The organism is Pseudoalteromonas luteoviolacea H33-S (genome assembly GCF_001625695.1).
Lineage (GTDB): Bacteria > Pseudomonadota > Gammaproteobacteria > Enterobacterales > Alteromonadaceae > Pseudoalteromonas > Pseudoalteromonas luteoviolacea_B.
In genome coordinates this window covers 1-57671 of record NZ_AUXY01000111.1, presented here as the reverse complement: position 1 = coordinate 57671, position 57671 = coordinate 1, and the positions used below count along the sequence as shown (strand labels likewise).

Annotated in this window: 38 protein-coding genes (1 of these 38 running past the window's edge); 11 read left to right on the top strand and 27 right to left on the bottom strand. The window is 45.0% G+C overall.

Going from position 1 to position 57671, the window contains the following annotated elements; all coding sequences use genetic code 11:
• The 5 genes from N477_RS21965 to N477_RS21945 all read right to left on the bottom strand — a co-directional run.
• On the bottom strand, positions 1–3853 hold the 5' end (the start) of the coding sequence (locus N477_RS21965) for an amino acid adenylation domain-containing protein (protein ID WP_063361596.1). Its footprint begins 8312 nt before the window's first position; the window shows 3853 of its 12165 coding nt (coding positions 1–3853); it begins with the start codon at positions 3851–3853; the stop codon falls past the left edge of the window.
• A gap of 337 nt (positions 3854–4190) precedes the next feature.
• The gene (locus N477_RS21960; RefSeq protein ID WP_063361597.1) at positions 4191–8558 is read right to left on the bottom strand and encodes a type I polyketide synthase; all 4368 of its coding nucleotides are present in this window, start codon (positions 8556–8558) and stop codon (positions 4191–4193) included.
• A gap of 2 nt (positions 8559–8560) precedes the next feature.
• The gene (locus N477_RS21955) at positions 8561–13810 is read right to left on the bottom strand and encodes a non-ribosomal peptide synthetase (protein ID WP_063361598.1); all 5250 of its coding nucleotides are present in this window, start codon (positions 13808–13810) and stop codon (positions 8561–8563) included.
• Between the two features lie 219 nt (positions 13811–14029).
• Positions 14030–14233 (bottom strand): MbtH family protein, encoded by a 204-nt coding sequence (locus N477_RS21950; protein ID WP_063361599.1) that lies wholly within the window; start codon positions 14231–14233, stop codon positions 14030–14032.
• A gap of 56 nt (positions 14234–14289) precedes the next feature.
• Positions 14290–16722, bottom strand: a complete 2433-nt coding sequence (locus tag N477_RS21945; protein ID WP_063361600.1) for a penicillin acylase family protein — start codon at positions 16720–16722, stop codon at positions 14290–14292.
• Between the two features lie 281 nt (positions 16723–17003).
• Here N477_RS21945 and N477_RS21940 point away from each other — a divergent pair, with 281 nt between their 5' ends.
• The gene (locus tag N477_RS21940; protein WP_063361601.1) at positions 17004–17525 is read left to right on the top strand and encodes a sigma-70 family RNA polymerase sigma factor; all 522 of its coding nucleotides are present in this window, start codon (positions 17004–17006) and stop codon (positions 17523–17525) included.
• On the opposite strand, the gene N477_RS21935 is transcribed toward N477_RS21940, so the two are convergent.
• Entirely contained in the window at positions 17522–17980 is a 459-nt protein-coding gene (locus N477_RS21935) for a TerB family tellurite resistance protein (RefSeq protein ID WP_063361602.1), read from the bottom strand. The two genes, N477_RS21940 and N477_RS21935, sit on opposite strands and share 4 nt — an antisense overlap.
• 60 nt (positions 17981–18040) lie before the next feature.
• Here N477_RS21935 and N477_RS21930 point away from each other — a divergent pair, with 60 nt between their 5' ends.
• On the top strand, positions 18041–18424 hold the full coding sequence (locus tag N477_RS21930; protein ID WP_063361603.1) for a hypothetical protein: 384 nt from the start codon (positions 18041–18043) through the stop codon (positions 18422–18424).
• Between the two features lie 51 nt (positions 18425–18475).
• Here the strand turns inward: N477_RS21930 and N477_RS21925 are convergent, their stop codons facing one another.
• The 13 genes from N477_RS21925 to fabR form a co-directional block, all read right to left on the bottom strand.
• On the bottom strand, positions 18476–19078 hold the full coding sequence (locus N477_RS21925; protein WP_063361604.1) for a hypothetical protein: 603 nt from the start codon (positions 19076–19078) through the stop codon (positions 18476–18478).
• An 89-nt stretch (positions 19079–19167) separates the two neighbouring features.
• Entirely contained in the window at positions 19168–19767 is a 600-nt protein-coding gene (leuD, locus tag N477_RS21920; RefSeq protein ID WP_063361605.1) for a 3-isopropylmalate dehydratase small subunit, read from the bottom strand.
• Positions 19764–21167 carry a 3-isopropylmalate dehydratase large subunit gene (leuC, locus tag N477_RS21915; RefSeq protein ID WP_063361606.1) on the bottom strand — a complete coding sequence of 468 codons (1404 nt, stop codon included), beginning with the start codon at positions 21165–21167 and terminating at the stop codon, positions 19764–19766. Before leuC ends, leuD begins: the two co-directional genes overlap by 4 nt.
• 29 nt (positions 21168–21196) lie before the next feature.
• Positions 21197–22273 carry a 3-isopropylmalate dehydrogenase gene (gene leuB / locus N477_RS21910; protein ID WP_063361607.1) on the bottom strand — a complete coding sequence of 359 codons (1077 nt, stop codon included), beginning with the start codon at positions 22271–22273 and terminating at the stop codon, positions 21197–21199.
• On the bottom strand, positions 22270–23817 hold the full coding sequence (gene leuA / locus N477_RS21905; protein ID WP_063361608.1) for a 2-isopropylmalate synthase: 1548 nt from the start codon (positions 23815–23817) through the stop codon (positions 22270–22272). The genes leuB and leuA overlap by 4 nt, the downstream gene beginning before the upstream one ends.
• A gap of 399 nt (positions 23818–24216) precedes the next feature.
• Positions 24217–25029, bottom strand: coding sequence for a PKD domain-containing protein (locus N477_RS21900; RefSeq protein ID WP_063361609.1), 813 nt, complete (start codon positions 25027–25029; stop codon positions 24217–24219).
• Between the two features lie 168 nt (positions 25030–25197).
• A complete protein-coding gene (locus N477_RS21895) occupies positions 25198–26262 on the bottom strand; it encodes a hypothetical protein (RefSeq protein WP_063361610.1) in 1065 nt (354 codons plus the stop codon).
• A 54-nt stretch (positions 26263–26316) separates the two neighbouring features.
• Entirely contained in the window at positions 26317–27795 is a 1479-nt protein-coding gene (locus N477_RS21890; protein ID WP_063361611.1) for a hypothetical protein, read from the bottom strand.
• 11 nt (positions 27796–27806) lie between these two features.
• Positions 27807–28679 carry a GEVED domain-containing protein gene (locus tag N477_RS21885; RefSeq protein WP_063361612.1) on the bottom strand — a complete coding sequence of 291 codons (873 nt, stop codon included), beginning with the start codon at positions 28677–28679 and terminating at the stop codon, positions 27807–27809.
• A 10-nt stretch (positions 28680–28689) separates the two neighbouring features.
• Positions 28690–29937 (bottom strand): hypothetical protein, encoded by a 1248-nt coding sequence (locus N477_RS21880; protein WP_063361613.1) that lies wholly within the window; start codon positions 29935–29937, stop codon positions 28690–28692.
• A 51-nt stretch (positions 29938–29988) separates the two neighbouring features.
• A complete protein-coding gene (locus tag N477_RS21875; RefSeq protein WP_063361614.1) occupies positions 29989–32052 on the bottom strand; it encodes a Hint domain-containing protein in 2064 nt (687 codons plus the stop codon).
• Between the two features lie 85 nt (positions 32053–32137).
• Complete coding sequence (locus tag N477_RS21870; RefSeq protein ID WP_063361615.1) at positions 32138–35473, bottom strand: M4 family metallopeptidase; 3336 nt, start codon at positions 35471–35473, stop codon at positions 32138–32140.
• Between the two features lie 445 nt (positions 35474–35918).
• On the bottom strand, positions 35919–36530 hold the full coding sequence (gene fabR / locus N477_RS21865) for an HTH-type transcriptional repressor FabR (protein WP_063361616.1): 612 nt from the start codon (positions 36528–36530) through the stop codon (positions 35919–35921).
• Positions 36531–36641: 111 nt separating this feature from the next.
• Here fabR and N477_RS21860 point away from each other — a divergent pair, with 111 nt between their 5' ends.
• A complete protein-coding gene (locus N477_RS21860) occupies positions 36642–37775 on the top strand; it encodes an acyl-CoA desaturase (protein ID WP_063361617.1) in 1134 nt (377 codons plus the stop codon).
• Between the two features lie 45 nt (positions 37776–37820).
• On the top strand, positions 37821–39257 hold the full coding sequence (gene sthA, locus N477_RS21855) for a Si-specific NAD(P)(+) transhydrogenase (RefSeq protein ID WP_081216423.1): 1437 nt from the start codon (positions 37821–37823) through the stop codon (positions 39255–39257).
• Positions 39258–39291: 34 nt separating this feature from the next.
• Here the strand turns inward: sthA and N477_RS21850 are convergent, their stop codons facing one another.
• Complete coding sequence (locus N477_RS21850) at positions 39292–40551, bottom strand: hypothetical protein (protein WP_231098088.1); 1260 nt, start codon at positions 40549–40551, stop codon at positions 39292–39294.
• Entirely contained in the window at positions 40544–41236 is a 693-nt protein-coding gene (locus N477_RS21845; RefSeq protein WP_231098089.1) for a methylamine utilization protein, read from the bottom strand. Before N477_RS21845 ends, N477_RS21850 begins: the two co-directional genes overlap by 8 nt.
• 162 nt (positions 41237–41398) lie before the next feature.
• Here N477_RS21845 and N477_RS21840 point away from each other — a divergent pair, with 162 nt between their 5' ends.
• Positions 41399–43459: a glycoside hydrolase family 97 protein gene (locus tag N477_RS21840; protein WP_063361618.1), complete on the top strand. Its 2061-nt coding sequence runs from the start codon at positions 41399–41401 to the stop codon at positions 43457–43459.
• 72 nt (positions 43460–43531) lie between these two features.
• On the opposite strand, the gene N477_RS21835 is transcribed toward N477_RS21840, so the two are convergent.
• Positions 43532–44722, bottom strand: coding sequence for an MFS transporter (locus N477_RS21835; RefSeq protein ID WP_063361619.1), 1191 nt, complete (start codon positions 44720–44722; stop codon positions 43532–43534).
• Positions 44723–44796: 74 nt separating this feature from the next.
• Between N477_RS21835 and N477_RS21830 the strand changes: the two genes are divergently transcribed.
• Positions 44797–45603, top strand: a complete 807-nt coding sequence (locus N477_RS21830) for an AraC family transcriptional regulator (protein WP_063361620.1) — start codon at positions 44797–44799, stop codon at positions 45601–45603.
• A 97-nt stretch (positions 45604–45700) separates the two neighbouring features.
• Complete coding sequence (locus tag N477_RS21825) at positions 45701–48070, top strand: family 20 glycosylhydrolase (RefSeq protein ID WP_063361621.1); 2370 nt, start codon at positions 45701–45703, stop codon at positions 48068–48070.
• Here the strand turns inward: N477_RS21825 and N477_RS21820 are convergent.
• Complete coding sequence (locus N477_RS21820; protein WP_063361622.1) at positions 48067–49038, bottom strand: DJ-1/PfpI family protein; 972 nt, start codon at positions 49036–49038, stop codon at positions 48067–48069. The two genes, N477_RS21825 and N477_RS21820, sit on opposite strands and share 4 nt — an antisense overlap.
• Complete coding sequence (locus N477_RS21815) at positions 49035–50000, bottom strand: GlxA family transcriptional regulator (RefSeq protein ID WP_063361623.1); 966 nt, start codon at positions 49998–50000, stop codon at positions 49035–49037. The genes N477_RS21820 and N477_RS21815 overlap by 4 nt, the downstream gene beginning before the upstream one ends.
• 367 nt (positions 50001–50367) lie before the next feature.
• On the opposite strand from N477_RS21815, the gene N477_RS21810 reads away from it, so the two are divergent.
• Positions 50368–51684, top strand: coding sequence for a trypsin-like serine protease (locus tag N477_RS21810; protein WP_231098090.1), 1317 nt, complete (start codon positions 50368–50370; stop codon positions 51682–51684).
• 76 nt (positions 51685–51760) lie between these two features.
• On the opposite strand, the gene N477_RS21805 is transcribed toward N477_RS21810, so the two are convergent.
• The 3 genes from N477_RS21805 to N477_RS21795 form a co-directional block, all read right to left on the bottom strand.
• Positions 51761–53380: a glycosyl hydrolase family 18 protein gene (locus tag N477_RS21805; RefSeq protein ID WP_063361624.1), complete on the bottom strand. Its 1620-nt coding sequence runs from the start codon at positions 53378–53380 to the stop codon at positions 51761–51763.
• Positions 53381–53674: 294 nt separating this feature from the next.
• A complete protein-coding gene (locus N477_RS21800; RefSeq protein ID WP_081216425.1) occupies positions 53675–54472 on the bottom strand; it encodes a substrate-binding periplasmic protein in 798 nt (265 codons plus the stop codon).
• Positions 54473–54549: 77 nt separating this feature from the next.
• Positions 54550–55491 (bottom strand): class I SAM-dependent methyltransferase, encoded by a 942-nt coding sequence (locus N477_RS21795; RefSeq protein ID WP_063361626.1) that lies wholly within the window; start codon positions 55489–55491, stop codon positions 54550–54552.
• 245 nt (positions 55492–55736) lie between these two features.
• Here N477_RS21795 and N477_RS26190 point away from each other — a divergent pair, with 245 nt between their 5' ends.
• The 3 genes from N477_RS26190 (at position 55737) to N477_RS26185 (ending at position 56998) form a co-directional block, all read left to right on the top strand.
• A complete protein-coding gene (locus tag N477_RS26190; RefSeq protein WP_155731996.1) occupies positions 55737–55883 on the top strand; it encodes a hypothetical protein in 147 nt (48 codons plus the stop codon).
• A gap of 171 nt (positions 55884–56054) precedes the next feature.
• Positions 56055–56708: an XRE family transcriptional regulator gene (locus tag N477_RS21790; RefSeq protein ID WP_063361627.1), complete on the top strand. Its 654-nt coding sequence runs from the start codon at positions 56055–56057 to the stop codon at positions 56706–56708.
• Between the two features lie 134 nt (positions 56709–56842).
• Positions 56843–56998 (top strand): hypothetical protein, encoded by a 156-nt coding sequence (locus N477_RS26185; protein WP_155731995.1) that lies wholly within the window; start codon positions 56843–56845, stop codon positions 56996–56998.
• Positions 56999–57671: the final 673 nt, after the last annotated feature.

Here is a 57671-nt window from a genome sequence, read left to right as displayed (position 1 = left end):
TAGGTAATTCAAGGGCATCACACTGCTGGTTTTGCCACAGGGCAAACTCATTGGCGTGAGCACTCGGGTAGGCTTGCAACTGCTGCGCCCAATATTGATAGCTGTGGCTTTTTGGGGGTAGTGCAATTGCCTTGCCCGCAGTAGCCAGTTCAATGCCTTGCAATAAGTCATCCACTAAAATACGCCAAGAGACACCATCAATCACCAAGTGATGGGCAATTAAGATCAAGGCTTGTCGGCTTTCACTGTGGACATATAAAGCCCGCAGCGAGTCAGCGCGCTGAATGCTTAAACTGGCTTGTGCCTGCTCAGCGGCATTGAGCAAATACGTATCAAATTCGCTGTCTGTGGTCTGCTGATACCAAACCACTTCGCGATAATTCGCCTCATCGTAATCACGATACGTTTGTTGCCATGACCCTTGATGTTGAAATTGCAAACGCAGGCTGTCGTGATGCTTGATCAGCATTTGTACACTGTCGTTCAACTGTGCCAAGCCAATGGGCGCAGGTGGCGTCAAGCGAATAGCTTGGTTCCAATGATCAATTTGACTGGGCTGTCTGGCAAAAAACGTGTGTTGAATCGGCAGTAATGGCGCGTCGCCGCTCACCACTTGCGGGATTTTATCTGCCTCGCTTAACTCACTCAGCGCTTTGGCTAACTGGGCAATGGTCGGTGCTTCAAATACTTGCTTGGCGCTCAGTGCAAAACCATGCTGGCGCATCGCTGACACAATTTGCAAGCTCAGGATCGAGTCTCCCCCCAAGGCAAAAAAGTTGTCATCACGACCAATTGGGCTTTGCCCTAGTACCTGCTGCCAGGTCTGACACAGTAATGTTTCTCGCTCCCCTTGCGGTGCTTGATAAGCACGCTGAGTTTGCAACTTAGGCTCAGGCAATGCTTTGCGGTCCACTTTACCATTGCTGCTCAGCGGCAATGCATCCAGTACCATGATACTGCTAGGCACCATATAATCTGGCAAAGCATCACTCAAACCCTGCTGTAAACGGCTTTCATCTAAAGACGACCCACTGACATAGGCTGCCAATCTCGCGCCGCCATTGGGGCCACTGACTGCCACCACCACGGCTTCTTTTACGCCATCTTGGGCAAACAATTGCGTCTCTATTTCACCCAGCTCAATACGCAAGCCACGGATCTTCACCTGATGATCGGTTCGACCCAGATATTCAAGTTCACCCAGCTCATTCCAACGCACCAAGTCACCGCTGCGATATAAACGGCTACCGTCATGGGCAAACGGGTTGGCAACAAAGCGCTCCGCACTGAGATCAGGGCGATTTGCATAACCACGTGCAAGACCAACACCGCCAATGTAAAGCTCACCCACAGCGCCAATTGGACTGAGGTTCAGTTGCTGATCCAACACCCACAGCTCACATCCGGCGATCGGTTTACCGATTGGTACCGCTTTGTCTGCGCGGCCATCACATTCGTAATAGCTGACATCAATGGCCGCTTCCGTTGGACCATACAAGTTGTGGATTTCCAATTGCGGTAACAGCTTAAGCGTATCGGCTTGCAAAGCCGCAGGCAGCGCCTCACCGCTACAAATAATATGCTTAATGCTGGTACATTTTTGTGCCAGTGGCTCGCTGATAAAGGCCTGTAACATCGAAGGCACAAAGTGCAATAAGGTCACCTGCTTGGCTTGAATAAGCTCGGCAAGCTCACGGGGCTCTTTGTGAATTTCCGGCTCAGCCACCACTAAGGTTGCGCCGCGCATCAACGGCCAGAAGAACTCCCACACAGAAACATCAAACCCATATGGCGTTTTTTGTAACACGCGATCTTGACTGCCAATCGGATAGGCTTGGTCCTGCCAGCTGATCCGGTTGTACAAAGCATGGTGGTGATTCACCACGCCTTTTGGTTTGCCCGTTGAGCCTGAAGTATAAATCACATAAGCCGCTTGCTGCGGTAAAATAGTGACGTTTGGATAGTCACCACGGTGCGCCGCTAAGTGCTCTGACAACGCTGACCAAGTAAAATACGGTACATTAAATTGCTGATTGTCGCGATTTCCCAGCACCAATTTAAAGGTGCTATTTTGCGCAATGTATTCAACGCGATCAGCAGGTAAGTTGGGGTCCAATGGGACGTAGGCCGCGCCACTTTTCATCACCCCGATAAGCGCAATCACCATTTCGAAACTGCGGTCAAAATACACGCCAATTTGATCTTCCGCGCCTATGCCTTGGGCAATCAACCAGTGTGCCAATTGATTGGTGCGCTGTTCAAACTGTGCATAACTCATGTGCTCACCAGCAAAGATCAATGCACTTTGCTCAGGTGTTTTTTGGGCTTGCGCACTGATGATGTCGGCAATAGAGTCTTGCCATTCAAATGCTGACTCGCCATTTGAAAACGACTCTAAGCTCTGCTGTCTGTGCGCTGGATACCAGTCTAGATATTGTAGTGGCGAGGCTGGGTGTGAAGAGACCGCACTGAGCAACGCAGTCAGTTCATCCAAGCAATGTTTGGCAAATGCTTCGCTGTATAAGGTGTTGGCATAATAAAGGTGTAGCGTGGTATCACCGCTGACTTCTTCAATCACATCCAATTGCAAGTCAAAAGGCATTGAAAAGCGCAGCGCCTGGGTATCTTTGAGCCTTACCCCTTGCAGTGAGTCCATCGCACCTTTGTCACGCTTTAGATAATTAAACATCACCTGAAACAGCGGGTGACTCCCGGTGCTGCGTGGCGGTTTAATGGCATCAAGCAGGTGCTCAAAAGGCAAATCTTGATTGGCTTGCGCAAACTGCGAAAACGACTTGGCTTTATCCAGTAACGCTGAAAAGCTATCTTGTGGTGCCACTTCCAAGCGTACCACTTGGGTATTAATGAAAAAGCCAATTAAACCATGTGTTTGCGCATGGTGGCGGTTGGCAATGGGCACGCCCACTTTGACATCATGTTGGTCGCTATAGCGATGCAATAAATATTGAAACGCACTGAGCAGCACCAAATACGGCGTCACTTGGTGCTGCTTGGTCAGTGCCTGCACTTGCTGCCATAAATTGCTGGGCAGCGTCATCGATTGGGTCGTGATGGGGTAGTTGCCGCCTTGCCTTGCCAAGCTGTTTGCAGGTAGCCGCAGGGGTTCAAAATCGTCGCCAAGCGCCGCTTGCCAGTCTGTTAATTGCTTGTCTAATAATGCAGTGTGATCTTGCTGTGCAAGCCACAAAGCATAATCTAAATAATCGGCTTGCGGCGTCAGCTCTGGTAAACTCTGCTGACTCTGCAACAGCGCATACGCTTGAATAAATTCATTAAATAGCTGCTGCATCGACGTACCATCAGTCACAATGTGGTGCATCACAACCAGCAAAGTGCACTCACCCGAAGATTCAAGCAGTGCCACACGTAGCAGAGGCTCTGCGGTTAAATCAAAAGGCTGGTCGGCAATCTCAAATGCCTGCTGCACGGTATCATCTTGGCTGGGCACATCAATAAAAGTAAAGGCATGATCTGCTTGCAACTGCTGAACCGTGTTGCCCGCTTCCTCACTGAAACGACTATTTAAAATGCCGTGTTTTGCCACCAAGTGCGAAAAGCTTGCTTGTACCCAGGCTTTGTTTAACTGCCCTTGAAAAGACAAGGTGCCCGCTAAGTTGTAGACACTGTCTGCTGGGTCTAACTGCCACGCAGTCCAAAGTCGTTGCTGAGCCGGTGTCAATGGCACTTTAGCGCTTCTATCTTCGCGCACCGTTAACTGATTTTGCTTGGCTCTAGATTGACTGTCGGCCAATTTGGCTTTGAGTTTTAATTGCTGTTCTTCAGTTAATGCGCCACCGCGCTCGCGTCTTCTTCTGCGCTTTTGCTCGCTCATGCTGATCCCACCTGGCTATCGATTGTTATGCACTGCTGTGTGTCGGTCGAGATAAAAAACAAAGTATTGCTTTGCCTGTACTCAACCACATTGCAATTGGTTTTGGCTCGCTACCACATGACACTCACCACCATACACAGCAACTCAAGCAAGGCATCTTTGCTGCATTGCTGTTACTTTATTAGGTTGTTTGGGTTGTGGTGATTACATCGCGTTTTGCTTGGATGTGTCGGTAAATTTGCCCTTAATGCCAGCTAGACGTTGGGAGAGGAAAAAAATAAAGTGGGAGGCCAATTTGGCCTCCCAAAAAATAGTCACAGTGCTTTCAAGTCAGCCTCTATTCGCTCAGCAACTGCTCTTCTATTAAGAAAGTGAGATTGTCTAAGTTTGGATCTTCGAAGAAAGTAGCAGGCTCTATCTCAACGGCAAACTGCTGTTTGACCTTGGCCAACATTTGTATGGCTATCAACGAGTCGCCGCCAAGTTCAAACAAATTATCGAAAATGCCAATTTCGTCAAAGCCTAAGAACTCACTCCAGATCGCTGCCAATTGCAGTTCAAGCTCGCTTTCCGGGGCTTCAAACTCGGTATCAAGATCTGGACGTTTGTGCCCTTTTGGCGCAGGAGATTTTGCCTGCATTAACTTTTCTGTCAGCTCTGCCACCTTATCTGCACGGGCCTGCCAAGACAGGCTTGCAGCATAAATTTGCGGCGCCTGCGATTGGCTAATACCATCCAATAAGGTTTTGGCCGCTAGCTCATCAATACCAAAGTCTTCACCAACACTGTGACCCGCTGCCATGCCGATATTTGCCCAGGCATCCCAATTAACCGATTGTACTAAAAATGGCTGAGGCTGCATCGCTACGGTATCAAGGTAGCTGTTGGCAGCACAGTAATCACTCTGACCCAAAGCCCCCAAAACCGATGCCAAAGATGAGCATAAAATCATCCGTTCTAGCTGATGTGATTTAAACGCAGCTAATAGGTTATCTGTGCCGCGGGTTTTCGCCGCCATGCTGTGCGACGCTTGTTCGGTGGTCATTTGAGCCAACATGCCTCCGCCCGGTAAGCCCGCAGCGTGGATCACTTGAGTAATACGGCCCAATGATTGCTCCGCATGACTGATGGCGACATTCAGACTCGCAATATCCAGCACATCAGCGGTGACCACAGCGACACGCGCACCAGCAGCTTGAAGTGCTTGCAGTGCGTGGATCTGATCAGTTAGCTTGCTGTCGGTGTGCTCATCGTTGAGCAACGCAGGCCACTGCTCGCTGTCAGGGAATTCTGCACGGGTTTGTAGCATTAAAGCATGGCCTTGTGCAGCCAATAACTTAGCTAACACTAAGCCCACACCGCCAAGGCCCCCTGTAATAAAGGTCACTGGCGACGACGCTGTATTCGCCGCAATTTCTGTTTGCGGTAAGACCTGCTCAGTTAAGACAAAGCGCTGACGACCTCGATAAGCAATTTCTTTTGCTTCATTGGCCATATCTGCAACCAATTGCGCCGCAATGTGTGACTGAGCGCTATCGCGCTGCGCGGTGGTGATTTCTCGCAGCTGGCAATCAATGGCGGTTTGCTCCATGCCAATCACCCGCGTTATCCCAAGCGCTGTGGCTTTGTCCGCCGATATTTGCTCATCACCTAACACGCTGAATAATTCACTGGCCACCACAGTCCACTGCAGTGTGCCTTGACTCAATAGCCATTTGGCCAGCGGTAATAACTGCTGATAACCACACCCTGACTCATCAAGCAAACGACAATCCACAATGCGCGTAAAGCTCTGCTGCTCATAAAGTGCTGTTAATTGATTGGCATCTTGGCAATCCAAACGATATTGACCTTGTTCCAGTGAGACAAATTCATCCCCCTGCCATGCCACTACCACTTCCGCGCCTTTTGTACTGAGTTCAGTGGTCAACTGCGACAATATTGGCGCATCTGTCGCAATCACGAGTACCTTTTCGCTGTTGAACTGGTTAAGCGCTGGAGTTGTATTCAATTGCTGCTGCCAAACTGGCGCTAATAATTCAGGACCTGTACTGTCAGCTTGGGTCGTCACTGGTGTTGTGCTGTGTGTCGCATCAACCCAATATTCTGTGCTATCAAACTGATATGCTGGAAATGCCATCTCTAACCCATGTGGATTAGATGACACCGCAGACCAATCTATCGCCACACCCAATTGCCACAGTTTTGCCAGCGTTTTCACACAAGGTGGAATAGGCGCTTTTAAATCGCGCGCATGGGCAATGGAATTGAGTAGCGTAATGTCACCTTCAATCGATTGCTTGGCCAGCTTTTGTAGCGTATCGCCAGGGCCTGCCTCAACAAGCACATTGCACTTAGCTGCCAGTGTTTTCACGCCCTCAACAAAATTCACGGCTTGGCGAATATGGTCTAGCCAATACTGTGTTGAAGTCGCTTGCTCTGGCGTGATCCAAGTCCCTGTTACGTTGGACACAAATGGCGTTTGCGGTGCATTCAATTGCACAGTATTTAATACTTCAGCAAATTCACCCAAAACAGGCTCAGTCAAATGGCTGTGGAAAGCGTGCGACACATGCAAGCGCGTGACGCTGATATCGGCGGCTTTGAGCTCAGTTTGCAGCGCCTTAATGGCTTCTTTAGACCCCGCCACAACAGTATTGGTCGGGCTATTACACGCTGCGATATCCAGTTGTGCATTTAAATACGGCTGTAAACTTGGCGCATCGCTCATCACAGATAACATGGCACCCGGTGCCATTTTTTGTAGCGCTTCGCCGCGGGCCGTCACCAATTTCACAGCGGTGTCTAAGCTCATCACCTCACTGAGACTCGCAGCCACATATTCGCCAATACTGTGACCAAGCATGGCCTCGATGTGTATGCCGTGGGCTTGATAGCATTTAGCCATGGCATAGGCGACGACAAATAAAGCCGGCTGAGTCACACGCGTTTGACCTAGCAACTGGTTGGCGGCCAAAAGCTCATCATCATTGGGAGTAAATACGCGGCGTAATTCATCTTGCAAGGTGCTATCAAATAAAGCGATGACATCATCAAACTGGGCTTTAAATTCAGGCATATGTTCAAGCAGAGGCTTAGCCATGGTCACATACTGGGACCCTTGTCCTGAAAACATCAGCGCCACTTGCGCAGCGCCCGCTTTATCACCAACTACATCACGAACTAGCAGCTGCTGCGCTTGCTCTGCACTGTCGACTACTAGGGCATGACGCACAGCCTGAGTGGTACGGTTATGCTGCGATTGTGCTGCGATAAGTGCTAAATCATCTGGATTTTGCTGTAATTTGATAGCCAGCGCTTGGCGCTGGGCTTCCAGTGCTGACTGCGAGTTCGCAGACACAGGTAAAATGTGCCAAGGCGCTGTGTGACTATGCTGCGCCTCATTTGCTGTGTATTCTTCTAATATCACATGAGCATTGGTGCCACCCATCCCCAGTGAACTCACCGCCGCTCGGCGCACTGAATCACTTTCCCATGGGGTCAATGTGGTGTTGACATAAAATGGGCTATTCGCAAAGTCGATTTTGCTGTTTAGTGGCTCACAATGCAAACTGGGGGGTAGCGTTTTGTGGCGCAGTGCTTGCACCGCCTTAATCAAACCGGTTACACCCGCCGCGGAGTCCAAGTGACCAATATTGGCTTTAATGGAACCGATGGCAATTTGCTGCTTATCACACTCCCCGTAGGCGCGGCTCAGCGCGGCAATTTCAATCGGGTCGCCTAAGGTTGTGCCCGTGCCATGGGTTTCAATATAACCCACTGAGCTTGGCTCGATATCGGCAAATTCCAGCGCTGCTTCAATGGCACTCGCTTGTCCTGTGACACTTGGTGCGGTGTAACCGACCTTCTCTTTGCCATCGTTGTTGATTGCAGACCCTTTGATCACAGCCAGTATGTGGTCGCCTGCATCAATGGCATCTTCCACACGCTTAAGCACCACAGCAGCACTGCCGCTACCAATCAAGATACCATCCGCTTGCTCACCAAATGCGCTCAGTTGGCCAGAGGGTGATAAACTGCCGCCAGTTGGGGCATGATAGCCTTGCTCGTTATTTAAGTTTAACCATACACCACCAGCCAAAGCCGAATCGCACTCATAGTTTTGCAGTGAACGACACGCCATGTGCACCGCCACCAAAGACGTAGAGCATGCTGTCTGTACGGTCACTGCCGGACCCGTTAAATCCAGCTCATAGCTGATGCGCGTGGCCAGTGAATCTTTATCGTTGCCATTGGTCAGCGCCAGTAAACTGGTGATATCTTGCTGTGAATCACCCAATAGATTTTGCAATAAATACGCAGTCACACCGCAACCGGCAAATACACCGGTAAAATTACTGGTGTCGGTGGTAATCCCAGCATGTTCTAAGGCATGCCAACAGGTTTGCAAAAACACCCGTTGCTGCGGGTCAAGCTGCGCCGCTTCTTTGGGGGTATAGCCAAAAAATGCCGCGTCAAATTGCGCCATCCCCGCAAAAGGAATACCGCGTTTAATGTAATCCGGATGCGCAAGATCTTCATCGCTGACGCCCGCCGCCTTTAAGCTATTGTCATCAAATGTTTTGACGGCGCAGTGGCCATCTCTGACATTTTGCCAAAGTTGATCAACATTATCGGCATCTGGAAAACGGCCAGCCATACCGACGATGGCAATATCTAATTCGCTATAATTACTCTCTGACATGATTAAGATTCTCTTGCTTTTCTTTTTCGCGCGGCAATCGCGCCCATGCCGCGTTTTTGTTTCGCGCCACTTGGTTTTTTAGGGGTAACAGGGGCTGTGTTTGACTGCGCACCACCAAGCAATGTCGCCAAGCTGGCAATACTTGGATGCGCAAACAACTCTGTCATTTGTAAATTTGGATATTGAAGTTTCAGCTCTTCATACACTGCCATCAGTAGTAGCGAGTGCCCGCCAACATCAAAGAAGTTAGCGTGTCGATCGATATCTGGAGTTTTGAGATGTTTTTGCCAGATCTCAGCAATGGCGCGCTCGGTGTCATTTTGCGCAAGCTCCACGGCTTTAACCACACGCTCAATTTTAGGCAGCTGTTTGCGCTCCAACTTACCGCTGGCGTTTATCGGCAGTTTTTCTAGCACCAGAATATCGCTAGGCACCATATATGCAGGCATGCGCTCACCCAGCGCCCTTTTGAGCTTCTCTGCGAATCCTTCATCGCTGTATTTACCACTTTGAATGTAAGCGATTAAACCCAGCCCATGCGCTTGCTGCTCCGTGACCACAACTGCCATCTCTACATCAGGTAATTGGCTCAAGTGCTGCTCAATTTCACCTAGCTCAACACGAAAACCACGAATTTTTACCTGATGGTCGTTGCGCCCGTGGTACATCAAGGCATCGCCTTGCCAGCTGACCATATCACCCGTGGCATACATGCGCGCGCCATCATCGCTAAATGGATCCGCAATAAAACGCGTCGCTGTCATTTCCGGCTGTGCCCAATAACCTCGTGCTAAAATATCACCGCCTACAAACAACTGACCCACTTGACCATTGGGGACTATCTCCAAGTTATCATCAAGGATATACAATTTACGTCCGGCCAAGGCATGACCCAGGGGTACTGACTGATTCTCTTGGCCATGAGTAGCAAAATCTTGGCAAGGGTGGATTGCGGCTTCAACGACGATTTCAGTCGGGCCATAGGTGTTAAGTAATCGTACCTGCGACAAGCCAGTATTTTGCCAATCTTGAATACCCGCTACAGACATGGCTTCACCGCCTGAGTGAACTTGTCTTAATTTAGGTAATGCAAGCGCGGCTTGTTGTGCTTTGCGTGCCCAACTGGCGCTGATACTGCGCCAATACGCAGCGCTTAAATCCATCACTGCAACATCATGCTTTTGTGCCTGCTGATAAAGGGTATCAGCATCCCACAAGGCATCACCGCGCAGTAATACCGCAGCGCCCACGGCCCATGTTGGGAAGAGCTGCTCAACAAACGCATCAAAGTTCGCAGTGGCAAATTGCAGCACGACATCATCCGCTTGTAAGTGGATAAACTGCTTGGCCGACTCGATGTAGCGAGACAATGCGCCTAACTCAATGGCAACGCCTTTGGCTTTACCTGTGGAGCCGGACGTATAATTGAGGTATGCGGTTTGCTGACAATGGCGTGTTACTGCTGATGCCCCCGTATTGAGATGCTGCTCACCCAAAAGGGTTTGTGGCGACAATAACATGCCGTCAAATGATACCGCCAGTTCGGTGTCATCACTGAGTATGGCTTGGCAGCCACTGTCAGTGAGCATATGCTGTAACTTATCCGCAGGGAATTGCTTATCGAGCGGTAAATAAGCGGCTCCCGCTTTAAGACATGCCAACGTACTGGCCAGCATCAGTGGCTTTCTGCTTTGCATCACACCAACGACAGATTCTGTGCTTAAGCCTTTTGCCATTAAGCCATGGGCCAAACGATTTGAGGTCTGCTCAAGCCACTCATAGCTGTAGTGCTGATCGTTATAAATCACCGCGGTACGCGCAGGCGTTTGTTGTGCAATCTCACTGATGGCATCTAACCAAGGCATATCCGGTAATGTCACCACAGCGCCAAGGCCTTGCGTGATCGCCTGTGTTTTTTGTGTGTGGGTTGCTAAATTGCCTATCGCTGTCGTCGGTTCATCCACCGCATTGCGCAATACAGTGTTGAAGGCAAGCACCACCGATTGCATATATTCAGTATCAAATAGGGCTGCGTTATATTGGAACTCCAACAATAAGGCGCCATCATTTAATAGACGCGAGTCTATGCTCAAATCAAACTGAGCTTGCGATTGCAGTGCCGCGACTTTATCCACCGCAACGCCAGGCAAGTCAAGCGACTGCTGTACGTCCTGTTCAAGGTGGTTAAACATCACTTGAAATAGCGGGTTTTGCCCTAGGCTACGGTCTGGGTTGAGTGCTTCAACTAATTTTTCAAACGGTAAATCCTGATTTTGTTGTGCTGCAATCACCTGCTCTTTGGTTGCCGCTAACACCTCAACAAAACTTTGCTGGGCAGAGAGTGTATTGCGCTGCACCAGAGTATTGATGAAAAAACCCACCAAAGAATGTAACTCTGAATAGCGGCGATTCGCCACCGGCACGCCAATGCGCGGCGTGCGTTTGCCAGCATAGCGATAGAAAAACACCTGCAAGCTAGTGAGCAATAACATGAATAAACTTGCACCATGGCGATGCGCAAGCGCTTGAAGCTGTTCAACCTCTTGATAAGACAATTGTAGTGTTTGACTTTGCATCGGTGCAGGGCCATTAGGCTGCCTGATATGCTGAGGCGTGAGTAACTCTTCATCATCACTGCCTTGCAACAATTGCTGCCAATACGAGAGCTGGCTGTGCGCATCGGCACTGGATAACCACTGCTGCTGCCAAGCGGCGAAGTCACCATAATTAATCGCCGCCGGTACGTGAGTTAACGTCTTACCCTCAGCAAGCAACTGATAAGTGCGGCTAATATCCGCAAGGATAAGGTCAAAACTCCACGCATCACTGGCGATATGGTGCATCACCAGCACCAACTCAAAGCGCCCCTCTGCGCGTTTTAACAGCGCAGCTCTGAAGTTTTCGCCTTGTTCCAGCGCAAATGGTTGCTGATAAAATGTCTCTACCCATGCGGCAATATCCGCGTCAGACTGCGTCGTCACATCAAGCGACTGCCAGTTCAACTGCTGCTCGGTTAAGCGCTGCTGCCATTGTCCATCTTGATCTTTCACATACGCATGTCGCAAGGCGCCTTGCTGCTCTAACACCTGTTTAAGCGCAGTTTGTAAGTGTGTGTCGATGACATCCCCATGCAGCGTTAAGCTGGCACCGATGTGATATGCGCTACTCGTAGGCTCAAGTTGCCATAAGAACAATTGTCTTTGTTGCTGTGCGCTCAGTGTGTAAGCGGTTTGGGCCAATGCAGGGATCGCCACTTGATGTGCTTTTGTATTGATACTCTCTCGTACCAGCTGGCAAAAATCAGCAAATTTATGCGCAGCAAATACCGCTGTCGGATCAATTTGGCACTCGCATGTCTCTTGTACTTTTGCCAGTAGCAAAGCAGCCTTAATTGAGCTGCCACCTAAGGCAAAAAAATCGGCATCATTGCTGTTCACTGGGTAGCGAAGCACTTCTTGCCACAACTCAGCCAAGGTATGTGTGAGGGTATCCCAGTCTTGCTGGTCTTCACCACCATGACTGATGGATAACTGCTGTAATTGAGCGAGGTTAAATACCCCGTAGGTCGCCAGTTTTTCCTCATTGAGTAATTTCATGCACGCGCTGCGCTGTAATTTACCGCTGGAGGTTTTTGGCAATCCGCCTTGATCTAATAACACCACCAACTCAGGGCAATGACCAAATTGCTCAATGATAAAGTCTCTGATAATTTTTGCGCTTTGTTGCGCTGGCACCTCATTGCGATACACATTGGCGGTTTCAATGGCAATACCTATGCCCTCGCCGCTTTCTTCACTTGGTACCGGAAATGCCGAGACACGGCCTTGACGCACAAAGCTGATGGCGCCTTCAATTGCGCGCTCAATATCTTGTGGATAGACGTTGTGACCATTCATGATGATCAAATCTTTTTGGCGACCAGAGATGTAAAGTTGACCATCATGAATGTAACCAACATCTCCAGTGCGCAGCCAGCGCTTGCCAGCGTGCTCAACAAATGTCTCTTGTGTGGCTTTATCATTGCGCCAATACCCAAGAGCAATGCTTGGACCGCTCGCCCAGATCTCACCAATACCGCCCTCTGCAACTTCATCGAAACTGGATGAACAGGTGATGCGCACTTGGTGTTCACTGGCTGGTACGCCGCACCCAACCTGGTGACCATATTCTTCAGTATCACGCGTATCTGCAACTTGCTGATATACCGCTTTACCCGATGCCAAGGCTTGGTTATCAAATGCCTTGATAACCGCGCCCTGTGCAGGAATACTGCCGGTCACAAATAAAGTGCCTTCGGCAAGACCGTAACAGGGGTAAAGCGCGTTACTATCGAAACCTTGCGCTGCATATTTGTCGACAAAATTCAGTAAAGTATCGTGACGAATAGGTTCTGCGCCGGAGAAAAACACCCGTAAACTGCTCAAGTCAATGTCTGCAATTTGCTTGTCTTTAATGCGCTCAATACAAAGGCGATAAGAAAAATCAGGGCCGCCACTGATGGTCGCGCGATATTGGGAAATCAACTGCAACCAGCGTGCTGGGCGCTCCATAAAATAACGCGGTGAGCACAAGATCAATTTAAAGCCTGAGTAAATCGGTTGCAGTAGCCCACCAATCAAGCCCATATCATGGAACAGCGGCAACCAGCTCACTATGGAATCATCGCGACTGATCTTAAGGCCTTCAGCAATGGCTTTTTCATTGGCGATCAAGTTGCCATGACTGACCATCACCCCTTTGGGTTTGGCCGTTGAGCCTGAGGTATATTGTAAAAATGCAATGTCATCACTGCTGGCACAGTAGCGCTCAACGTCTTCGATTTGCTCACAAAACTCGTCAATCACCAGCATTTTGCTGCCATGGACTTGCTCAACCAATGCCTCGACGGTGGCAGTATAGCGTGCTGTTGTTAGCACAAGTGCCGCTTCTGAATCTTCTGCAATACCCACAGTACGTGCAATATGCTGGGCTTTGGTCGACTCTGGTGGAAAACTCGGAATAGCAGTCACACCTAAATACTGACAAGCTAAAAAGCTGGTCACGTACTCAATGCCGGTATCCATCAAGATCAGCGCTCTGTCGCCTGCCACAACATGATTTTTTAAATGACTGGCCACCATTAAGCTCTGTGCATACAGTTCTCCATAGCTCCATGGTGTGTGTGCTTTTTTATCAACACATACCAGCGCCGTTTTGTCTGGCTGCTGCGCAACATGCTGCGCTAAATGATCCATGATGGTAATGGCGTTCATGATTTACTCCATGAGATATAACTAGCAATGCGCATCGTGTTTGGTGCTTTTACCGCTCACACTATGTCGAGAGAATGCTTAATGCGCTTAAGTAATTGAGTGTTTTATGGCGGGAGTCCGCCTGATCGCAATGTGACGTGATAGTTGAGTCTGTAATGTCAGTGTGCGGGCTTGCCTAACTCACTGATTATATGACTCAATTTCACTTATTGGCCTGACCTATTGCGCCATAGTTTGGCGTAAGCTTAACGGGCGCATATCAGTCCAATGGGTTTTGATATGTTCAAGGCAAGTTGCTTTATCGCCACTAACACCTGTGTCTTGCCAGCCACCGGGTATCGTCTTATAACTCGGCCATAAAGAGTATTGTTCTTCGTGGTTAATGATTACTTTAAAAGTGCCATTTTCGTTGTCAAAGCTCATCACATTTTTCCAAAAATTAGACTGTCGCCACTGTGACGCGCGACAGTCTAGGATTTTTAGTCTTTTTTCACGCTAAGTGTGATTTCACTGACTTTATTTTGCTTGATCTGTGCATCTGTGTACGGCAAATCAATCAATCCTTTGCCAGCAGCATAGTGTTCACTGGCATCAGAGAAGTGTGGTGAATTTGGATTATTACTCTGTGAGTAAGTCAACAGACCACGGGCTTGCGGACCGTGCTGATCAAAGCCGACCACCATCATCCAGCTAGAACCATAGTTGATTGGATAACCATCTGTACTCAAGCCAGTGCTCACTGTCCAGTTTTCGTTTAACACTTCTTTTAACGGCGGCGCTAACTGTGGTGAAAATGAGGTCAGATCCATCGCATTGGTTGTTGAGTAAATATTAAAGCCACCACTGTTGTGCTCAGCGCCTGGCCAAGGGATGCGGCGGTCACCCTTTTGCAAATACTGTAACTCACCCAATGGTGCATCAATGGCGAAGCCTGCATTTTCAAGGTGCTTACTTGCAGCCAATAACTTAACCAAAGTTGCTTTGTCCGCTTTGACAATACTTGGCGTCACAGCAGGAAATGCTGGATTAAATTGCACTAGTAAGTTCTCATCTTCCAATAAGCTAAAGAACTCTTTTGCAAGTGGCGCAGACACCGAGTTTGCATTAAATTTGCCATCCCATTTTGCAAATGCACGACATGCTGGATCGACAGGCATACTTAAAGTATCAGTCACTTTAAGCGTTTGACCTGCATACAATGCACATGCAGCCATCACTGTTGGTTTGTAAAGTTCAAACGACGCGCTGGTACCTGTGACGATGCTTTCTAATTCATGACGGTCAAATTTACCATCTGCACCGCGGGCAAAACGCAGTAAGTTTAAGTTATAACGCGTGCGACGTGTTTGCTTATAATCAGTATGGCCATACAACGGCGAGTAGCCTGTCAATTTTTCATTTAGGTTCGTTAACCAGTATGAATTATTGGCATTTTGTACATAATCTTGACGACGTAATTTAGGTGCACGCTCGTACGGAATTTCTTGCTGGTAGACCAATGCACTGCTAGTACCCGGTAAAACAGCCATACGCGTGTTTTTATACACTTGTGAAATCACCGGATGTGAACGCAGCAGCTCTTCACCCATCGCAGGTAAATCTGGTACGTTAGAATCATCGATGTAGAACACTTCACCTTGATTATCTGCCACAAGGGTATTGTTAAACGCCAAACCATCTAGCGTTTTAAAGGTATCGATGAACTCGTCTAGGTTATTAGCGCGGTTCATTGCCAGCCAGTGGTCAATCCCTTCCAAATTATTTAAGTTGGTATCGCGCACAACATAGGCATTTTTGTCATCCCACTTGAAGTTTTTCTGATCTTCAAGCACATAACCAATGGGTGTCGTGAAGTAGTCTTTCTTCATGGTGATCACGCCCATTGGCGTTAAGACATCAACATTAACCTGTTTCTTCTCAATATCTTGCCATTGACCATCAAATTTATATTGCAGCGGGTTTGTAGGGTTTAACTCAAGCTGATAGATGACTTCATGACGTGCTGCTGAGTAGGTATGTGTCCAAGCAATATTTTGGTTGAAGCCGATATTCACAATCCCAGGTACACCCACCACTGACGCACCCATGGTGCTAAAGTCGCCTTCTACACTGGCATGGTTAGCCCAAAATCTCAGGTTACCATTAAATGGGAAATGTGGATTGGCAAGCAATAAACCGCGGCCATTATCAGTCACTTCATGACCCAATGCCCAACCATTTGAGCCCTGTGTAAGTTGCTTTGGCTTATAATTTGTGTTGTTTGCCATTAACCAAGGCTGTGACTCCTCACTTTCTTGCTTCGCAATCACTGGTAGCCACTCTGTGCCTGTACCCGGATTTGCTTGAAGAATTTGTACCAATAAACGGCCAATGCTATTCTGAACTGCAGACGCTAACACTGACGCAACGACATCTACGCCTTCAATCGGTTGCACCCAGGCTTTACCATCACATGCTGGCGCCAAAGTCGCTTTACCTAGGTTTACATCTTGTAGGTACTGGTTATAACCCGCAGCAAAACCCTCTGCTAGTGATCGTGTATCTGCTGAAAGATTGGCATATTCGCGCTCAACTCGACCGCGTAAGTCAATAATTTTATAGCCTAAATCTAAGCTAACAAAAAAGTTATCTTGCCCGTTTTTATGCGGACCCAAATACTTGGCGCGTTCGCCTTTAACACGCACATAACCATCTGCCAAAATACAGGCATGATCTTGTGCTTGGGCATACGCATTACCATAGCCTAAGCCAAATAAAGATTTTGCTTGAATATGCGGAATACCATGCTCGGTACGTGTGATCTTGACATCTTCGCTCAGACTCATTGACGACGTACTCGCCTCTGCGCCGAAATGAATACCAGTTATGGTACATGCTGCCAAAATTGGTACTAATGTAGATTTTAACTTCATAACTTTCCTTAAGTTCTTAAACGCTTCGAAAATTTAAACCCGTGCTCTCAAGACGATACAAACCGTAAAAAACCAAAGAAAATAACAAGATTATTTGTTGCAAAATAAGCAACTAAAGTTAAGCAAACAAAACCAAAATTAATTCACAGTTAATTTTCCTTTAATTATCAAAGCCGCATAAAACACTTGACTGTTAATAGAAGATCAAAATAACATAATAGTGATAATAATTCGCATTATCTATTACGGATCAACTTTCAAGACAAATAGGAGTGAATACAGTGCAGCTGTGCAACAAGTGGTCTAAAGTGATTGCTGAGAATGAGGCAAAATTACTGGCTTATTTGAATAACATCTTACGCTGCCCATATCTGGCCGAGGATGCCCTACAAGATACGTTTTTACGCTTATCAGGTATGTCTAAATGCCAAGATTGTCAGGTCAAAAATACCAAAAGCTATTGCTATCAGGTTGCGAGAAACATTGCCATTGATATGATCCGAAAACAAACTCGTGAGTCTTTAGTGGACTTAGAGTCTATTCAAAATGAACAGTTTGATGACGAGAGCTCAAACCTTGAAGAAAAGTATATTGATGCGCAACTATCAGACAAGGTGAATAGCACCATTGGTAAGCTATCTAAACGCCATCAAAACGTGGTCAGCTTTTACCGAGATGGTCGTTTGAAGCAGAAAGAAATCGCCAAAATGTACCATATTTCACCAACGTTAGTGAACTTTATGATTAAAGAAGCGATCCAATCTTGTCAGAATGAACTGCAAGCAGGTGCTGTGGCTCACTAATCTGGTAGCCCCAAAACATTTTTTACATTGAGCTTGGCGGCAATAAAGTCGCCATGCGCTACGTACATCAAACCAGCTAATTTGCGTACAGTATAGTCTTCTTGTGGATCTAACTTGCCATCTGCAAATGCAACCATCCATAGCAACTCAATCACTTCAATACGCGCTTCTTCACTGGTATTGTCATTGACGACCTTCACAAAGCGATGTAAATCAATTGCTTCATTAACCAACTGCTGTGCCTTGCTACAGATAAGATCACTGTTATCGGCTGATAACTGACAGTGCTGCTGCAACAGCTTAGTTATCATCTTTAACTCATCAGGGGCGATATCATTATCAGCCCTCATCACCTCAACCATCAAAGCACCTAACGCAGTTGCAAAATCTACTGGTGCAGGATGCTCAGGTTGTGAATCGAATTTATTTAAAAATAGCTTTATACGTTCTAACAATTGTCGCCCCTTTTGATACAATTAGTAAATAAATGCTCTATCAATGGTTTGATTGTAAATATGCAGCCTAGCAACACTTTAGCCAATAAACTCGCCGTAAAAATACTCACAATTATATCTCTTAGTTTACTCAGTGCCTGTAACTTCACGCCAAACAAACTCGGCGTTACTGAAAAGTACTATGATTTTGATCACAAAGTACATTACGAACAAATTAAGTATAACGATGACCATTATTACTTACAGATAAAATCGGATTCTTACGAGCATTTTTTGCAACAAAGTGTGTTTTTATTGCGCCATAGTCAAAAGCTATGCGGTGGCGTCAAACCACAAATATTATTGCACGGAGGCGTACAAAAATTTGATCGCTTACCAACTTACCCTCGCCCATATCAGCCAGATCTGCGCGTTGAAGTGAAATGTGTAAAAGAGGAAAAATAACCTACTAGAGACCAGCATCCAAGTTTGAGATGCTGGCTGATAACACCAAGGTTAGTCTTGATATCCCCACGGTGCTTTTGGCGCTTTAACTGGTTTAGTTAAATCAAAGTCAACTCTAAACTCTCTGCCTTCGCGTACTAAGCGATAAGTAAACTTATCATCATAGATAAACATCTGCCATGTATTACCCATTGATTGTGGAATAGCATGCTGAATGAACAATTCTTTTGAATATTGATCAGCTGGGAATGATTGCACATTGTCAAAACCGGCATCGACAGTGTGGCCACCATACATAGTAGATTTATCATCACTACCGTCTTTATGACGGTGATCGTGTTTAAGGCTCAGGCCACTGCCTGTTTTAGTAATGATCCAAGTACGCGATGCATCTTTACCAACATGAAATGGAACTTGCAACTCACGTTCGTTACAACGACGAACATGCATCACCAACCGCTCTTCGCTGAATGCGCTAGGACCCTGATTATCTACTGTTACTTTGCCCTCATATGCTTTACCACAATGCGCTTTAATTTTATCAAAAAAAGCATCATGAGTTGGAATAGAGACAAGAGGCGCAGGGCGAGCAATAGCAGCACTACTAGCGATTACGGTCGCTGCAGCTAATAAAGAAGCTGTAAACTTATTCATCGAATTGTTCCTAAATATGAAAAGCCAAAGACTAGAACGCCTTTGGCATAATGGCAAAAAAATGCGATGGTTGGTTTAGAACTCAAGAATTATTGCCACGGCCTTGCAGCCTGTAGCTTTTGCTCAAAGGCATCAATATAGTGATTAAGCTGCTCTGTTTCTCCAATAAAATCTAAACCACTGAGTAACCTCGCCTTGATATCCGAACGGACCTCAAAGGGAATATCAGCAAAGTGCTCACTACAAATCACTTGGTTTTCAAGATCAATCTCTATGTGTACTTGCGGGTGCGATTCACACACCGCAAATAAACCATCTAACACCTCAGCTGACAATGCCACACACAGCATCTGGTTGTTGCCACAGTTATTGAAGAAAATATCTGCAAAACTTTCTGCCAAGATCACACTAAAGCCATATTGCTTAAGTGCCCAAGGTGCATGCTCACGAGACGAACCGCAGCCAAAGTTGTCCCGAGTCAATAAGACCGTAGCACCGTGATAACGCTCAAAATTCAGCACAAACTCTGGATCAGGCTCGCCGCTGTCTAAATATCTCCAATCGTAAAAAAGTGCTTTATCAAAACCATCTCGACTCGTTGACGTTAAAAATTGCTTAGGAATAATTTGGTCAGTATCAACGTTGTTTTTATCCAATGGCGCCATTAACCCACTATGATACTTGCTCATCTTTGCGCTCCTCGGATATCTGTAAATCGACCTGCGATTGCCGCCGCAGCCGCCATTGCCGGACTAACCAAATGGGTTCGTCCACCCCGACCCTGTCGGCCTTCAAAGTTACGATTCGACGTAGATGCACAGCGTTTGCCAGCACCTAATCTATCGTCATTCATGGCCAAGCACATAGAGCAACCAGGTTCACGCCATTCGAAGCCCGCGGCCATGAAAATATCAGCGAGCCCTTCTTGCTCAGCCTGTTGTTTTACTAAACCAGAGCCCGGTACTATCAGCGCTTCTACACCTCGAGCGACTTTTTTACCTTCAACTATCTTTGCAGCAGCGCGTAAGTCTTCAATGCGGCTATTGGTACAAGAGCCAATGAAGACCGTGTCAACTTTAGCATCAGATAACCTCTGCCCAGCTTCGAGCCCCATATAACGCAGTGCTGATCGCATGGAGTCAGCTTTGATAAGATCTTGCTCTTCATCCGGATTTGGTATCAACTCATCAATGCCAATCACTTGCTCGGGGCTCGTGCCCCACGTCACCTGAGGCTGAATGTCTTCAGCATCCATTTCAACCACGCGATCAAACTGCGCCCCCTCATCTGAATGCAGCGTTTTCCAATACGCAACGGCGTGAGTGAAATCGTCACCTTTTGGTGCAAAAGGACGTCCTTGCAAATAGGCATAAGTTATCTCATCAGGGGCAATTAGACCGGCCTTTGCGCCCATCTCTATGCTCATGTTACAAAGCGTCATACGTGACTCCATCGACAAGGCTTCGATGGCAGTGCCACAAAACTCTGCAACATAACCGGTACCACCAGCGGTGCCGAGCTCACCGATCACAGCCATAATTAAGTCTTTTGCGGTGACGGTTGGTCGCAGTAAACCGTTGATCTGAATTTTGAGTGACTTCGCTTTTTTCTGCTGCAGTGTTTGCGTTGCCAAAACATGTTCTACTTCTGAGGTACCGATACCATGTGCTAATGCCCCAAAAGCACCATGGGTCGACGTATGGCTATCACCACATACTATAGTTGTGCCGGGTAATGTGATCCCTTGTTCAGGCCCCATGACATGAACAATCCCCTGATTAATCGATTCCAAATCATAAAGCTCGACACCAAATTCAGCACAATTATTTGCCAGCGCTTGAAGTTGATTTTTGCTCACTTCACTGGCCGCATCAATCGAACGGCTTTTGGTTGATACGTTGTGATCCATGGTCGCGAAGGTTTTTCCTGGACAACGTACTGGGCGATTTTTCTCTCTCAGACCGGCAAATGCTTGCGGGGACGTCACCTCATGTACTAAATGCCTGTCGATATACAGTAAATCAGTCTGTTCATTAATTTGCGCAACCACATGGGATTGCCAAATCTTATCGTATAAAGTCTGTGCCACTTGCTACATCCTTCCTTTAAAAACGGATCTTAAATACGATCAACTATCGCTTGCGCAACATCTTGCGTGGTATACCCTGCCTGTGGATATATATCTGGCGTACCCACCCCTTGTGCCACGGCTTCTGCGACGGCTTTTTCAATGCGTCTGGCTGCCTCATCTTCACCCAGTGAATAACGCAACATTAAAGCGGCACTTAAGATTTGTGCAATTGGATTTGCAATGCCTTTGCCTGCAATATCAGGGGCAGATCCACCAGCAGGTTCATACAAACCAAACCCAGACTGATTTAAACTCGCCGACGGTAGTAGCCCCATAGAGCCGGTTATCATGGCGCATTCATCAGACAATATATCGCCAAACAAATTGTCACATAAAAGCACATCAAACTGGCTAGGTTGCTTCACCAACTGCATCGCAGCATTATCGATATAGATATGCTCAAGCGTGACATCAGGATAATCTTGGCTGACTTCAATCACGACCTCTCGCCACAATACACTGGATGCTAAAACATTTGATTTATCAACCGATGTAACATGATTACGACGCAAACGTGCGGCATCAAAAGCAAAACGTGCAATGCGCTCAATTTCTTTACGGCTGTACTTTTGTGTATCGAAAGCAAACTCACTGTCACCACTGCCTTGACGGCCCTTTTCACCAAAGTAGATCCCACCTGTTAGCTCTCGCACACATAAAATGTCAAACCCTTGTGCACTGATGTCTTCACGCAGTGGCGATGCCGCGCTCAGGGCCGGTAAAAGCTGCGCAGGCCTAAGATTACAAAATAGACCAAAGTGCTTTCTAAGTGGTAATAAAGATGCACGCTCCGGCTGTTTTTCCGGTGGTAAATCAGCCCATTTTGGTCCCCCTACAGAGCCAAACAAGATTGCATCGGCTTGCTCACATGCAGACAATGTATGTGCTGGTAATGCCTCACCAAATTCATCGATTGCAGCGCCGCCAATGGCTTGATGAACCAAATTTAATTGAAACGCAAATTCTTCACTCACGCGTTCAAGCACACGCTGGGCAGCAGCCATTACCTCAGGGCCTATGCCATCGCCTGCCAAGACTGCGACTTGATAACTTTTTTGACTCATCCTGCTTTCCTTTGTTGTTTAAGGTTAGACACTTTTCGCGCCCTATCGATTAAGTTGTAAACACGGATCATGGCTCGCGCTGATGCTTCAACGACATCTGCAGCAAGACCTGCGCCGTGATATTGGCGACCATCACATTTTGCAATGATGTTCACCTGGCCAAGTGAGCTTGCTCCTTGACCTGTCGCCTCTAGGTTATATTCAATCATCTCTACAGCTTGACCTGTGATCCGCTCAATCGCTAAAAATGCAGCTTCGACTGGGCCATTGCCTGTCGCCGCTTCTTGAATGAGTTCACCGCCAAGGCTCATGCCCACAGTCGCACTAGCAATGGACTGAGAATTAGAAGATGCATTAACAAACTGTAACTGGTAAAACTCATCTTGTTCGGCGAGTTTATTAAAATAAATCATGGCCTCTAGGTCGTAGTCATACACAGTGCCTTTCTGATCCGCCAGCTCCAAAAAGCTGGTATAAAGCTGGTCCATATCGTAGTCATGTGATTGATAACCCAGCTCTGATAAGCGGTGTTCGATGACGTGTCTGCCAGAACGAGAGGTCATGTTTAGTTGGTTATTCGGCACGCCGACCATGTCTGGTGCCATAATTTCATAGGTATTTTGCGCTTTTAAAACGCCGTCTTGGTGAATACCGGAACTGTGCGCAAACGCGTTTTCGCCTACAATGGCTTTATTTGGCTGTACCGGCATATTACAAATTGTCGCTACTTGGCGAGACGCGCGATAAATTTCTTCACTGCGAATATCTGTCTGTACTTTTAAATGGTCTTCACGCATTTTCATGATCATCGCCACTTCTTCAAGTGAACAATTCCCTGCACGCTCCCCAATTCCGTTGATGGTACATTCAATTTGCCTCGCGCCTGCTTGCACGGCGGCAATCGAATTTGAAACCGCTAAACCAAGATCATTGTGGCAATGTACACTCAATCTTGCTTTATCAATATTTGGCACGTTGTTACGCAAATGGTGGATAATGGCTGAAAACTCATCAGGCGTGGTGTAGCCCACTGTGTCAGGTATATTGATGGTCGTCGCGCCCGCTTTAATAGCGCGTTCAACCACCTTGCATAAATCAGCATATGGCGTGCGACCAGCATCTTCACAAGAAAACTCAACATCATCGGTATACTGTAAAGCTTGTCTGATTGAGCGCTCCGCCATATCGATGACGTCATCTAGAGACTTGCGTAATTTATGCTCTAAATGCAGCGGACTAGTCGCGATAAAGGTGTGAATACGAGGTCGTTCGGCCCCTTGCAATGCCAATCCACAGGCTTCAATATCTTTTGGCATTGCACGAGCTAAGCCACATATAACAGGTCCCTTTACTTCGTGCGCAATACGCTGAACGGCTCTAAAATCAGCAGGACTCGACACTGGGAAGCCCACTTCCATCACATCGACATTCAGTCGACTTATGGTATGCGCTAACTGAATCTTATCTTCTTCTGTCAAGCTCGCTTTCAGTGCTTGCTCGCCATCTCTTAACGTTGTATCAAAAATCCAAACCTTGTCCTGCATTCCTATTTCCTCGCTCGCGCAAAATAAAAAACCCCGCTCATTGGCGGGGTTTGCTATTTGGTTGCTCATACACGCAACTAAGCCCCGCCCTTATCTAAATTAATCAGTAAGAGGTTAAGCAAAGTTGTCAGTAACATGATGTTTTTCATTGTGAGCAATCGTACCTGTTGATGTATTAACTATGTTGTAACACGTCCAAAAAGCACAGATCAAGCATAAAATTTTCAACAATACGTGATCGGATACTAAATTTAAAAACAAGACCACCAAAAAAACCTGAAAATAAGGTTAAATAATGCATAAAAAGGGAAGGAGATATAAGGCGAGTCTACAAACTTCGCTTATAGATAGATTAAATATTGTGTATAAAAAAACCGCCAAAAAGGCGGTTTTTCTCATTTATTTTCGTCTTCGAAGGGCAAAGCATAATAAACCGAGCAAGCTCACAATGCCTAAGCTGCCTCCTCCGCTGCTTTGCTCGACACGATTACTGGCAGTGTCATCGGTGCTACCGCTATCTGGTGATTTGTTACTATCGGGTGTATCACCATCGTCGCCACCTTCATCATCAGGAACTTTGTCACCATCGCTTGGGGCTTTGTCACCACCGTCTGGGTCTGTATCACCATCGCCCGGGTCTGTATTACCATCGCCTGGGTCTGCATCACCATCGCCTGGATCTGTATCACCATCACCTGGGTCTGTATCACCATCGCCCGGATCTGTTTGCTCTTCAACAAGAATATCAACCTTAAGTGACTTTACAGTCGCCTGCTCCCATAGCAGGTTCAATGCCAGTACATATGTTCCGGCTTCACTAAATACGTGGTCTAACACCGGCTCACTTAACGCATCACTAAGTGGCTGTTCATCTAAGTACCATTGGTATCGAATTGCCTCCAATGGCTCACTTGTAATTAACTGTGCCGTGATTTGAGTTTGCTCTTCTTCAGTAATTAGCTCAGGCAAGGTAATGTCTAGCTCAACAATCTTTGGAGTGACTAAATCAACCTCTTTTTCGCTCTCTTTAATCAAAACGCCATTTTGATAAACTTGCCTTTTAACTAAATAAATCCCGACAGCGTCATATTGATGTTCAGGTTCAGCGAGATGTGAGACTGTACCGTCACCAAAATCCCAAAAATAATCGAGTTGGTTGGCCTCCAACGGCAACGCAAGTGTGATCAATAATGTAGAAATCAACTTTTTCATATCAGCTCCTTGATATATATAATTCAGTAATATCAAAAGACATCACTGCCATAACCAGTATATCTTGTGCCTCCAAGCATGTTAATAGCGCGTTACAAAAAATAGAAAGTATTTTGGTCTGATATTTGAGCCACAGAGGCTATGACTAGCCTCTGTAAATTGCCTAAGCTAAAGGCTAAGGCACTCTGATAGAAGTGGATTTTCAAAACAGCGAGATTTAAGTGCTTCTGCATCAGCTAACTTTATTACTGCTTGATCATAATCAATTTGTGCTTGCACTTTTTCGTCATCTGTCGCGACTTGTAAAAACGCTTTTGCACGCTCTAAATCACGTACCGCTCTGCCATAGTAGCTATCCGCTCGTCGCCAAATCATCTCATCTTCGGTAGTCCGGCTGGCTACCCAATCTTGTGCGCCATAATGACCAGAGTCTTGGAAACTTTTTACGACAAAGCTGCGAGGCACCTTTTCTAATGAGTCTAAATCTTTTGCTAACCCATCATTATCAAAAGTATACGAAACCAATTCATGTAGAGTATCCAGACAGGGACTTATATTACTACCACTACAATAAGTCGGCCGTTCATTGAGTTGCTTTTGTAACCTAACAGGTAGCGGTCCATTAGAATTCACGTCTACGCTAAAAACAGCATTCTCTGCATACTTTTCAATCTCCTTAACTTTGGTAAAAGTTTTTTTAAAGAACAATAAACGGATCTTGACCTTAATTACAAAGCGTTTGTAGTCTTCTTCAGTTTTAAAGTGAAGCCTGGTATTTACAAAAAGATCTCGACCGTAGTTCACTTGATAAATAAAACTATGACCACAGTTTCCAATATCTATATTATTATTTAATGTGCGATTTTCCAGCGTGTCATACCCTTCCTCAAACTCAAGATGTAACTGTGAAGTCAATGACAAGCTGTCAGTCGCATTACGGTGTGTCATGGAAGTCGATACGCTACCAGCGATTATAAAGAGATTGACCCCGCCATGTACTTCACCAAATGTGCGACGCCGAATTAACGTTTCATCGACTCTTTGAAAATAGTTTAAGCGACCAGATAAGCTTGGATGATATTGAACATCTCCTCGCAAGCAAGGCTGTTCAACAGTGTGACTGTTAAAATTGAAACTCTTCCCCAGATCCGATGCTGTAATTTTTTCACTGTAATACACCTTGCCATGAGCTAAACAAGACAACAAAGCAATGGCTGCCAAGTAGATTTTCATATCCGCTCCTTGAAACAAGCCGTATAGCTCAGAAACTATACGGCTATATTCAGCTTATTGGGCAAAGGCATTGCCATAAGTGCTAAGTGCACCTTCACATAAACGCCAGTTTAAGATCCCGCGCGCAGGTGCTGTGGCTTCAATAAAGGTAGGTGCCCAACGTAGATTACGAAAACGTGCACTTTCCTCTTCAGTGACCACACCAGCTCTGACAGCTTCTTGTCTGGCTAACTCACACTGCTTCCAGTCTTGCTGATCAGTGCTTGGCAGCTGTAAATCCGTCACGTTATAACTTGCAGGGCAGGCTTTACCGCGCTGTACACAGGCACTCTTCATTTCTTGCACTTTGTTTTCACACGCATACCCAAACGGGTTATCGCGGCAAAACTGTGCTGCATTAAAGAAAAACCACGCATTGTCATAAGCTAAATTCTTAATACGCTCAACGGCAATACGCTGTGTTTCCGGTAAATACGCATAATAACTATTGAGTAGTTTGTCAGCCCGCTGCTCATCCAAAATCGCTTGCTTAAAGTCATCTTCAAGCTCAGTCGTCAACCACTTAGTCGCATTTCGCACAATTTGGTACTCAGGAACTAAGCCGCGTAGCGCCAGTGATGAGTTCTCATAGCGCGTGGTGTAATAACGTACAACGTTATAATCGCTCAAGCTATTCAACTGTGAATTAAAGCCTGTTTTTGAATATTTAACCGCTTCATAAAACATATCAAAACATGGCTTTGGATTATCTAACGAACAAGTAATGATATTATTTGGGATCACGCTCAATAATTGCTTAGGATCTCCCCCTTGCTGTACTGCACGAACTGTAATCTTTACCGATGACTTAGTTTCATCTTTAAGATATTTAAGCTGACCACCAACCTTAAAAATACCGCCATACAAATCAACGTCGAGATAACCACCAATCTCTGATTTATCTTTGTTGCTCCCGTAATCTATTTTAAGGTTTACTAGCACACTCGCGCCGTATTCAACGCCAGTAACAAACTCATCGCCCACCAAGGTCTGAAGCTTTGTCTGGTGATTGTTCGCAATGTCATTACCCACTTGTGACAACACAAAGCCCTGATTTTGATTTTTGGGTAAGAACAAACGCTTTTTAGGTGTGCTTGCCGCACTGAAAGTATAGGAACTGGAATACGTGCTAGACGCCATTTCTTTTGCTAAAGAGGCACCCGCAGATACGCGCACAACAGGGAAATTGACATCGACATCCACGCTGCCGTTCAGCGTATTGAGCATGTCATCGTAGCTCATATCTATGCCGGTTTTGAACTTAAGTTCTGTGTTTCCAAAGGTTTCATCAATCACCCCTGATACCGGCTGCACATTGAGAAAACGCTTCTTTTGACTGTCATACGCCGTACCAATCGCAACATGATCGTTAATTAGTCCTGAGATCACAGAGCCTGATAAGTTTGAGCTTGAAACATCTGAAGCGGATGTCTGTGCTGCGACGCTTTGCCCAGTTAATGCCATCGCAATAACTGATAAATAAATAGGTTTCATATCATCTTTCCTTAACGAACTGTTACCAGGTAATCTTCAACTTCGCCATATTGAATGCGTGTACATGCGTTGTTGAAACCACCACCTGCATCCAAAGCCAAACGCATGACAGTAATGCCTTTAGGTACATCTGTAGGTATATCATGGGTAAATTCAAATACCCCTTCGCCAGTTGAGTGATGTATCATTTCGTTGCTTTCAAATGTACCATTGTGATTCCAATCAACCCAAGCTCGTAATGCAAAATAACCTGGGTACTCTGGTATAATTTTGCCTGGCGTAATTGTAAATTGTGTGCGCTTGTTGGCGGATAATGTCAATGCTTTTCCTGAAACCATTGTATGGTTATGAGAACCAGATACATGTTCAAAGCCGTCGACCTTAACACTTTCAATCCACTCCCATTCACTGTTATAACTCTTATTTTCACAGTACTTATGCTTTAATACTGTTGTTTTCAACGCTACCGCTTGATATTCTGGAGGCATAATAGTACATGCTTGATTTTCACTTGTTCCAGCAGTCCATTCATATGGGTTAGTAAAGTCTTCATTCGCGAAAGTAACATATTGAGCTTGCCCCGCCGCCACTTTTTCCTGGGACAACCAAAGTTCCCTCAGCTGCTGAATTTTTTGGTCTTTTGGAATGATTTCCCGCGTATCGAACATTTGTTCCCACATTTCAACCAATAAGCCGTCATAGCACTTATTTAACCAAGCAAAACGACCCTGTGCTTCAGCAGGCGTGAGTACATCGCCTAATTCACTATATTGGGCTTGTTGTATTAATTCATCTTTTTGTGTTTGAGCTTGCGCGCCCAATGCCAGTAATGAAGAAACAAGCGCGATTGACGAAACATATGTTCTCGTTGTTAGCTTATTCATGATGGTTTCCTTACTTTAATACGTCGCTGATCGCGCTGTAATCTCGATAATAAGTGAGATTGCCCGCTTCATAATCAATGCAATAATTACCTTCTGGGTTGCGCTCACAGTAGTCAACCATGTCAGCGAATAAGTTTGCATTGGCACGGCTAGAGTTCTCAATTTGCTGCAATTGCCCTAGCTGCTCTGGAGAGAATTGTGCAGCATAGTAACGCTGTAAATTTTTAGATCTACGGTAGGTTAGGCGCTCTTCGATCCAGCGCGCAGTTAATTCCTTAATGACCAATTTAGTCAAATAGTTCACTGGGGTGTAACCTGCATCTGGGATCAATTGCTGTAAGCCTGCTCCTGAATCTAGGTACCTAGTGATATAGCTCTCAGTGATGTTGTAATCATCTAACGTATCAAACTGGTTGATGTAATCTGACTTTAAGTAATTGACTGCAGCTTCAAATAAATTGAAACAAGGCTCTGGATTAAGCAAAGTACACCGCATGATGCCATTGGGAATAATATTTAACAGACGGTTAGGATCGCCGCCACTTTGATAACCACTGATCGAAATTTTTACCGACTGACGCTTTTCTTCATCAACCTTTTGTAATTTACCATCGACTTTTATGTTGCCAATCCAATCAACACTTAGGTAACCACCAATATTGCGTTTATCTTCCTCATTGCGGTATTCAATTTTCATATTGATAACCACATTTGAACCGTAAGCAAATCCTTGAACAAAGCCATCTCCTAAATTGGCAGCCTTATTGCCAGGATATGCTTGCGCCAATTCTTTTGCTGCCTGTGTTGGTTGATACCCATCTTCACCTGTTGGCATCAAAATACGGGACTTGGGCTTCACTGATGAATACACGCTATAGGTGCCTGTGTATCTATCCGCACTGATATCTTTGGCGTAATTTGCCCCAGCATCAACACGCACCGCTGGAAACTTAAAGCCAGCATCGACTTTGCCGTCAATCAGCTTTAGTGCTTGCTCATAACTTAAATCAACACCGACTCGAAAATCGATATTGGTATTACCCAAGTGTTCAACGGCTGTGCCCTGCACAGATTGAAGCCCTAATAAAACATCCCCTTTGCTTTGATAGGCGGTGCCAAGCGGCACTAAATCAATGCTTTTTGTCTCACTTGATAAAGCTTTTAATTCACTTAGCGTCTGTGGGGAATCTGATACTTGAGCAATGGCTGGAACTGCAGATAAAACCAGCGCAAGGCTAATGAAATTATGTTTTTTCATTTGTTTTCACTCCGTGAAGAGGCCTAGATTAGGCCTCTGCTAATTTGTGTCCTATTTGTTCAAGCTGTTTAGGTAATCTTTGTGCCACGCTTCAGGAATGCGCTTAAGAACATCTTGTTCTGTTTCAACAACCTCTTCAAACTCATTGTCTGTTTGCATTGCTAAATCGCCCACTTGCAGTCCATTTGCAAACATAGAGAAGGTTTCACCAGGGCTATGGTTAGGATCATCAGCTGTTCTTGCCAACTTAAGGTTATAGACGTGGTCATCGTACTTCACTTCCTCTACCTTGCTTACCAACTCAAGACCATTACTCGTTCGAATGCGATCGCCAACTTGAACCTTATTAGCCCAAGCTGATACACCAGCTTGCGTTAAAACAGGGTGAGACTCAGTAAGCAGAAGCTCTTTACCTGATTCGGTGGTTAATTTGACCATTGGCTGTGTCTCAGAACCTATAGAAATATCCTTAATTTCTAGTGGCATATGGACATTTGGCGCAAACTGGCTAGCACCTAGCACTGTATCTCCTACATTTAACTGCTCAATTGCTAGCTCTTTACCATTGGCAAGCTTAATTTTTGACCCTTTTGCCAAACAGCTGAACACCATTTGCAGCGGTGGATGATCAATGTCAACAAACGTTTGCTGTTTCGGCATATCTTGGCTTCCAATCACATAGGCAAAGTGTCTAATTTGCTTTGTTGGTCCAAACTGCTGCTCAACTTCAAACGCTAAGTTCATGATCCAGTGTGCATCTTCATAACGGCCATAGAGGCGTGCATCGCCAAATATACCTTTCGATCTAGGAATATTCCAGGATAAACGAGTAACATCGATATACTTTTGCGGCTGACCTTCTTTTGGTTTTCCAATTGGCTTTCTAAAAAGCTTTAAAGAGATGTAATCTGAAAATAAATAATTAGAACCTTGATATCCAGCACCAAGAACAGAGGCCCCCCCGAGTTCTTTAGTTTGAATAAAAATCTCAGAACCATGATAGAGGCCAAAAGGCTGCTCACCTTTTGGGTTAATGATGTAATTTGGGTTGCCTTTATCATCATAAGTAACATTTTTTGTCGACCAATCAGGACGGTAAATCTTGGTTACTTTACCCAGAATATCTCTGTATCCTGTGAAAGGAACAACCACTTTTACCTGCTCATTAGGGGTGCCTGGGTCATAATAAGCGTCAATATCACAGTCGTCATAACGACGGTTTAAACATACCTTAATACGGTTTAGAGTTTTATCGTCTTTGATCTCTTTTTTATCTTTAGGGTTTATAATGTCATATTGGATAAGTGCATATCTGTCAATCCTATCGTAATAGCTACTACTAGGTAAAATAGACATTTCATTGTTAGGGTCATGCATAGCAGCTTGCATTGGTAAATCACGGGCTGTTGCATACGATCTCACATAGCCTAATTCAGCAAGTATCGTCTCTTTTGGATACTCTATACGCATCTGTTTCGCCTCAGTAACTTCCGCACCTGTTGCATCAATATACACAACCACTACCCATGTATTGGCGTAAATTCTCTCTGCTGCCATTAACTTAGGTAAGACCTCATTCACTTTTCCAACTGAACTAATATCCATGCGCTTTTGTGTACTACTCCCCTCGCCAAAGTACTCTAAAACACGAGGGACGGTGATAGGTTGGTTATTTTCATTAACTAAAGTCAAGTCCATATAAGTGTACACGGTAGAACTTGCTTCGCTGTTGATTGCAGAGACGAATATATACTCCTGTTGATCCGTCCCAGTAGCAATTTTAAAGCCTAAGTCTTTAAAGAAAGAGCAGACTTGATCCGAAGTTGTACACATCGCATTTGAGGACTCTGCCAAACTAGTTGTGGCTAAGCCCTGCTCTTTTTCTTGCATTTTTTTGCGCTCAGTATTTCTTAATACCTTGAATAAATGCGGACGATTTTTCTCGTTTAAGCCGTGCTGGCCTAAACGAAGTTTCACCTGCTCAAACTCACTCAATGATGCATCCGGCTGGACAATCGTTTGAATTGTTGGGTTTTCAAATAGGACTGGCGCAGCAGTTGCACACAACGAAGCCCCTCCCAAAGCAGCGATCACTGCTAGGCTAACAAGTTTCATAAAGTTTCCTTTTTTTATGGTGATGCAAAGTAGCTCGTAGGCAAAGTGACCTTTGCCTACATGACTGCGAGCGATTTAGTGATATTTATCGTGTAACTTTGAGCTGGAGATCGTGGATTTCCCCATAATCAAACAAGTTACACGCATCCTTTTTATAAGAATACTGTGGGTGCTCTTCTATTTTTGCGCGAATGTCAAAATTCTTCGACCTATCATACCAAGGCAGTCGCGGTAGATTGATAGACTTGATGGCCTTAATCTGGCAATACTCTTGGTCATTGAGAGTGCGACAAGTACTGTTGTCCAGCCAATAATCATAATTGGGATCATTACCAAAACTTGATTCATCAGCACTGAAAACGCCATCGCGATTTTCATCTAGCCATATTGTAAAGCGAATACCACGATTACTATTGTTTAATAGGCTCTCTGCTGTAGAGCGCGGAATTAAATTAGTCATGACTTCAAGGCTCAAATTAGACTTATGATCCATACTGAAATTTTCTAAGACAGCTTTGCTATACCCTTGCGGATTATAACCTGGGGCACTAGGTAATATTGCAAGCTCGGTATTATAGTTGAACAATTTAAGTTCATCTATATATAAAACACCTGCATTGTCCGCATATCTGATTTTAGCTGGGCACTGTTCTATGGGCGCCAAATAAACCTTATTTGATTTGGTATCCAAGTCACTGTTATCGTCATAACTAACCTGTAAAGATACATCAAACTGACCACCGCCTTCTGGGTACTCAATTATACTAGGCTCTTTTACACGGCTAGTTTTATTATCAAAGCCAAATTGCCACAGATAACTAACCGCTTTATTCGGATTTACTTGAGAGCTATTAGTGAATTTAACGCGATTTCCTTCAAGATATTCAATGCCAAAGTTAGCAATAATTGGCAATGCAACTGAATCCATATCTAACATCACATCAAGTACTTGGCTATTATCAACAAGGCCACAACCATCCCAAATATAGTAATCTAATTCTCCAGTTGAAATAGCAATTCTCAGTACTCCCATGCCCGGGGAGATTTGTTGATTAATATTAAAAGACGCCGATTTCCCAGATATTCTTTGTTCGCTAACGATGTTTTCGTCCAACTCCAATTTGCCATTTTTATTGTAATCAAAAAATACATCGAGCAGTTTACCCGTTAAATCTTGAGAAAAGTTAATGGTATAATCTTGCTTTGTTGCCAGTGCAAAAGGCGAAGTTATATATGGTGTATAGCCGGCTGGCAACCCATTAAACTCATGTCCTCCAAACGAAATGGAGTCAGTGTATAAAACATCATTAGTCATATAGGGCGCACACGCCTCGGCTTTGCGAGTAAAAAAGTGCTTAAAGGCTGAGGATGTTGTGCCACTTACTGTCGTCACATGCAGCGCAAAGCGCACTAATTGATCTTCTGCCAGCACTTTTTTGCGCTTCAAGAATGGATAAATTGCAGTGTTATCACTTTGATGCCATTTTTCTATTTGACCATCACCCCAATGGACTTCAATTTGTGTAATTGTGCCAGGGTTAAGACGGCTTAAATCATAATTAACAGTGTTATAATTCAACCAAATATCAGCATCTAAGGTAGATAAACCTATACCCGTTGAAATACCAACCCCAGCTAAACTATCTGCAATGTCACTGATGACTTCTTCCGCAGCCTTATTATCAACTGTGATATGACTCGCTTGATCAATTAAACAAAAGCCAAATTCATTAATTGTCATACCCGCGAATAAGCATTGAGAAGCATTGGCACGTAAAAATAAATTGTATGCTTGTTGAATACTCCAATTATGTGTTTTTACCAATTCATAAAAAGCTTTTCGCAATACACCTCCGTTGTCATGGCCTGTTTTGGCACTGGTAAAGTCTTTCCAATGATCAATGCTTCTGCCATCCCATGAAGGCAGTTCGAAATACCTCATTGCATGATCACCAACTACAATATCCCAGCCATACCACCATTTACGGTTGGTACTATATTGTCCCTGTTGTTCTATAAACATATCTACAAATGACTGGGATTGAGTATAAGCTCCGCTTGCTGCGTGCTGAAAATAGTCAAGGGCAGCAAGTGCTGCGATATCTGATAGACCTTCATTAATGGCATAGTCGATATGACTGTTGGCACCAATAGCTGAGTTCCATTCAGTGATCGCATGCCCAACTTCATGTGCAACGATCCCCAATCCAGTAAATGAATAAAACTGATAACCATTGTCACCAGGGCCATAATTAACGTAGGCACCGTCCCACCAAGCGAAATTAGAACCAAAAATGGTATGGTGATTTACTTTTTGCTGCAGCGGCTTAATACAATAACCTGAGCTAGAGCAATCTACTGACTGGTTTGGAAACAATTCACGCAACTTTTTATGGAAAAACTGCATCACTAAGCCACCATTAAAATGTCCTTCATTGACTGCACTGTAGCTCAAGCGTGCATTGTAGTTTGTATCAATCTCACTTTTAACGAAGTTTTCATTGTTCTGTTGACAGACATAGGAAGCAGGCTCAGTCTCAGACTTTTCCATATCAAAAGTGGTAACGTATGGATTTTCAAGAATACAGTTTCCATTTTCTTTTTTGATAACAAATGGAAATCCATTGAACTCTGCAAAAATCGCATCGCGATCTAAATCTTCAAACAACAATTCTTGGCCGACAGGGTTATAACTATCATATTGATAGCTTGTACAGTTACTCATACTACTAGGGCTAGGTGAAAAGCAAATTGCACCAAGCTTAGTATTGCCACCAATACCACCGCCTACTTGATACCCTTGCTCTTGTAATGAATCAGGAGCAACTGCATACAAAGTATCATCTTGCTTTGATAATATAGCCAAGTTATTGCCATCGAGCACCCACCGCTCACTGCGCCCATGCAGCCTAGTTTTAACTTGAATAACAGGCAATAAATCACCATCTATCAATGTATAAGCTGTCATTATATCGACAATTTTAGCCCCTTCGAGCACACTGAGTTCGCTGATTGTTTGCTCTAAAGTAGGCTGCATCACATCATGGTATACAGCAGTTTTCGCCTTAGCACTACCAGAGAGTAATTTACCCATAGTTTGTCGAATTGACCCGTTGCTATTGCGTGCTACGACAAGATTACTGCCTAATATAGGTTGGTTATTAAAATACGCTTGATAATGGTCATAGGTGCTGCCTTTACCAACACTTTTAACAAGTTTATATTGAATATTTTGATCATTATTAATAGTTTTTAATTCAGCTTTCGTCGAGGCAAACTCTGTGGGTTTAAGAAGTGAGCTTTCCAATTCATGCCATAAAAACTGCTTATTATACAGTGAAGTCTTTTCCACTGCTGCCAAGGCAGTACACACAGGCAACATAGTTAATGAAAGGCCAAAAAAAGCAGCCACATGTTTCATACAATCCATCCTTTTAATTGTAACAAACAACAATATTACTTTTTAACATTGCTCAACATTATTTGAACGCATTTTATACTATATAGAATTTGGGTTGTATAGAGTAATTACATCAAAAATTAAAAAAAAGCACCTAATGAAAATATAAAGTGAATACTGAAGGCACAAAACCCACTACCCCAATAGGGAAATTACAATAAAGTAACAGGAATCAAAAAGGAACTAAACAAAATAACAATAATGATAAAAAATCAATTTTGTGTTTTTAGAAGTAAAAAAAAGAGAATAAGCTGAATAAATGGGTTAAATGTATTAGTCCACTAAATATTAAATAGGGAACAAGACATAAAATAAATATTGAGAATTGAACATAGTGTCCGTTAGCGATTTATATCGCTATTGGACAAGACATTAATTATTTATATGGTTTAAGTAATTGGTAATTTTAAATCGAGGTTTTTTGATAACCCGCAGCACCTTTTGCTATGTACCTAAGTTGCCATATTAAACGGGCAGTCAACTCAGCGCGCTGTTGCTGGTCTTGGTCAAGTGCTTCGGCACCTGAGCTAAATACCAAGGTCACCATAGCCTCTGCCTGCATGTAAGCATGATGAGAGTCCACCTTGGTTTCTGACTCAAGATAATGTGCAAGCTCTAAAATAAAGTGCTTTATTTCTCTGGCGACTGCTGCACGAAAAGCAGGGGAAGTGCCGGAACGTTCTCTTAAGAGTAATCGAAATTGGTTACTTGACGTCTCAATAAATTCCATAAAAGTTTGCACAGAGGTATCTATTACGCTGCCACCACTGGCAATACGTCGCCTTGCTTGACGCATTAATTGCCTTAAAGTGAGGCCAGCTTCATCCACCAGCGTCAAGCCCAACTCATTCATATCTTTGAAGTGACGATAAAACGAGGTTGGCGCAATCCCCGCTTCACGGGCCACTTCACGTAAACTCAAATTAGAAAAACTGTGCTCAGCACTGAGCTGATTAAACGCTGCTTCTATCAGTGCTTGTCGAGTTTTTTGTTTTTGTTGTGCGCGCACACCTGACATGAATGACCCCTAATTTATTTACCCCAATATGCTAATTGGGCAGTCTAATACTTGACGGCGCAAGAATGAAATACTATTTTAGCGTACAAGTGTACGCTGAGATTTTAAAAAATGAAAAAACCGCCGATTATTTGGACTAATGTCATCTTCTTTAGTCTGTCTTTTTTAGCTGCCGTGACCTTGGTGCCTTGGTACGGGTTTGAATATGGTTATACCCTCACTCATTGGCTAGCATTCATTGCCTGTATGTTTTACGCTGGCATGTCTATCACCGCTGGTTACCACCGCCTTTGGGCGCACAAGGCCTATGAAACACATCCTGTGATCCAAGTATTTTTTGCGCTGGGCGGAGCCTTTGCTTTGCAAAATAGTATTCTTCATTGGAGTAGTGATCACCGCGTACACCATGGTCAGGTAGATGACCCAGTCAAAGACCCTTATGCCGCTACCCGTGGGTTCTGGTACAGCCATATTGGCTGGATGCTGCGTGATTACCAAGGGGAAAGCTATGGTGATTACAACAATGCGCGCGACTTGCAACGTAACAAAATCGTAATGTGGCAGCACAAACATTATTTAAAACTCGTACTACTGACTAATATTGGTATCCCATTACTGCTTGGACTGGCACTGGGCGATGTATTTGGCATGTTGCTATTAGCCGGTGTACTACGTTTAGTGCTATCGCAACACTTTACATTTTTCATCAACTCACTGGCACATATTTGGGGCAGCCGCCCTTACACAGAGAAAAATACAGCCCGTGACAATGGCTTCTTGGCGTTACTAACTTATGGTGAAGGCTATCACAACTTCCACCATATTTTTGCAAGCGACTACCGTAATGGGATCCGCTGGTATCATTACGACCCAACGAAATGGATGATCCGTGCTCTGTCATTCTTTGGCCTTGCCAGTAAGTTAAAGCGTACACCGGTGGAGCGTATTGAAAAAGCCAAAGCGGAAACCTTGTTGAATAAAACGAAAGTTACCCTTGCAAAATTGCCTTTAGCACAAGATAAGCTTACATTGTTACAACAAGAATATGATTTGCTTTTGAAAAAGTTACAGAACTTCTGTGCAATTCAAAGGCAATTACTCGAAGCTAAAAAACATGCCGTTTTAGAACAGTGTGAACAATCCGCGCTACACAAACAATACTCTGAATTAGAGCAAGCGTGGCATTCACAAAAACAAGCATGGTTGGCATTAAACTCGAGGCTGTTAAAAGGCGCAGCGAGCTAACCCGCACCCTTATCGGCCTCCCCAATTAGCAAGTAAGGCGAGGCCGTGACTAAATCCAAAGACACACCCAGCGAGCAACCCTCACAATCTTATCAATATGACGCCATAATCATCGGCACAGGTCCAGGTGGTGAAGGCGCGGCAATGAACTTATCAAAAAGCCAGCGTAAAGTCGCAGTCATAGAAAAGCAAACATCTGTCGGCGGTGGCTGCGTTCATTGGGGAACTATTCCCTCCAAAGCACTCAGACACTCAGTCAGTCGTCTTATCGAATACAAAGCCAATCCTTTATATCGCTTTACCGAGCGCCCAAAACGCTTGACGTTTCAAGACATTTTAAACCATGCCAGTGATGTAATTGGTAAGCAGTCCTCTTTGCGATCAAGCTTTTATGATCGCAATCGCATTCACCTTTACCAAGGTGAAGCCAGCTTTGTTGATGCCAATACCGTGCGCGTAACGCACCTAGATGGCTCTCAAGATGTGCTCACCGCGAAAACCATTGTCATTGCCACAGGCTCTAGACCTTACCGTCCGCCTGAAATCGACTTTGATCATCCGCGCGTCTACGATAGTGATACCATTCTTGGCCTTGAGCACAATCCGCAGCGCGTCATCGTGTACGGTGCAGGGGTGATTGGCTGTGAGTACGCGTCCATTTTTAAAGGTCTTGGCGCGAAAGTTGATTTGATCAATACACGAGATAGATTGCTTTCTTTTATGGATGATGAAATCTCAGATGCATTGAGCTATCACTTTTGGAACAGTGGCATCGTGATCCGTCACAACGAAGAGTTTGCCAAAGTAGAGACCAGTGACAAAGGCGTCATTTTGCACCTCCAGTCTGGTAAAAAAGTAAAAGCCGATTGTATTTTATGGGCCAATGGTCGAACGGGTAATACTGATAGCTTGAACCTAGGCGCTGTAGGTCTCAAAGCGGATAGTCGCGGACAATTGCGTGTTAACGAGTACTATCAAACCCAAGTTGACAATATTTATGCTGTCGGCGATGTCATTGGTTACCCAAGCCTTGCGAGTGCGGCGTTTGACCAAGGCCGTATTGCCGCCAATGCCATTGCAAACGGTCAATGTGATGAGCGCTTGATCACCGATATTCCAACTGGGATTTATACTATCCCAGAAATGAGTTCCGTTGGTAAAACAGAGCAAGAGCTGACCGCAGCGAAAATCCCTTATGAAGTCGGCAGAGCACAGTTCAAACACCTTGCACGAGCACAAATCGCCAGCACTGAAGTAGGTAGTTTGAAAATACTATTCCATAGCAAAACCAAAGAAATTTTGGGGATCCACTGCTTTGGCGAGCGTGCCTCTGAGATTGTGCACATCGGCCAAGCCATTATGGAGCAAAAAGGCGAAGGCAATAACGTAGAGTATTTTGTCAATACAACCTTCAATTATCCAACTATGGCAGAGGCCTATCGTGTTGCGGCCCTCAATGGTCTCAATAGGCTATGTGACTAACCCGTCAAAAAGCGGCTGTCCCCTCAGCCGCTATCTAAAAGCGATATTCCCCGCTGAGTCGCCATAAGTGTTCTTGCTGACGGGTAGGCAAATTATCATCGGCACGATTGGCCACTTTTGTCTCTAAGTATTGAAACTCAACACCAAAGCGCCAGCTCTTTGAATAACGCCACTTAACGGTCGTGGTCACAGCCCCGCCGTCACTTTCGTTAGGGTCAAACGCCCAATGGTCCATATCTTGAACTCTAAATTGCTCAATACGGCCACTTACTCTAAATGCCTGCCAGCGATGCGTCAGCAGTATAAATTGACTGTCAAAGTCATTATCTACGCCGCGAGAAAACCCCATCGCCGTATTCCCCGCCATTGCTTGGGCAATCACATGTGTTTGCTTAGTGATCTTGTACTTATACGCCAGGCTCCAAAATTTGGTGTCCCAAGCATATTGACCCGTTTTATAATTAAGCACTTCTGGATCGCCATTATTGTCATACCAATATGCTCGCAAGTCATGGCGGTTTTGATAGCTCCAATGTGCCCCAACATAATATCCAAAACGGCCATCAATCTCAGTGAATGGCTCTATTTGCCACGCTTGCTTGCTTAATTGCGGTGTCATAAAGCCCGTTGTTGGACGCAATGCCAGTACTTCATTAAAAACAGATTGCCTATCATGTGGTGCAAACCCGCGCCATGCCAGCACAGCACCAAGGGGATCATTACCTTTATAAAGCCCCGCAACCCATTGCCAATTGTGTAAGCTGGGTTTTGCTAACCGCTTACCACTGCGCTTGATACTGGCCTCGACACCTATCACTCTAAGCTCTTCGCCAAGCCATGCGTTGATAGCAGAGTAACCATAGTTGTATGGCGAAGACCAGCCAATGTCCGGATTCTCCAACGACATTTTCGGATAAAACCCACCTACACGCACTTGTGGTTGATAGGCCCCCTCTACGACGGGTTTATATTCTGCAAATAATTCCGTAAACCCAATTTTGGCCTCAGGGTCGGGCACATACTGCACACTGCTGTGCGCAGCCCAACTATCGCCCAACTCAAAGCGAGATTGCAACAACGCTCTGCTAATGTTGACGCCATCATCTCCTTGCCCAAAGCGGTTCACCGACGCTCCCCATGCATACCAAGACGGATAAGCACTACTTGATTGCCAACTGGCTTGAATTTGCCCTTTATGCTGTGCAGCATAGGTGTGTATCGGGGCACTCATAAGTCCGGCTAGCAGTAAACACATTGACGGTGCAGCAAGCGTATGTAAAGTGGCTTTATTCATAATCATCAAACTCATCTGAGAAGTCTTCTTTGGGCTTAAACAACGACTGATCAAGTTGATAGATCAAAGAATTGGAAGTAGGTAATACTGTTATGGTCTGGCTCTCAGGTTTATCTAGATTGGCAAATCCTTCATGCCAGACTTGCATGGTTAAACTATCAATTGGGGTATCTGGAAGCTCGATAGTGGCTTTCCCCTCTCCATTGGTAAGCGCAAAATAGGTGGAGTCTACCACCAGAATATAGCCCAACATCCAATCATGAATATTACAGCCCAACTCAACAACGCCGGTGTTACCAAAGTTGAGAGATTGCGGGCTGTCACGATACAGCTTAAATTCAAACGGTTGTGCAGGGGAAAATGAGTAAACGTGATGCAAAATCGAGTCGTAGTTAGGAAAAGATACCTCGGCCCCTTTGGGCACCACCAAAATATGTGGAGTAAAAGCACGCTCTTTTTGGCCCATTTTGTAGGCTTGTTGAAGTGTATTGGCAGACAGTGGTAGCTGGCTGCTTTCAAACCACACCACCGCATCTTTAACCGCTTCTCCCTCAGCATCTTTCACCTGCACGGTGATAGGCTTTGCCAATACACACGATGATACCATGCAAGTACTCAGCATGAGCCCATATTGCCACCCTGCTCGCTTTGTAGTCACTCTATTTACTTGCTGCGTCAGTTGCATCTAGCACAATCCTTATCCGGCTTTGTTTTTCATTTGAGTATAGACCGGACGACGTAAATTATGCATTCATCGCATTTTAATTTTGAATACGTATGCAAACCATTTAGGGCCTGAAACTAAGCCCGTAAGCTAACAGTAACTCGTTGCCATATGGAAAAAAACATGCGCTATTCAAGTTCATTTTGCTCAGCAGTTGGCCTGACGGTCAGCTTATTCACACTCTCACCGACTGTATATGCTGCCAACTTTAACGTCTCATCCCCTGACCAGCAGCTTACCTTCACTATCAGTGATGACCACACTCAGCCAAGATATCAAGTTGCCTTTAAAGGTCAAACAGTGATCAATCCTTCTACATTGGGGTTTGACTTTGCCAGAGCGCCATCAATGCGAAATAACTTGTATATCAGCAGTGCTGAGCGTAAATCGCATCATGAAACTTGGCAGCAACCTTGGGGTGAGGCGAGAAACATTGTCGATCACCACAATGAGCTATTGGTTACTTTTGCCGATAAAGACAGCAAAGCGGTGCAATATCGAGTGCGTATTCGTGTTTTTGATAACGGCCTTGGATTTCGTTATGAAGTCAATCAAGATGAAGCCAGATATATTACCCGCGAGCTGACTGAATTCAGCATTGCGGATAGTGGCGACAGCACTGCATGGTGGATCCCAGCGCGAGGCTGGAACCGCTATGAATACACTTACAATACCACGCCACTGCATGATGCTGCCCATGTGCACACGCCTTTTACGTTTAAAAACAAACACGGCGTCCACTTAAGTATTCATGAAGCCGCACTGGTAGATTATGCCGGTATGACACTGAATCAGCGCAGGCCGGGTACCTTCATTAGCGATTTAACACCATGGTCTGATGGCATCGCGGTGAAAACTAACGGCCGCTTTAATTCCCCATGGCGCACCATTCAAATTGGTGAGCAAGCCAAAGACCTATTAAACTCACACCTGATATTAAACCTAAATGAACCCAACAAACTCGGTGATGTGTCTTGGGTTGAGCCAGGTAAATATACCGGGATTTGGTGGGGCATGCATATCGGCAAGCACACTTGGGGCAGCGGCGACAAACATGGCGCCACTACAGAGCGCACCAAGGAATATTTAAGCTTTGCCGCAGAGCATGGCTTTGATGGCGTATTGGTTGAAGGTTGGAACACCGGATGGGACGGAGACTGGTTCTATAATGGCGATGTATTTAGCTTTACCCAGCCGTATCCTGACTTTGACTTTAAGGCCATCAAGGCCCATGCAGATAAAGTTGGTGCAAAACTCATTGGTCACCACGAAACTTCTGGCAACGTCAGTAACTACCGCAACCAAATGGATGCAGCATTTAAGTTATACACAACAAATAATGTCAGCCAAATTAAAACGGGGTACGTCGCGGATGGCGGTAATATCAAACGCATCGATGAGCGCGGACATGCTCGGTTTGAATGGCATGATGGTCAATTTATGGTCAATGAATACCTAGACAACATTAAGCTTGCTGCAAAATACAAGCTCAGCATTAACACCCATGAGCCCATCAAGGACACAGGATTGCGCCGTACTTATCCAAACTGGATGACCCGCGAAGGCGCGCGCGGCCAAGAATTTAATGCATGGGGTACGCCACCTAACCCACCAGAGCACATTCCCATGCTGGCATTCACACGCATGCTATCGGGCCCAATGGACTTTACACCAGGTATTTTTGACATGGGCTTTAACGGCCTAGGTGATAAAACAAACCGCCCACAAACCACACTCGCAAAACAACTTGCTCAATACGTGGTGTTATATAGCCCTGTACAAATGGCAGCTGATTTACCAGAAAATTACCTCGCAAAACCGGATGCATTTCAATTTATCAAAGATGTACCGACGGACTGGGAACAGAGTATCGCATTGGCTGGTGAAGTGGGAGACTACGTGGTATTTGCTCGCCAAGAACGTGCTCGCGGCAAGTACACAGGTAAAGATTGGTATTTGGGCGCAATTACAGATGAACATGCGCGAAAAATTGATGTGAAGCTCGACTTTTTAGCAGCAGATACTCGCTACGAAGCGCACATTTATCAAGATGGCAAAGGTGCCAATTGGCAAGATAACCCATACGCACTGGACATCAAAAAGCAAATCGTCACCGCCAAAGACAATTTAACACTGCAACTGGCCACCAGTGGCGGCACAGCTATTCGCTTTAAAGCCCTTTAAAGCGCAAAAAGAGCAGGTTTTCCTGCTCTTTTTTTATTTCAACTCACACCAAAACTCACTGTACAACCTAAATCATGCACTGTTTGAAGCTGCTTCAGCGGCATTTAATTTACGTAAGTGCGGAGTGATAAACTGACTTAAGAACAAAGAACATGCAGCCAGTGCAGCACCGAAGTAAAACACCAATGATTGGTCGTATAGCCACACCACACCAAAGCTAGCAGGGATCACTACAGCGGCAATATGGTTGATGGTAAAGCTCACCCCTGCCGTTGCGGCAATGTCTTCAGGTCGCGCAATCTTTTGAAAATACGTTTTTAATGCAATGGCCATCGCAAAGAAAATATGGTCTACCACATATAGCACTGCCGCTAACTGTGCCGACTCCACCAGCGCATATCCGACAAATACCAGGGTCAAGCCTGTGTACTCAACCGTCAGCGCTTTTTGCTCGCCAATGCGCCCTATCCAACTGCCTATCTTTGGCGCCAAAAAGATATTAATGACGTGGTTAAGCATATACAAGGCGGTAATTTCTGCGACGTCATAGCCAAACTTCTCAACCATCAAAAAGCCTGCAAACACCATAAAAATTTGTCGACGTGCACCGGAAAAGAATACCAGCAAGTAATACAAGCTGTATTCTTTGCGCAATATAAGCTTTTTATTCTGTGGTGACGCAGCCACAAACTGTCGATGCGTCATCGCCATAAATATCGTCACGGCAAGGCCTGCCCCACCAATTAACAAGTACATCCACACATAGTCACTTTGCAACCAAGTAAATCCAACCCAGATCACCGCAAATGTTCCCAGCGCAGCCATTGATTTAATAGATAAGAGCTTACCTAACTTCTCAGCAGCTTCGTCTTTTTTAAACCATTGCAAGCTCAATGATTGATTGAGTGTTTCGAAATAATGAAAGCCAATCGACATCAGCACTGTGGTGGCATATAAGCCATAGATAGTCGGAAATAATCCGGTGATAGCCACCCCAATAGACAACACACACAGGCTTACCAAAGCAAAAGTTTGCTCTTTTAACACCAACAAGATAAACACCGCGGTAAAGGCAAGAAAGCCGGGAATTTCTCGTAAAGATTGCAACATACCCATGTTTGCGCCAGTGAAGTCTGCCGCCTCCACCGCAAAGTTATTTAACATGGCAGTCCAACCAGCAAATGCCATTGCCATAACAATGCTAGCTAACACTAAAAAGCTCATTGGTGAGGGGGTAAACCGCCCAAATACTTGTTTTTCCATTTACTATCCTAAGCACATTGAGTGAAACGCCTGTCTAGTATATGCTCAATTAATGCTGGCCAAAATCCAAAAATATGACAGAGAATTTATCAAAACAGACAAATCAGCCATGGCTAAAAGTACAGTCTCGCTTTAAACGCACACAGCTAGGCAGACCGGTATTTCCCCGTGCCACGACCATGCCGGAGTGGGAACATGTTGAAGAGCATAGCCATAATTGGGGGCAGCTCACTTATATCAGTGACGGCGTCATGACCATTTTCACACCGCAAGGCAGCTTTGTGATCCCACCCCAGCAAGCACTGTGGATCCCACCAAATGTCGCACACGAAACCTATTGTCGTTATGGCGGACATTTTCGCAGTGTGTACATAGATCAAAAGTATCAATGCGTACTGGGTAGTCAGGCTAAATCTTTGGTTGTCGACCCGTTATTAAAAGCCATGATTTTGGAGATCTGTACTTGGTCTGATGATTACACTTTAGATGATAAAACCCTGCGCTTTGTCGAAGTCTTTATCGATCGCCTAGAGCAGGCCCCCACCAGCGACTTTTTTATTCCCAGAGCTCAAGACTCACGCTTACACCCAATTGTATCTGAGCTCTACGCCAATCCAGGCAGTCCACTCACGTTGGAGCAATGGGGGCAAACTGTCGGCGCATCAAGTCGCACATTAAATCGCTTATTTCACAAAAGCTTTGATATGGGATTTAGCCAATGGAAGCAAAAACTCAGGGCACTGCGCGCAGTAGAAATGCTCAACGCTGGACAATCTCAACAAGCCATTGCTCAGCAGTTAGGGTTTGAGTCTAGCAGCGCATTTAATACCGCATTTAAAAAAGTACTGGGTGTGCCACCCAAACAATACATAAAGGCCTAGTCACCAAAGTACAGTGTGCTTTTCTGTCAGATTTTGGTAACTTAAATGGATAAAAAACCACCACACTGGTGTTCTGATAACCAAGCAAGGAATAGATATGCTGCGTTTTGTACTGCTCATCATTGGCTTTTTTCACTTACCTGCTTGGGCAGCCAAGTCTAATTTGCATCTGATGCCCTACCCGCACAGTATCACATTAGAAGAAGGAACATTTAACGCCAGCATGCCATTGCGTGTATACCTGCCAAACTTATCAAAACAACGCAGCCAATATCTGAAGCGACAACTCAGAGATACCTTCAGTAACATACGCTTCACGCAAAAGATGGGCCGAGCTGATATCATTTTTGAAATCACGGGCACTTCAGCACTGCACCCGAGTATAAATCAAAACGAAAGTTATCAATTAGCCGTCACCCCCAAAGGCATCAAGATCCATGCTTCTCAATATTGGGGGATCAACTATGCGTTGCAAACACTCAGGCAATTAGCCTATCAGTTTCCAAGTCAGATCCCCGCGATGATCATTGATGACACGCCTCGATTTGCATGGCGAGGATTAATGATCGACAGTGCTCGACATTTTATCCCGCTCGATGATATTAAGCGCCAGATTGACGGCATGGTATCTGCCAAACTCAACGTTTTGCATTGGCACCTCACCGATGATCAAGGCTGGCGATTTGCCAGTGTTAATTACCCAAAACTACAACAACTCGCCTCCGATGATCAGTACTACACCCAAGCTGAAATGGCTGAGATAGTTGCCTATGCCAGCGTCCGTGGGGTCCGTGTAATTCCTGAGATTGATTTACCCGGACACGCCTCTGCATTGGCTGTGGCTTACCCAGAATTCATGGCCAAGCCAGGTCCCTATACTATGGAGCGCGGTTGGGGGGTTTTTAAACCCTTACTCGATCCCAGTAACCCCAATACGAACGTATTCATTAAACATATCATCGAGGAACTTGCTGCTATTTTTCCTGATCCCTACGTACATATCGGGGGTGATGAAGTGAAACCTGATCATTGGCTAGAAAGCGAAGCGGTTTTGGCGTATATGCAAGCACAGGGACTCAATTCAGCCGTTGCATTACACAACCACTTCAACCTCAAAGTGCAATCACTACTGAGCGCCCACAACAAAGTGCTGATGGGCTGGGATGAGATCTTTCAACCAGCGCTTAACAATGCCGTGGTTATCCAATCTTGGCGCGGGTTTGACTCCCTAACCCAATTAACCAATGCAGGACATAAGGGCGTCCTGTCTGCGGGTTTTTACATCGACCAACCTCAGTACACCAGCTATCACTACCGCAATGATCCGATGCCACAAAAACCCATCACACAAGATGCCATCGATCACGATGCACAATGGCAGGCATGGCAATTTACCATCTCTCGGCTCAAGGGCTCGCCAGTCACTGGTCACTTTGCGTTAGCGGCGAATAACAATAACAACCAAATTGGCTATGTGGCCATCAACGGCCGTCAATTAATTGCAATAGAGCAACTGGAAACACTCGCCAATGTCACTCGTTTTGACATTGATACTTGGATGGGCCCTGTGCGCTTTAGTTTTGTCAAAAACCAACCTGAACAAAGCCAAATATTGATAGGAAATACTCCCTATGAGCATGATATCAGCGCACTATCTGACGTGCCTAAGCTAAACCCTACACAATTTGCAACCATGTCTAATGCAGAGGCGGCCAAGCGCATACTCGGTGGTGAGGCAACCATATGGACTGAGTTGGTTATGCCCTATAATCTTGATCTCAGAATTTGGCCAAGACTCTATGCAATCGCTGAACGACTCTGGTCACCCCAAAGCTTACAAGATGAGCAACAGATGTATCAGCGCTTAAAAACACTGGACCAGTTTGCTGTTCAACGTATTGGCCTCAAACATCAAGCTCAACACCAGCAGGGACTTGCAGCACTGAGTGTTCAAGGAGATGTTGACGCACTCAAACGCTTTAGCCAACTGGTCGAGCAAGCTCAGTATTACACCCGCCATCATGTCAAATATCAGCAAAACCTCTACCACCAGCTCGCCCCCTTAGCTGCCTTAGTTGATTTTCTCCCCGCAGAGAGCCTGTATTTGCGTCAGTGGCACCTGCACTTGCAAACAAACGACACGCCAACGCGTTATTTAACACTGCAAAATGCGTATCAAAGTTGGTTAGCTGATATCCCCAAACTCAAGACCACATTTGCGCAATCAAGTACTTTGGCAGCACTGCAGCCTATGCTGGCACAACACCAAAAAAGCATTCAACTTGGCCTGCAAGTGTTAACGTACTGCCAAAACCAATCACGCAGTGCTGATATCAATGCACTGCGTGCTGAGATTTGGCAACACACTCACCGTTACGGCGAGCTCATTTTAGCGGTGAATCATTTAACCGAATCCATATTAGATAGCTGCTTTATGCAACAAGGCGCGACGCCTTCGATAAACTAAATTTGGCGATTGAGCGTCAATTGTGCCGTGTACAGTGACCCTGTTTGATGTTTTATGCTCATATGCAGTAGCCACTGTGCTTCACCTACTTGCTTTGACCAAGCGCGAGTATCTTCTGTGCTGGCCGCTTGCCATCCTGCATTAGTCATTTGCTGGTTGAGCCATGAGAACAACGCTGAAGATTGAGTATTTTTTAAATCAAATGTGTAACCTTTATACCAATTTTGCTCATCGCCATAATGGAAAGTACGAGACGCCAAAGTGATACTTTCTGGTAGGTCATTAAACTCAGGCAGTATGCGGTCCGCCATTTTTCCGCGAATGTAACCCCCATTTGGCGTCCAATCATACTCAATTTTTGCCGCCACAGTACGCGCAGAACGCATGCCATTCACTTTTGCTACCAAGGATAGTGCTCCATCAATACCAGAAGATAACCCCGCCGTAGTGAGTAGTTTACCGTTATCAGTGAGTTTTTGATCTGTTGCCAACTTTACCAAAGGGTACTGCTGTGCAAAACTGTCGAACGCTTTTTCAATGGTCGTCGCATAAAGACCATTCAGCAATCCTGTATTGGCCAAAATGAACGCGCCATTGCACACAGACATCACATAATCTGCCTCGCGGCTTTGTGCCTTAATCCAATTTTGTACTTGTTCATCATTGATCAAAGCACCATTGATATTACCGCCAGGAATAAGCACCGCGTCAAACATTGTGTTGTTTGCAAAACTTTGCGCGGGTGTCACCTTTAACCCCATTGCTGTGGTGATTTCATTACCCGTCTTACTTACTGTCGTCAGTCTAAACCCTGCTTGACCGAACACCTCTATGGGCCCCACAAAATCAATGGCCTGTGCACCTTCAAATAACAAGACACCGACATGAAATGCATTTTCATCAGTCGAGTGGGCAGACCCTTTTATACAATACAAACACATTAACCATGCTAGGATTATTTTTTTCATTCGTTAACCTCTGCAGTAAAATTTTCGCGATATTGGGTCGGCGTTACGCCATACGCTTGGGTGAATTTTCGAGTTAATAACGGAGGTGAACCAAATCCTGTCAACACGCTAATGTGGGCTATCGAGTGTTCAGATGTGCACAATAACCCCTTGGCTTTTTCCAACCTTAAATTTTGTACAAAACGCATTGGGGATATCCCCATTTTCTCTGTAAAAACCCGCTGGAAATGTCGTGGGCTCAACGCAACTTGCTCAGCCAATATCTCAACAGATAACGGCTTATCGATATTATCTTGCACAAACTCGATGGCACTTTGAAAGCGCTGTGACAAGGTCTGTTGCGCATTCAATAAACTAGAATACTGACGTTGATCGCCGCTGCGCCTCACATACATCACCATATATTGTGCAACGCGTTGCGCCATCGCTGCGCCATGATCCTTTGCAATCAGGCTCAAAGCAAGATCAATACCCGCTGTAAGCCCGCCCGAAGAATACACCTCATCACTTTGAACAAAGAGCTTATCGGACACCACTTGCACACATGGAAATTGCGCCGCGAGCCGCTGCGAAAAATCCCAATGGGTTGCCAACGTGAGTGCACGCTGGGGCCACAGCGCTGCAACAATAAATGCGCCTGTACAGATGCTCACAATACGCTGAGCGCTTTGTGCCAGCCTACGTAACTGTGCCATCACGGTTTGATCTTTGATAACATTTTGGCATCCTCGTCCGCCAATGATCACCAACACATCAAGCATCTGGCAATTTGTGATCGTGTCATCGGCCAACGTCTTCAAACCACTTTCAGCACGAATTGGCCTAATGTCATTCGCGAGCGTGACCAACTTATAGACTTCTTTTGACAGTAGATCATTCACGGTCGAAAAAGCATCTAGTGGACCCGCTAAATCAACAGTTTGAAATTCATCGTAAATAAAAAAGCCAACAACTTGAGACATCAGGCACCTCCTAAGAAATAAGCATATCGCATTGCAAAAAGTCTTTTATGACTATAACTTATCTAAAAAGGACATACTTGGAGGAAGCGATAAAAGGTAACATCAGGCAAGTTGCCTTCATGTTCATACTTACTGACTCTGCACTCTGGTCATCACTTTGCAAATTAAGGTATGTTTAAAAAGTAAACTAATATTTACATTAAATATAAACATTTCATCAAAGATAGAAATTTATCACTTTAAAGACATGCACTTATAAAAAATAACACGTTACCCATTGAAATCATTTCAATCACATTTTTTATACATATCGCAACATTTAGTTGTATCTTAAATTTGTCTAACAAGTGAACAACATAGGTACAACATGAAAGGAACAACACACTTCATCAAAGGTGTAATGCGACACACACTGCTGGCCACAGGTATTGTGGCCAGTTTACCCGCACTAGCACTCGATGATATTCAGCCCAACATTGTTGGCGGTATCCCAGCGGATACCACTGAGTGGCCGTTTTACACACAAATACTCAGATCAAATGGTACCACGGCTTTTTGTGGTGGTAGTTACATCGGTGACGGTTATGTACTAACGGCTGCGCACTGTGTGCGTAACAGAACGGCGAGCGAACTAAATGTTAAGGTCGCCGGCTTTATCCTTGGCGGCAATGACGGTGATCGCATTGCAGTTGAGCAAGTGCATATGCACCCTAACTATAATAATTCAACACTACACAACGATATTGCTGTATTAAAGCTAACTCGAGTGCCAACACAGGGCGCGAGTGTCACACTTGCACAATCTTCTATAGATTATTACGCACGTGAAGGTGATTTACTTACTGTAGCCGGACTTGGTCGCTTGCAAGAAGGCGGTACACGTCCAACTAATTTATATGAAGTAGATGTTCCATTGGTTTCTGACGCGATATGTCGTCAAACTGGCGGTCATTACAGTAACGTTGGCGCCACTGAATTCTGCGCAGGCTACCCACAGGGTCAAAAAGACTCATGTAACGGCGACAGCGGCGGACCAATTGTAATTCAATCTGGTGGTCAAACAGTTCAACTAGGCATAGTAAGCTGGGGTGTAGGATGTGCTCGTCCAGAAAACTATGGTGTGTATGCGGATGTTGCAGTATACGACCAATGGATAGAGTCAATCAAAAATGGGACGGTTCCGGTGCAGGTTGGCTATCAAGAGCAAACGACACTGGCTGATTTTGTTGTTGGTGATACGGTAAGGCATACCTTTACCATCACCAATACTGGTAGCCCGACATTTACCTTCAACCAGCTAAATGTTGCTGCATTAGGTGTCACGAGCAACTTGGTGACTACAGTAGATACGTGTTCAGCAAGTACACTCACCCAAAACCAAAATTGTAAGGTAAGCGTTGAATTTAGCGCTGCAACACCAGGCCTTGCACAAACCACGTTAACTTTTAAAGTAGACGGTAGCACAACCACATATGTCGCGCGTGTTTTCGCTACGGCAACAGATGGTTCCAACGTGTGCAATGGCACATGGGATGCAAATGCCGTTTATGTCAGGCCAGATCGCGTCACCTACCGTGGTTCAGAATATGAAGCAAGATATTGGACTCGTGGCGATATCCCAGGTGAATCAGGCCTTTATGGCGCTTGGAAACTCATCGGCAAGGATCCAACTTGCACTAAATAAGCAAAAATTTATCATGACAATCAAAGCCGTGCATCTGGGTGCACGGCTTTTTTCATATTACCTGCTCAGGTTGCCATCAATACTGACAGATAAACTGCCAACTACCGTCACTTCCAGGTACTGAGCGCGTCCACCAATTCGCTTCATACACGCTGCTTTGATGACGAATACGCTGCCCAGCTGCTGCATGATCGCCATTCGGAAAATCAGGGTGTGCGACGTATTGATTTGGATCGACTTGAATATCCACGCACTGTGTTGGCTTATCCGGCCCACCACTGCCATCGCACTGATAGCTTGGCGCAATGCCCTGTGCAACCTCCCACTTAGCGGTCAATAAAGAATCAGGCCCATTTGTATCATGGGATAGCTCCCAATTCATGATGCCACCTGCGCTATCAAGCGCTAACTGAGTTTTTGCACGTATTGTTGGAATGCCATTGTAATATGAGGTGCCATCAGTATCACGACAAGCATTGGCAGCATCTTGTGCTACAAGCGTACGGTAAGCTTGCCATGTCGGGCGAGAATAAAAAGGCACACCCAAAACGGTTTTCTCTTTACTTAACCCGCGGCCTTGCCAATATGCTATCGAGTCCAATGCATACTGAAAGCTCGCATGATCCGCATTATTTGCGTCGTAAGCCATCAAGTTCAAGAAATCAACATCTTGGAATACCGACTCCAAAACACCACCCCCAGTGTAGCCTAAAGCAACGACTGCAGCGGTTAAAAACTTCCCTTTTGCTTTGAGCTCAACACTGAGTTCTTTCATCAACAGCGCATAATTATTGGCTGAGCTACCAGGGTCTGGATATTCCCAATCCATATCAACGCCATCTAACTGATGCAATTCAACAAAAGCCATTAGATTGCGAATAAATGTAGCACGGCCTTGTGCACTGCTGGCAAAAGTCTCAAACGCACTGTCATCCCCGCCGTTCCAACCGCCTACCGCAATCCCTACTTTTACGCCAGATGATTGCGCAGCACTCACTAGCTGTTTCATCTTCGCAAGATTTTCAAGTGGTTGTAATGAGCCATCAGCATTGGGCAGTAAGAAGGAGTAATTAATATGCGTCAGCTTATCAAATTGAATATCGGCAACTAGGCCTTGCCAGCTAGGAAAGTAACCTACAATCTTAAAACCACTGGGAGGCACAATAACATCGTCCGCGACAACCGTAATAATACGCTTGCCTGAGCTTGCCCGCCCATTTTCATCATCAACAACTTCAGCTTGGATCACATGCTCGCCCAAGCCTGTCGCTGTCCATGTTGCTTCATAAGGTGCTGTGTTGTCCGTCGCAATGACCACATCATCGACTTTGAAGTCCACATGTTTGATTGGCACATTCATTGGGTGACTCGCTGTCGCGTTAATGACAACTGGAGAAGCAATTATATGGCGGCTTTGATCCAATGGTGCATCAAGCTTCACAATAGGCAATGGCGCACCAATAGGGTCGCAGATCCCTTCCTTGCGCCATACGTTTTGTGGCTCAGAATACATCGCAGGGTCTTGATTTTGTGTCCACCACTTTGCGGTATATTTGGCAGCTAAATGCTGTACCTCCATACCGCCTGTATACACTTTTGTTGACTGCCACTTGCTTAATTGACTGCAGTCCAGTGCCATCGTTGGCACACAGATGAGGCCTAATGCGGCCATGACTGCTAAATTGAGTGTTTTCATACCTTTATTTCCATGTTGTTAGCCAGCGTTTGATGGCGAGCTCTGGCTGGCTGTTATCCAATATTAAACCCGCCCGCTTTCAGAGTAACAAACTGTACAAAAATCACCCACACCCGATTGCAACTCACAACTTGAAAGATTGTAATGTTTCACGGGTCTAAGCTATGAAGTAGAGACGGTATGAAAGGAATTAAGAATAATATAACAAGCATAGAGCAGGGAAGTGTATTGCCTTTCCAGAAGCTGCGGTGCAATTTACGTAAGTACACAGAAAGCGTGGCACTATGGATAACATTATTTAGCTTGCCCGAGTTGGCGGTAACGGGATACCAATTGTGATATTTGCAGATGTAATTCATCAATCGCTTGATCAATACGAACGCGTTGTGAAGATGAGAACTTATCTTTACGCAATAAAAAGTGCACTTCATTATCATGGACTGAATAGTCCCAAATATAGATCGGTTTATCACTCCATTTTTGACTAAGATAGTTACCAACGATTTCATCTTCAATAATAAAATCAACACGCTGCTTAGCCAACAACTCAATGCGCCGTTGAATGGTTGAAATACCAATGAATTGATTGCCAAATCGTTCTTGATTGGCAAGAGACTTAATCTCTTCCCCATAATAAGAGCCAATGCTCAGACCAATTGTTGCCTCTGAACTGAGCAAAGCCATTAAAGAATATACTGACTCAGGCGGCTTTAGGGAAAATAGCCGCATTCTTTCTGTGCGATAGGGCTGAGTAAAGTATCCCCACTGTTTACGCTTAAAGGTATAACTGACCATCAACACAACATCGACAACGCCCTTTGTTAACTGTGCAAAACTGCGAGCAGCTGATGGCAAACGAACGAACTCAACACACATACCTGCACGTTCGAATACTAATTTAGCGATATCTATATCTAGACCTTGCGCCACGCCTTCTTCGGTGACGCTGGTCAATGGAGGCCAGCCAGCAACCACTCCCACTTTAGCGTTGGTTTCACATACTGAATTGATTTTATCCACTGAGCGCTGAGCCGCCGATACATGCCAACTGGCTATCAGCGCAACAAGACTTATCAAGCAATAGATTCGCACAGACGCCTAACTAATTACACAATCATTACTTAAGTGTAGCTGCTAAAATAGGTCTTTCTCGATTAATCAATACGCTACTATAAAACAGCGTGTTCATTACTAAAAACTAAACACTTTAATCCGCCTTGCGGGTCAATATCTTCAAATACCGGCGGATTCTCAAGACGCTCTATAAACGTCATCGAAGGCGCTTCCCTGTGCATTTCATCAATTAAGAACTGGCTTTGCACTGTAGGATCATTCACACAAGCAAGCACTGTTGCACCAGGGTAAAGTAACTCGGGAAGTTTACGTAATATGCGCTGATAATCTTTCGTCAGTGCAAAACTGCCCTTTTGAAATGTCGGAGGGTCAATGATCACCAGATCATACGGACCAAACTTGCGCAATTTACCCCAAGATTTAAATAAGTCATGTCCTAAGAAAGAAACATTGTCTAATGCATGATCATTGAGTTGATGATTACGCCTGCCTTGATTCAGCGCCGCTTTTGCCATATCCAAGTTAACCACCTGCTTGGCCCCGCCAGCCACTGCTGCCACTGAAAAGCCACAAGTGTAGGCAAATAAATTAAGCACTTTTTTGTTTTCGCTTTGCTTCTTCACCCAATCGCGGCCATTACGCATATCAAAAAACAATCCCGTATTTTGTTTTTTACCAAGTGATAACTCAAACTTTAAGCCGTTTTCTGTGACTACCACTTGCTCATCAAGGCGACCAAATAATATCTCTACAGCGTTATCTACACGGTACCTATGCTGGATGAAGACACATGTAAGTTGCTTTTGAGCAACATCACTATGGATCAAAGTGTTTAAGCAGTCACGAAGACCTTCCATCCAAGCATCACCCTGCTCCTTAAATACAGTGCACATAATTTGACCTGACAAGAAATCAATAGAGAGCTGTTCTAACGATGGATAGCAGCGGCCTCTGCCGTGAAAAAGGCGTACAGCCTCATTGGGGAGCTCTGTTAGTTGTGAAAAAACTTGCTGAATGGGGGAAAAATCAAATTGCATAGCGACATCGATAAGATAAGAAACAAAATGTAATTGTACTCAACTCAGCTCGATTGCCAATGAGAATTGAAAGAACATCCAAATAGTTACGACATGGTTAAAAATTATTTACATTATTAGAAAGGTAATGTAGGTTACTATTTGTGCATTGAAGCACATAACAATCCCCTCCATTTAGCAGAATAATATGTAAAAATACTTTGAAAGCTAAATTGAGCACCAAAAATAAAAACAGGAATTTCATCATGCGTTTAAAGCTATCAAAAAAATCTGTCAAATCTCTTTCGATCCAGCGTCCTATCGATGCAAAGCAAACTCCACACATAGCGGGTGGTTATTTAGGCACTTGGACTTGCCCTGGTTCTCAGCCTTGCCAAGATAAGTTTGAATAATTACGAATAAGAGAAAAGGCGACTATATATCGCCTTTTCTGCACTAATATACTTTTTTGGTTTTTCATATCACAAGCTGAAATATTAGCTACCCGTATTATTTTACTGTACACCGACAAGTGGCACGCGTACTCTTCACTCTTTGACTATTTTGCTACTGAGAGTAAGTTCATGAGTACCGCATTTTCTCGCCGTTTTGTGACCCTAGTTGAGCAATTTTCTGGCGGTAATAAACGTCAGTTTGCCGAATTAACTGGTAAATCTCCCTCACATATTTATCGTATTTGCCAAGGGCTGGGTCGCCCATCAATGGCATACCTTGAACACCTATACAGTTTATTCTCTGTGGACTTAAATTGGTTACTTACCGGTGTACAAGCTGCTGATGCACCAGCTCAACATAGTCAAGATGATCTACTCGTAGTGCCTAAATTGGACGTAGAAGCCAGTGCTGGCTTTGGTGCCATTAATGGCCAAGAAGACATCACAGAGCAATTTGCGTTGAATAAACGTTGGTTGCAATCACAGCTAGGAGTTCATAGCGACCGCTTGGCTTTTGTTTCTGTACGTGGTGATAGTATGCTACCAACTTTAGAGCATGGTGATATGGTACTGGTTGATTTAAGCCAACAGCAACCAAGCAAGGCGGGAGTTTATATTATTCAAACTCAAGATGGATTAATGGCTAAAAGACTTCAACAAAAATCAGATCATATTGCAGTGATCAGTGATAACCCTGATTATCCCTGCTGGCAAATCAACTCCCAAAATGCAGAGCATCACGGCGTAGCTGGACGCATTGTTTGGTGTGGACGTAGTTTGTAACAGCTCCCGCGTATTTTCACATCCAAGGCGTTTTGGTGGCTGTATAACAGGCCACCTTTTCTTATCTCCCTTCCACCTCTGATAAAAACACCATATTAAAACGTGAAGGCTCAATGGTGTAATGCAACAATATAATGACAAACCGCTTAAATTATTTTTCTGCAAGTAAAGTGCAAAAGGTTAGCGACAACGAACGAAGTGAGAGCGCTCTTTTTGCGCAAGGTAAATATCGTGCAAAATGCAACGACAGCGAGCAGAGCGAGTTCGTTCAATTTGTGCAAGGTGATTAACGTGCAAAATGTAACGACAACGAGCGAAGCGAGTACGTTCAATTTGCGCAAGGTGAAATAAGCTGTTTTAACTGCTGTTGAGGGACTTAAACGCAAAAAACCCGCTGCATTTCTGCAACGAGTTTGACGTACATGGATGTACTAATGTCGATTAGATTCATGAATGAATGTTGTTTATTGACCTTTAATTGCCCGGGGCAACCTTTGCTGGCAATGTCCTACTTTCACATGGGAAAGCCACCGCTAGCCGCCCCCCACACTATCATCGGCGCTATCGTACAAAAGGTTAGCGACAGCGAACGAAGTGAGTACGCTATTTTCGCGCAAGGTGAAATGAGCCGTTTTAGCTGTTGCTGAGGAAATCTTGAGTTTGCCTTGTCGGCGGTGAAGGATGCTCCCTTCACCTTGCGCTTATCGTGCAAAAGGTTAGCGACAGCGAACGCAGTGAGCACGCTTCTTTTGTACAAGGTGAAATGAGCTATTTTAGCTGTTGCTGAGGAAATCTTGAGTTTGCCTTGTCGGCGGTGAAGGTTGCTCCCTTCACCTTGCGCTAATTCGTCTCTTTATCAATGTGCATGAGCTCTACAACTTTCGAGATGATTTAGCACAAAAAAGCCCGACTCTTTCGAATCGGGCTTTCTTTTATTTGGCACTTTTGGTGCGCTACGCAGTA

Bases quoted from the DNA above. Each gene is read 5' to 3' on its own strand.
- N477_RS21960 (WP_063361597.1), bottom strand. From the start codon at position 8,558: ATGTCAGAGAGTAATTATAGCGAATTAGATATTGCCATCGTCGGTATG.
- N477_RS21955 (WP_063361598.1), bottom strand. From the start codon at position 13,810: ATGAACGCCATTACCATCATGGATCATTTAGCGCAGCATGTTGCGCAG.
- N477_RS21950 (WP_063361599.1), bottom strand. From the start codon at position 14,233: ATGAGCTTTGACAACGAAAATGGCACTTTTAAAGTAATCATTAACCAC.
- N477_RS21945 (WP_063361600.1), bottom strand. From the start codon at position 16,722: ATGAAGTTAAAATCTACATTAGTACCAATTTTGGCAGCATGTACCATA.
- N477_RS21930 (WP_063361603.1), top strand. From the start codon at position 18,041: ATGCAGCCTAGCAACACTTTAGCCAATAAACTCGCCGTAAAAATACTC.
- N477_RS21925 (WP_063361604.1), bottom strand. From the start codon at position 19,078: ATGAATAAGTTTACAGCTTCTTTATTAGCTGCAGCGACCGTAATCGCT.
- leuD (WP_063361605.1), bottom strand. From the start codon at position 19,767: ATGAGCAAGTATCATAGTGGGTTAATGGCGCCATTGGATAAAAACAAC.
- leuB (WP_063361607.1), bottom strand. From the start codon at position 22,273: ATGAGTCAAAAAAGTTATCAAGTCGCAGTCTTGGCAGGCGATGGCATA.
- leuA (WP_063361608.1), bottom strand. From the start codon at position 23,817: ATGCAGGACAAGGTTTGGATTTTTGATACAACGTTAAGAGATGGCGAG.
- N477_RS21900 (WP_063361609.1), bottom strand. From the start codon at position 25,029: ATGAAAAAGTTGATTTCTACATTATTGATCACACTTGCGTTGCCGTTG.
- N477_RS21895 (WP_063361610.1), bottom strand. From the start codon at position 26,262: ATGAAAATCTACTTGGCAGCCATTGCTTTGTTGTCTTGTTTAGCTCAT.
- N477_RS21890 (WP_063361611.1), bottom strand. From the start codon at position 27,795: ATGAAACCTATTTATTTATCAGTTATTGCGATGGCATTAACTGGGCAA.
- N477_RS21885 (WP_063361612.1), bottom strand. From the start codon at position 28,679: ATGAATAAGCTAACAACGAGAACATATGTTTCGTCAATCGCGCTTGTT.
- N477_RS21880 (WP_063361613.1), bottom strand. From the start codon at position 29,937: ATGAAAAAACATAATTTCATTAGCCTTGCGCTGGTTTTATCTGCAGTT.
- N477_RS21875 (WP_063361614.1), bottom strand. From the start codon at position 32,052: ATGAAACTTGTTAGCCTAGCAGTGATCGCTGCTTTGGGAGGGGCTTCG.
- N477_RS21870 (WP_063361615.1), bottom strand. From the start codon at position 35,473: ATGAAACATGTGGCTGCTTTTTTTGGCCTTTCATTAACTATGTTGCCT.
- fabR (WP_063361616.1), bottom strand. From the start codon at position 36,530: ATGTCAGGTGTGCGCGCACAACAAAAACAAAAAACTCGACAAGCACTG.
- N477_RS21860 (WP_063361617.1), top strand. From the start codon at position 36,642: ATGAAAAAACCGCCGATTATTTGGACTAATGTCATCTTCTTTAGTCTG.
- N477_RS21850 (WP_231098088.1), bottom strand. From the start codon at position 40,551: ATGAATAAAGCCACTTTACATACGCTTGCTGCACCGTCAATGTGTTTA.
- N477_RS21845 (WP_231098089.1), bottom strand. From the start codon at position 41,236: ATGCAACTGACGCAGCAAGTAAATAGAGTGACTACAAAGCGAGCAGGG.
- N477_RS21840 (WP_063361618.1), top strand. From the start codon at position 41,399: ATGCGCTATTCAAGTTCATTTTGCTCAGCAGTTGGCCTGACGGTCAGC.
- N477_RS21835 (WP_063361619.1), bottom strand. From the start codon at position 44,722: ATGGAAAAACAAGTATTTGGGCGGTTTACCCCCTCACCAATGAGCTTT.
- N477_RS21830 (WP_063361620.1), top strand. From the start codon at position 44,797: ATGACAGAGAATTTATCAAAACAGACAAATCAGCCATGGCTAAAAGTA.
- N477_RS21825 (WP_063361621.1), top strand. From the start codon at position 45,701: ATGCTGCGTTTTGTACTGCTCATCATTGGCTTTTTTCACTTACCTGCT.
- N477_RS21820 (WP_063361622.1), bottom strand. From the start codon at position 49,038: ATGAAAAAAATAATCCTAGCATGGTTAATGTGTTTGTATTGTATAAAA.
- N477_RS21815 (WP_063361623.1), bottom strand. From the start codon at position 50,000: ATGTCTCAAGTTGTTGGCTTTTTTATTTACGATGAATTTCAAACTGTT.
- N477_RS21810 (WP_231098090.1), top strand. From the start codon at position 50,368: ATGAAAGGAACAACACACTTCATCAAAGGTGTAATGCGACACACACTG.
- N477_RS21805 (WP_063361624.1), bottom strand. From the start codon at position 53,380: ATGAAAACACTCAATTTAGCAGTCATGGCCGCATTAGGCCTCATCTGT.
- N477_RS21795 (WP_063361626.1), bottom strand. From the start codon at position 55,491: ATGCAATTTGATTTTTCCCCCATTCAGCAAGTTTTTTCACAACTAACA.
- N477_RS26190 (WP_155731996.1), top strand. From the start codon at position 55,737: ATGCGTTTAAAGCTATCAAAAAAATCTGTCAAATCTCTTTCGATCCAG.
- N477_RS21790 (WP_063361627.1), top strand. From the start codon at position 56,055: ATGAGTACCGCATTTTCTCGCCGTTTTGTGACCCTAGTTGAGCAATTT.
- N477_RS26185 (WP_155731995.1), top strand. From the start codon at position 56,843: ATGACAAACCGCTTAAATTATTTTTCTGCAAGTAAAGTGCAAAAGGTT.